53 protein-coding genes (1 of these 53 only partly in view) are annotated in these 55,383 nt (G+C 62.0%); 27 read left to right on the plus strand and 26 right to left on the minus strand.

The features are described 5' to 3' along the window. Nucleotides 1–216 precede the first annotated feature (216 nt). Entirely contained in the window at nt 217–888 is a 672-nt protein-coding gene (rpiA, locus tag FIV38_RS02820; RefSeq protein WP_029289406.1) for a ribose-5-phosphate isomerase RpiA, read from the minus strand. A 136-nt stretch (nt 889–1,024) separates the two neighbouring features. Between rpiA and ilvA the strand changes: the two genes are divergently transcribed. Further along, nucleotides 1,025–2,539: a threonine ammonia-lyase, biosynthetic gene (gene ilvA / locus FIV38_RS02825; RefSeq protein ID WP_029289404.1), complete on the plus strand. Its 1,515-nt coding sequence runs from the start codon at nt 1,025–1,027 to the stop codon at nt 2,537–2,539. A gap of 40 nt (nt 2,540–2,579) precedes the next feature. Beyond that, nucleotides 2,580–2,993 (plus strand): DUF2269 family protein, encoded by a 414-nt coding sequence (locus FIV38_RS02830; protein ID WP_029289402.1) that lies wholly within the window; start codon nt 2,580–2,582, stop codon nt 2,991–2,993. A gap of 127 nt (nt 2,994–3,120) precedes the next feature. Here the strand turns inward: FIV38_RS02830 and FIV38_RS02835 are convergent, their stop codons facing one another. Next, complete coding sequence (locus tag FIV38_RS02835) at nt 3,121–3,777, minus strand: histidinol-phosphatase (protein ID WP_092231189.1); 657 nt, start codon at nt 3,775–3,777, stop codon at nt 3,121–3,123. Nucleotides 3,778–3,920: 143 nt separating this feature from the next. Between FIV38_RS02835 and FIV38_RS02840 the strand changes: the two genes are divergently transcribed. Together FIV38_RS02840 and ptsP are read left to right on the plus strand one after the other, a co-directional pair. Beyond that, the gene (locus tag FIV38_RS02840) at nt 3,921–4,400 is read left to right on the plus strand and encodes an RNA pyrophosphohydrolase (RefSeq protein WP_003176750.1); all 480 of its coding nucleotides are present in this window, start codon (nt 3,921–3,923) and stop codon (nt 4,398–4,400) included. Nucleotides 4,401–4,422: 22 nt separating this feature from the next. Beyond that, nucleotides 4,423–6,702 carry a phosphoenolpyruvate--protein phosphotransferase gene (ptsP, locus tag FIV38_RS02845; RefSeq protein WP_029289388.1) on the plus strand — a complete coding sequence of 760 codons (2,280 nt, stop codon included), beginning with the start codon at nt 4,423–4,425 and terminating at the stop codon, nt 6,700–6,702. A 90-nt stretch (nt 6,703–6,792) separates the two neighbouring features. Here ptsP and FIV38_RS02850 read toward each other — a convergent pair whose 3' ends face one another. After that, nucleotides 6,793–7,539: an NRDE family protein gene (locus tag FIV38_RS02850; protein WP_092231187.1), complete on the minus strand. Its 747-nt coding sequence runs from the start codon at nt 7,537–7,539 to the stop codon at nt 6,793–6,795. A gap of 213 nt (nt 7,540–7,752) precedes the next feature. On the opposite strand from FIV38_RS02850, the gene lgt reads away from it, so the two are divergent. Both lgt and FIV38_RS02860 read left to right on the plus strand, forming a co-directional pair. After that, the gene (gene lgt / locus FIV38_RS02855; protein WP_092231186.1) at nt 7,753–8,565 is read left to right on the plus strand and encodes a prolipoprotein diacylglyceryl transferase; all 813 of its coding nucleotides are present in this window, start codon (nt 7,753–7,755) and stop codon (nt 8,563–8,565) included. Nucleotides 8,566–8,616: 51 nt separating this feature from the next. Beyond that, nucleotides 8,617–9,588: a thymidylate synthase gene (locus tag FIV38_RS02860; protein WP_092231303.1), complete on the plus strand. Its 972-nt coding sequence runs from the start codon at nt 8,617–8,619 to the stop codon at nt 9,586–9,588. A gap of 130 nt (nt 9,589–9,718) precedes the next feature. Here FIV38_RS02860 and cadR read toward each other — a convergent pair whose 3' ends face one another. After that, a complete protein-coding gene (gene cadR, locus FIV38_RS02865; protein ID WP_029289380.1) occupies nt 9,719–10,168 on the minus strand; it encodes a Cd(II)/Pb(II)-responsive transcriptional regulator in 450 nt (149 codons plus the stop codon). 85 nt (nt 10,169–10,253) lie between these two features. Between cadR and FIV38_RS02870 the strand changes: the two genes are divergently transcribed. From FIV38_RS02870 to FIV38_RS02900, 7 genes are all read left to right on the plus strand, one after another. Beyond that, entirely contained in the window at nt 10,254–12,503 is a 2,250-nt protein-coding gene (locus FIV38_RS02870) for a heavy metal translocating P-type ATPase (protein ID WP_029289378.1), read from the plus strand. Nucleotides 12,504–12,519: 16 nt separating this feature from the next. Next, entirely contained in the window at nt 12,520–13,383 is an 864-nt protein-coding gene (locus FIV38_RS02875; protein WP_029289375.1) for a LysR family transcriptional regulator, read from the plus strand. Nucleotides 13,384–13,618: 235 nt separating this feature from the next. Continuing rightward, the gene (locus tag FIV38_RS02880; protein WP_029289373.1) at nt 13,619–14,683 is read left to right on the plus strand and encodes a putative 2-aminoethylphosphonate ABC transporter ATP-binding protein; all 1,065 of its coding nucleotides are present in this window, start codon (nt 13,619–13,621) and stop codon (nt 14,681–14,683) included. A 1-nt stretch (nt 14,684) separates the two neighbouring features. Further along, nucleotides 14,685–16,409 (plus strand): putative 2-aminoethylphosphonate ABC transporter permease subunit, encoded by a 1,725-nt coding sequence (locus FIV38_RS02885; protein WP_029289371.1) that lies wholly within the window; start codon nt 14,685–14,687, stop codon nt 16,407–16,409. A 26-nt stretch (nt 16,410–16,435) separates the two neighbouring features. Further along, a complete protein-coding gene (locus FIV38_RS02890) occupies nt 16,436–17,452 on the plus strand; it encodes a putative 2-aminoethylphosphonate ABC transporter substrate-binding protein (protein WP_092231183.1) in 1,017 nt (338 codons plus the stop codon). Nucleotides 17,453–17,584: 132 nt separating this feature from the next. Next, nucleotides 17,585–18,718 carry a TIGR03364 family FAD-dependent oxidoreductase gene (locus FIV38_RS02895; RefSeq protein WP_092231180.1) on the plus strand — a complete coding sequence of 378 codons (1,134 nt, stop codon included), beginning with the start codon at nt 17,585–17,587 and terminating at the stop codon, nt 18,716–18,718. Further along, nucleotides 18,718–19,272, plus strand: a complete 555-nt coding sequence (locus FIV38_RS02900; RefSeq protein WP_092231177.1) for a phosphonate degradation HD-domain oxygenase — start codon at nt 18,718–18,720, stop codon at nt 19,270–19,272. The genes FIV38_RS02895 and FIV38_RS02900 overlap by 1 nt, the downstream gene beginning before the upstream one ends. Here the strand turns inward: FIV38_RS02900 and FIV38_RS02905 are convergent. Together FIV38_RS02905 and FIV38_RS02910 are read right to left on the minus strand one after the other, a co-directional pair. Further along, on the minus strand, nt 19,269–20,636 hold the full coding sequence (locus FIV38_RS02905) for a GTPase/DUF3482 domain-containing protein (RefSeq protein ID WP_092231174.1): 1,368 nt from the start codon (nt 20,634–20,636) through the stop codon (nt 19,269–19,271). The two genes, FIV38_RS02900 and FIV38_RS02905, sit on opposite strands and share 4 nt — an antisense overlap. Continuing rightward, nucleotides 20,629–22,008, minus strand: a complete 1,380-nt coding sequence (locus tag FIV38_RS02910) for a DUF2868 domain-containing protein (protein ID WP_092231172.1) — start codon at nt 22,006–22,008, stop codon at nt 20,629–20,631. Before FIV38_RS02910 ends, FIV38_RS02905 begins: the two co-directional genes overlap by 8 nt. A 69-nt stretch (nt 22,009–22,077) precedes the next feature. Between FIV38_RS02910 and FIV38_RS02915 the strand changes: the two genes are divergently transcribed. Then, nucleotides 22,078–22,590, plus strand: coding sequence for a dihydrofolate reductase (locus tag FIV38_RS02915; RefSeq protein WP_092231169.1), 513 nt, complete (start codon nt 22,078–22,080; stop codon nt 22,588–22,590). 148 nt (nt 22,591–22,738) lie between these two features. On the opposite strand, the gene FIV38_RS02920 is transcribed toward FIV38_RS02915, so the two are convergent. Next, nucleotides 22,739–24,130, minus strand: a complete 1,392-nt coding sequence (locus FIV38_RS02920) for an L-cystine transporter (RefSeq protein ID WP_092231166.1) — start codon at nt 24,128–24,130, stop codon at nt 22,739–22,741. Between the two features lie 242 nt (nt 24,131–24,372). On the opposite strand from FIV38_RS02920, the gene FIV38_RS02925 reads away from it, so the two are divergent. Next, nucleotides 24,373–25,431 (plus strand): HAD family hydrolase, encoded by a 1,059-nt coding sequence (locus FIV38_RS02925; RefSeq protein ID WP_092231163.1) that lies wholly within the window; start codon nt 24,373–24,375, stop codon nt 25,429–25,431. A 168-nt stretch (nt 25,432–25,599) separates the two neighbouring features. On the opposite strand, the gene ilvD is transcribed toward FIV38_RS02925, so the two are convergent. The 3 genes from ilvD to FIV38_RS02945 all read right to left on the minus strand — a co-directional run bounded on the left by ilvD (nt 25,600) and on the right by FIV38_RS02945 (nt 30,360). Further along, nucleotides 25,600–27,441, minus strand: coding sequence for a dihydroxy-acid dehydratase (gene ilvD / locus FIV38_RS02935; RefSeq protein ID WP_029300604.1), 1,842 nt, complete (start codon nt 27,439–27,441; stop codon nt 25,600–25,602). A 316-nt stretch (nt 27,442–27,757) separates the two neighbouring features. Next, a complete protein-coding gene (locus FIV38_RS02940) occupies nt 27,758–28,918 on the minus strand; it encodes an MFS transporter (RefSeq protein WP_092231157.1) in 1,161 nt (386 codons plus the stop codon). A gap of 245 nt (nt 28,919–29,163) precedes the next feature. Then, nucleotides 29,164–30,360: a class I SAM-dependent rRNA methyltransferase gene (locus FIV38_RS02945; protein ID WP_032858839.1), complete on the minus strand. Its 1,197-nt coding sequence runs from the start codon at nt 30,358–30,360 to the stop codon at nt 29,164–29,166. A gap of 296 nt (nt 30,361–30,656) precedes the next feature. Between FIV38_RS02945 and FIV38_RS02955 the strand changes: the two genes are divergently transcribed. Continuing rightward, nucleotides 30,657–31,469, plus strand: a complete 813-nt coding sequence (locus FIV38_RS02955; protein WP_169851357.1) for an HDOD domain-containing protein — start codon at nt 30,657–30,659, stop codon at nt 31,467–31,469. A 21-nt stretch (nt 31,470–31,490) separates the two neighbouring features. After that, nucleotides 31,491–32,303 carry a bifunctional DNA-formamidopyrimidine glycosylase/DNA-(apurinic or apyrimidinic site) lyase gene (gene mutM / locus FIV38_RS02960; protein ID WP_057440389.1) on the plus strand — a complete coding sequence of 271 codons (813 nt, stop codon included), beginning with the start codon at nt 31,491–31,493 and terminating at the stop codon, nt 32,301–32,303. Nucleotides 32,304–32,424: 121 nt separating this feature from the next. On the opposite strand, the gene FIV38_RS02965 is transcribed toward mutM, so the two are convergent. The 5 genes from FIV38_RS02965 to FIV38_RS02985 all read right to left on the minus strand — a co-directional run bounded on the left by FIV38_RS02965 (nt 32,425) and on the right by FIV38_RS02985 (nt 37,149). Continuing rightward, complete coding sequence (locus FIV38_RS02965) at nt 32,425–32,676, minus strand: YfhL family 4Fe-4S dicluster ferredoxin (protein WP_092231154.1); 252 nt, start codon at nt 32,674–32,676, stop codon at nt 32,425–32,427. 103 nt (nt 32,677–32,779) lie between these two features. Then, on the minus strand, nt 32,780–33,259 hold the full coding sequence (gene coaD, locus FIV38_RS02970; RefSeq protein ID WP_003176711.1) for a pantetheine-phosphate adenylyltransferase: 480 nt from the start codon (nt 33,257–33,259) through the stop codon (nt 32,780–32,782). 239 nt (nt 33,260–33,498) lie between these two features. Further along, nucleotides 33,499–35,094: a GMC family oxidoreductase gene (locus FIV38_RS02975; RefSeq protein WP_092231152.1), complete on the minus strand. Its 1,596-nt coding sequence runs from the start codon at nt 35,092–35,094 to the stop codon at nt 33,499–33,501. A gap of 53 nt (nt 35,095–35,147) precedes the next feature. Further along, the gene (locus FIV38_RS02980; RefSeq protein ID WP_092231149.1) at nt 35,148–35,693 is read right to left on the minus strand and encodes a twin-arginine translocation pathway signal protein; all 546 of its coding nucleotides are present in this window, start codon (nt 35,691–35,693) and stop codon (nt 35,148–35,150) included. A 28-nt stretch (nt 35,694–35,721) separates the two neighbouring features. After that, complete coding sequence (locus FIV38_RS02985) at nt 35,722–37,149, minus strand: coniferyl aldehyde dehydrogenase (RefSeq protein ID WP_029300620.1); 1,428 nt, start codon at nt 37,147–37,149, stop codon at nt 35,722–35,724. A 147-nt stretch (nt 37,150–37,296) separates the two neighbouring features. Here FIV38_RS02985 and FIV38_RS02990 point away from each other — a divergent pair, with 147 nt between their 5' ends. Together FIV38_RS02990 and FIV38_RS02995 are read left to right on the plus strand one after the other, a co-directional pair. Continuing rightward, a complete protein-coding gene (locus FIV38_RS02990) occupies nt 37,297–37,968 on the plus strand; it encodes a TetR/AcrR family transcriptional regulator (protein WP_029300622.1) in 672 nt (223 codons plus the stop codon). Nucleotides 37,969–38,001: 33 nt separating this feature from the next. After that, nucleotides 38,002–38,856 carry a sulfurtransferase gene (locus FIV38_RS02995; RefSeq protein ID WP_070993982.1) on the plus strand — a complete coding sequence of 285 codons (855 nt, stop codon included), beginning with the start codon at nt 38,002–38,004 and terminating at the stop codon, nt 38,854–38,856. Between the two features lie 113 nt (nt 38,857–38,969). Here the strand turns inward: FIV38_RS02995 and FIV38_RS03000 are convergent, their stop codons facing one another. From FIV38_RS03000 to FIV38_RS03015, 4 genes are all read right to left on the minus strand, one after another. Then, the gene (locus FIV38_RS03000; RefSeq protein ID WP_413469501.1) at nt 38,970–39,968 is read right to left on the minus strand and encodes a hydrolase; all 999 of its coding nucleotides are present in this window, start codon (nt 39,966–39,968) and stop codon (nt 38,970–38,972) included. A gap of 132 nt (nt 39,969–40,100) precedes the next feature. Further along, a complete protein-coding gene (gene rsmD / locus FIV38_RS03005) occupies nt 40,101–40,715 on the minus strand; it encodes a 16S rRNA (guanine(966)-N(2))-methyltransferase RsmD (RefSeq protein ID WP_070993981.1) in 615 nt (204 codons plus the stop codon). Further along, nucleotides 40,715–42,205 (minus strand): M16 family metallopeptidase, encoded by a 1,491-nt coding sequence (locus tag FIV38_RS03010; RefSeq protein WP_092231143.1) that lies wholly within the window; start codon nt 42,203–42,205, stop codon nt 40,715–40,717. The genes rsmD and FIV38_RS03010 overlap by 1 nt, the downstream gene beginning before the upstream one ends. Next, entirely contained in the window at nt 42,198–43,553 is a 1,356-nt protein-coding gene (locus tag FIV38_RS03015; RefSeq protein ID WP_029300738.1) for a M16 family metallopeptidase, read from the minus strand. The genes FIV38_RS03010 and FIV38_RS03015 overlap by 8 nt, the downstream gene beginning before the upstream one ends. Nucleotides 43,554–43,894: 341 nt before the next feature. On the opposite strand from FIV38_RS03015, the gene ftsY reads away from it, so the two are divergent. The 4 genes from ftsY (at nt 43,895) to rpoH (ending at nt 47,990) form a co-directional block, all read left to right on the plus strand. After that, a complete protein-coding gene (ftsY, locus tag FIV38_RS03020) occupies nt 43,895–45,334 on the plus strand; it encodes a signal recognition particle-docking protein FtsY (RefSeq protein WP_092231141.1) in 1,440 nt (479 codons plus the stop codon). Continuing rightward, complete coding sequence (gene ftsE, locus FIV38_RS03025) at nt 45,331–46,002, plus strand: cell division ATP-binding protein FtsE (RefSeq protein ID WP_092231138.1); 672 nt, start codon at nt 45,331–45,333, stop codon at nt 46,000–46,002. The genes ftsY and ftsE overlap by 4 nt, the downstream gene beginning before the upstream one ends. Continuing rightward, nucleotides 45,999–47,021, plus strand: a complete 1,023-nt coding sequence (ftsX, locus tag FIV38_RS03030) for a permease-like cell division protein FtsX (RefSeq protein WP_029300742.1) — start codon at nt 45,999–46,001, stop codon at nt 47,019–47,021. The genes ftsE and ftsX overlap by 4 nt, the downstream gene beginning before the upstream one ends. A 114-nt stretch (nt 47,022–47,135) precedes the next feature. Further along, nucleotides 47,136–47,990: an RNA polymerase sigma factor RpoH gene (gene rpoH, locus FIV38_RS03035; RefSeq protein WP_003176698.1), complete on the plus strand. Its 855-nt coding sequence runs from the start codon at nt 47,136–47,138 to the stop codon at nt 47,988–47,990. Between the two features lie 91 nt (nt 47,991–48,081). Here rpoH and mtgA read toward each other — a convergent pair whose 3' ends face one another. Beyond that, complete coding sequence (gene mtgA / locus FIV38_RS03040) at nt 48,082–48,804, minus strand: monofunctional biosynthetic peptidoglycan transglycosylase (protein WP_029300744.1); 723 nt, start codon at nt 48,802–48,804, stop codon at nt 48,082–48,084. Nucleotides 48,805–48,878: 74 nt separating this feature from the next. On the opposite strand from mtgA, the gene FIV38_RS03045 reads away from it, so the two are divergent. The 4 genes from FIV38_RS03045 (at nt 48,879) to trmB (ending at nt 51,116) form a co-directional block, all read left to right on the plus strand. Further along, a complete protein-coding gene (locus FIV38_RS03045) occupies nt 48,879–49,259 on the plus strand; it encodes a DUF423 domain-containing protein (RefSeq protein WP_029300746.1) in 381 nt (126 codons plus the stop codon). A gap of 71 nt (nt 49,260–49,330) precedes the next feature. After that, the gene (gene thiS, locus FIV38_RS03050; RefSeq protein ID WP_029300748.1) at nt 49,331–49,531 is read left to right on the plus strand and encodes a sulfur carrier protein ThiS; all 201 of its coding nucleotides are present in this window, start codon (nt 49,331–49,333) and stop codon (nt 49,529–49,531) included. A gap of 55 nt (nt 49,532–49,586) precedes the next feature. Further along, nucleotides 49,587–50,381 carry a thiazole synthase gene (locus FIV38_RS03055; RefSeq protein ID WP_017845016.1) on the plus strand — a complete coding sequence of 265 codons (795 nt, stop codon included), beginning with the start codon at nt 49,587–49,589 and terminating at the stop codon, nt 50,379–50,381. Nucleotides 50,382–50,390: 9 nt separating this feature from the next. After that, nucleotides 50,391–51,116, plus strand: a complete 726-nt coding sequence (trmB, locus tag FIV38_RS03060; protein WP_029300750.1) for a tRNA (guanosine(46)-N7)-methyltransferase TrmB — start codon at nt 50,391–50,393, stop codon at nt 51,114–51,116. A 365-nt stretch (nt 51,117–51,481) separates the two neighbouring features. Here trmB and FIV38_RS03065 read toward each other — a convergent pair whose 3' ends face one another. The 6 genes in view from FIV38_RS03065 to metX are tightly spaced (at most 21 nt apart) and all read right to left on the minus strand, a layout consistent with a single transcriptional unit that may run on beyond the window. Continuing rightward, nucleotides 51,482–51,805, minus strand: coding sequence for a DUF3392 domain-containing protein (locus FIV38_RS03065; RefSeq protein WP_029300493.1), 324 nt, complete (start codon nt 51,803–51,805; stop codon nt 51,482–51,484). An 18-nt stretch (nt 51,806–51,823) separates the two neighbouring features. Then, nucleotides 51,824–53,026, minus strand: a complete 1,203-nt coding sequence (hemW, locus tag FIV38_RS03070; protein ID WP_029300492.1) for a radical SAM family heme chaperone HemW — start codon at nt 53,024–53,026, stop codon at nt 51,824–51,826. After that, the gene (rdgB, locus tag FIV38_RS03075) at nt 53,023–53,619 is read right to left on the minus strand and encodes an RdgB/HAM1 family non-canonical purine NTP pyrophosphatase (RefSeq protein WP_029300489.1); all 597 of its coding nucleotides are present in this window, start codon (nt 53,617–53,619) and stop codon (nt 53,023–53,025) included. The genes hemW and rdgB overlap by 4 nt, the downstream gene beginning before the upstream one ends. Then, complete coding sequence (locus FIV38_RS03080) at nt 53,616–54,050, minus strand: DUF4426 domain-containing protein (RefSeq protein ID WP_029300487.1); 435 nt, start codon at nt 54,048–54,050, stop codon at nt 53,616–53,618. The genes rdgB and FIV38_RS03080 overlap by 4 nt, the downstream gene beginning before the upstream one ends. Before the next feature lie 21 nt (nt 54,051–54,071). Next, nucleotides 54,072–54,692: a methionine biosynthesis protein MetW gene (gene metW, locus FIV38_RS03085; RefSeq protein WP_029300485.1), complete on the minus strand. Its 621-nt coding sequence runs from the start codon at nt 54,690–54,692 to the stop codon at nt 54,072–54,074. 7 nt (nt 54,693–54,699) lie between these two features. Next, nucleotides 54,700–55,383 carry the 3' portion of a homoserine O-succinyltransferase MetX gene (gene metX / locus FIV38_RS03090; RefSeq protein ID WP_092231136.1) on the minus strand. Its footprint extends 456 nt past the window's final position, so only the last 684 of its 1,140 coding nucleotides appear in the window; the start codon falls outside the window, past its right edge; its stop codon occupies nt 54,700–54,702.

A 55,383-nucleotide genomic window follows, 5' to 3' on the forward strand; every position in this document is an offset into this window, starting at 1 on the left:
TCCTTATCGGCGCTTAGGGTAGAAAGGGCGGGACGAGAAGTCTCCCACGGTCCGTACTGGCTAGAGTCGGAATCGGGCTTTTAGTCGCCGCCCACCCCTTCAAGTCTAAACATACAAGCGGGCTTGCTCGCGAATGCGGTGTGTCAGCCAGCAAGTTCGGTGACTGGCACGCCGCATTCGCGGGCAAGCCCGCTCCCACAGGGGTTCTGCGTGTACTTAGGCCTTGAGGGTTTTCACGCCTTCACTGGTCCCCAGCAGCAGCACATCCGCAGGGCGCGCGGCGAACAACCCGTTGGTGACCACGCCGACGATCGCATTGATCTGGGTCTCCAGCTCCACCGGGTTGGTGATCTGCATGTTGAACACATCGAGGATGATGTTGCCGTTGTCGGTCAGCACGCCTTCGCGGTACACCGGGTCGCCGCCCAGTTTTACCAGCTCGCGGGCCACGTGGCTGCGGGCCATGGGGATCACTTCTACCGGCAGCGGGAAGTTGCCCAGTACCGGCACCAGTTTGCTGGCGTCGGCGATGCAGATAAAGGTCTTGGCCACGGCCGCGACGATTTTCTCGCGGGTCAGGGCTGCGCCGCCGCCCTTGATCAGGTTCAGGTGCTCGTCGCTTTCATCGGCGCCGTCGATGTAGAACTCCAGGTCGCTCACGGTATTGAGCTCGTACACCGGAATGCCATGGCCCTTGAGGCGCGCGGCGGTGGCTTCGGAACTGGCCACGGCGCCGTCGAACGCGCCCTTGTGCAGGGCCAGCGCGTCGATAAAGCAATTGGCGGTGGAGCCGGTGCCAACACCGACGATGCTTTTATCGTCGAGTTTAGGAAGGATTAAATCGACGGCGGCCTGGGCTACTGCCTGTTTGAGTTGATCCTGGGTCATGCGGGCTCCGGAACGGGCGGGGAGTAAAGAGGGGCGCGAGTATAACCCAACAAAACCTCTGGATTCGTGTGGTCGTCCGGCCAAAAGGCGGGTTAGACTCCTCGGCCCTGCCCAACCCGCCCAGTGATGCTTTCCGATGCTCGAACAGTACGTCAAAAAGATCCTCACCTCGCGCGTTTACGACGTTGCCGTGGAAACCCCGTTGCAGACCGCCCGCCAGCTCTCCGAGCGCCTGGGCAACAAGGTCTGGCTCAAGCGCGAAGACTTGCAGCCGGTGTTTTCCTTCAAGATTCGCGGTGCCTACAACAAGCTGACCCAACTGACCGCTGAAGAACGCGCGCGTGGCGTGGTCACCGCCTCGGCCGGTAACCATGCCCAGGGCCTGGCCCTGGCGGCCAAGGTGCTGGGGGTCAAGGCCACGATCGTGATGCCCAAGACCACCCCGGAAATCAAGGTTGAAGGCGTGCGTTCCCGTGGCGGCAAAGTGGTGCTGCATGGCGACTCCTTCCCGGAAGCGCTGGCGTATTCGCTGAAGTTGGTCGACGAAAAAGGCTACGTCTACATTCACCCCTACGATGATCCGCACACCATTGCCGGGCAGGGCACCGTGGCGATGGAGATTCTGCGCCAGCATCCGGGGCCGCTGGACGCGATTTTCGTCCCGGTCGGTGGCGGCGGCCTGATCGCCGGTATCGCCGCGTACGTGAAGTACCTGCGCCCGGAGATCAAGATCATCGGCGTCGAGCCGGACGACTCCAACTGCCTGCAAGCCGCCATGGCCGCGGGCGAGCGCGTGGTACTGCCAGCTGTGGGGATCTTTGCCGATGGCGTAGCGGTGGCGCAGATCGGCCAGCACACCTTCGATATCTGCAAAGACTATGTCGATGAAGTCATCACCGTCAGCACCGATGAAATCTGCGCGGCAATCAAGGATATCTACGACGACACCCGCTCCATCACCGAGCCGGCAGGGGCCTTGGGCGTGGCCGGGATCAAGAAGTACGTGGAGACCCGTGGCGTCAGCGGCCAGACCTTTGTTGCCATTGATTCCGGGGCCAACGTCAACTTCGACCGCCTGCGCCATGTGGCCGAGCGCGCCGAGTTGGGCGAAGGCCGTGAAGCGATCATCGCCGTGACCATCCCCGAGCGCCCAGGCAGCTTCAAGGCCTTCTGCGAGGCCGTGGGCAAGCGCCAGATCACAGAATTCAACTACCGCTACCACTCCGGCAGCGAGGCGCATATTTTTGTCGGGGTGCAGACCCACCCGGAAAACGACCCGCGCAGCGCACTGATTGCGAGCCTGACCGAGCAGGGTTTCCCGGTGCTGGACCTGACCGAGAACGAGCTGGCCAAGCTGCATATCCGCCATATGGTCGGTGGGCATGCGGCGCATGTCAGCAATGAAGTGGTGTTCCGTTTCGAATTCCCGGAACGTCCGGGAGCCTTGTTCAACTTTCTTAACAAATTGGGCGGTCGCTGGAACATCTCGATGTTCCACTATCGCAACCACGGCGCGGCTGACGGTCGGGTGGTCGCGGGGCTGCAAGTGCCAGCCAACGAGCGGCACCTGGTGCCGGCGGCGCTGGAAGCCATTGGCTACCCGTATTGGGATGAAAGTGACAACCCGGCCTATCAACTGTTCCTCGGTTGAGCGACTACGCTGATTGGGCGGCCTTTAAGGAATCGAGAGCATGGAATATCTGACAACCCTCAAGACCATCCATATGGTGGCAACGGTGCTGCTATTGGCCAGCGGCCTGGCCCTGGCGGTGCTGAGCTGGCGCAAGCGCGCAGCCGGGCCGGCGATTACATTGCAACGGCCATGGCTGTTTGTGTGGTTGTTGATGGGCGTAAGCCTGGTGAGCATGCCATTCACCGGCTGGTGGCTGGTGCACCTGATCGGCTGGCCATTGGGGCAGACATGGATCCTGGGCTCCAGCGTGATCTATAGCGTGGCGGCGCTGGCCTGGTTCTGGCTGGTGGTGCGCCTCAATCGCCTGCGCCTGGGGGGTACGGGCAGCGCGAAATTCACCCTGGCCCTGGCGGTTGTCAGCCTGGTGGGGTTTGTGGCGATTGCCGGGTTGATGGGGGCTAAGCCTGTTTAACACTTGAGACCGAGTTGGCCTCATTCGCGAGCAAGTCGAATCGTCGCACCGCCGCTCCCACACTCGACCGCATTCCAAAGGTGGAACTCGGTTGAGTGTGGGAGCGGGCTTGCTCGCGAAGGCGTTGTCAGCTGCGCAGGCTGATTACCGGCCATCCACGCTTCTGGGCCTCTGCCCGCAAATTCGCATCCGGATCCACCGCCACCGGGTGAGTCACCTGCTCCAGTAACGGCAGGTCGTTCATCGAATCGCTGTAGAAATAGCTGTCCTCCAGGCTATACCCGGTCTCTTCCAGCCATCGATTCAAGCGCGTCACCTTGCCCTCGCGAAAGCACGGAACATCCGTGCTGCGCCCAGTGTAGCGGCCATCGGCCATCTCACACTCGGTGGCGATCAGGGTTTCAACCCCCAAACGTGCGGCAATCGGCGCGGTGACAAAGCGGTTGGTGGCGGTGATGATGACCAGCGTGTCACCGGCGGCGCGGTGCTTGGCCAGCAGTTCAGCCGCCTTGGGCAGCATCAGCGGTTCGATGCAGTCGCGCATGAAGTCGCGGTGCCATTCGTCGAGTTGGGCCATCTCGGTGTTGCCGAGGATTTCCAGGCTGAAGTTCAGGTACGCGGCGTTGTCCAGCTTGCCGGCCAGGTAATCCTGGTAGAACTCGTCGTTGCGGGTTTTGTAGGCAACGGCATCGAGGATGCCGCGCTCACACAGGTAATCACCCCAGGCGTGGTCACTGTCGCCGCCCAAAAGCGTGTTGTCCAAGTCGAATAAAGCCAGGCGCATTGCGGTTACTCGCTGAAAAGTCTGTAAAAAGGCGTCCAGAATACGGTCTTTTCACAAGAGTGCACATAAGGTAAGCAGCCTCGTTGCCGCTGCAACAAGCTTTGTGGAACAATGCGGCGACATGCGTTTGCGAGGTTGTTGCCGTGATCGACCCCGATGGTTTCCGTCCAAATGTCGGGATTATTCTTACGAATGATGCCGGACAGGTGCTATGGGCTCGCCGTATCAACCAAGATGCCTGGCAGTTTCCCCAGGGCGGGATCAACCCCGACGAAACCCCTGAAGACGCCTTGTACCGCGAGTTGAACGAAGAAGTAGGCCTGGAACGCGAAGATGTGCAAATTCTCGCCTGTACCCGAGGCTGGTTGCGCTATCGTTTGCCGCAACGCCTGGTGCGTACCCACAGCCAACCACTGTGCATCGGCCAGAAGCAAAAGTGGTTTCTCCTGCGCCTGATCTCCAATGAGCAGCGGGTGCGGATGGATTTGACCGGTAAACCGGAGTTCGATGGCTGGCGCTGGGTCAGTTATTGGTATCCGTTGGGCCAGGTGGTGACATTCAAGCGCGAGGTTTATCGTCGCGCTCTCAAAGAGCTTGCCCCGCGCCTTTTAGCGCGCGACTGACGACGGAGTTCGACCCCGAGCCATGCTCAATACGCTGCGCAAGATCGTCCAGGAAGTTAACTCCGCCAAGGATCTCAAGGCGGCGTTGGGGATTATTGTGTTGCGCGTCAAGGAAGCCATGGGCAGCCAGGTCTGCTCGGTTTACCTGCTGGACCCCGAGACCAACCGTTTTGTGCTGATGGCCACGGAGGGCTTGAACAAGCGCTCCATCGGCAAGGTCAGCATGGCGCCCAATGAAGGTCTGGTGGGCCTGGTGGGGACGCGTGAAGAACCCCTGAACCTTGAGAACGCGGCCGATCACCCGCGTTATCGCTACTTTGCCGAAACCGGCGAAGAACGCTACGCCTCCTTCCTCGGCGCCCCGATCATCCACCACCGCCGCGTTGTCGGCGTATTGGTCATCCAACAGAAAGAACGCCGCCAGTTCGATGAAGGTGAAGAAGCCTTCCTCGTGACCATGAGCGCGCAGCTGGCCGGGGTTATCGCCCATGCCGAGGCCACCGGCTCGATTCGCGGCCTGGGTCGCCAGGGCAAGGGCATCCAGGAGGCCAAGTTCGTTGGCGTGCCGGGTTCACCGGGCGCTGCGGTCGGTACTGCGGTGGTCATGCTGCCGCCGGCAGACCTGGATGTGGTGCCGGACAAGTCCATCGACGACATCGATGCGGAAATCAAACTGTTCAAGACCGCCCTGGAAGGGGTGCGCGCCGACATGCGCAACCTGTCGACCAAACTGGCCACCCAGTTGCGCCCCGAAGAACGGGCGCTGTTCGACGTGTACCAGATGATGCTCGACGACGCGTCCCTGGGCAACGAAGTCAAGACCGTGATCAAGACCGGCCAATGGGCCCAGGGCGCGCTGCGCCAGGTGGTCACCGATCACGTCAACCGCTTCGAGCTGATGGACGACGCCTACCTGCGCGAGCGCGCCTCGGATGTGCGCGACCTGGGCCGGCGCCTGCTGGCCTACCTGCAGGAAGACCGCACCACCAACCTGGTGTACCCCGACAACACCATCCTGATCAGTGAAGAACTGACCGCCACCATGCTCGGCGAAGTGCCGGAAGGCAAACTGGTGGGCCTGGTCTCGGTATTGGGTTCGGGCAACTCCCACGTGGCGATCCTGGCCCGGGCCATGGGTATCCCGACGGTAATGGGCCTGGTGGACCTGCCGTATTCCAAGGTCGACGGCATCTCGATGATCGTCGACGGGCATCGGGGCGAGGTTTTCACCAACCCCAGCGAGTTGCTGCGCAAGCAGTACGCCGAAGTCGTAGAGGAGGAGCGCCAGCTGTCCCAGGGTCTCGATGCCCTGCGCGAACTGCCCTGCGTGACCCTCGACGGCCACCGTGTACCGCTGCTGGTCAACACTGGCCTGCTGGCGGACGTGGCGCGTGCTCAACAACGTGGCGCTGAAGGGGTGGGCCTGTACCGCACCGAAGTGCCGTTCATGATCAACCAACGTTTCCCGAGCGAGAAGGAGCAGCTGGCGATCTATCGCGAGCAACTGTCCGCCTTCCATCCGTTACCGGTGACGATGCGCAGCCTGGACATCGGCGGCGACAAGTCACTGTCTTATTTCCCCATCAAGGAAGACAACCCCTTCCTTGGCTGGCGCGGCATCCGCGTTACCCTCGACCACCCCGAAATATTCCTCGTCCAGACCCGCGCCATGCTCAAGGCCAGCGAAGGCCTGAACAACCTGCGTATCCTCCTGCCGATGATCTCCGGCACCCACGAACTGGAAGAGGCCCTGCACCTGATCCACCGGGCCTGGGGCGAAGTGCGCGACGAGGGCGCCGATGTGCCGATGCCTCCGATTGGCGTAATGATCGAAATTCCGGCAGCCGTGTACCAGGCCAAGGAACTGGCGCGGCAGGTGGACTTCCTGTCGGTGGGCTCCAACGACCTGACCCAGTACCTGCTGGCCGTGGACCGTAACAACCCACGGGTGGCCGACCTCTACGACTACCTGCACCCGGCAGTGCTGCAAGCCCTGCAACACGTGGTGCGCGACGCCCATGCTGAAGGCAAGCCGGTGAGTATCTGTGGGGAAATGGCCGGTGATCCGGCAGCGGCGGTGCTGTTGATGGCCATGGGCTTTGACAGCCTGTCGATGAACGCCACCAACCTGCCGAAGGTCAAGTGGATGCTGCGCCAGATCAACCTGAGCAAGGCCAAGGAGCTGTTGGCGGAGTTGATGACCATCGACAACCCGCAAGTTATCCACAGCTCGCTGCAGTTGGCCCTGAAAAGCCTGGGGTTGGCGCGGATGATCAATCCGACGGCGACGAAAACCCTGTAGGAGCGAGCTTGCTCGCGAAAAACGTCAACGATGACGCGTACCCGCTGATTAAACGTGTCGCGCTCAGGTTTTTCGCGAGCAAGCTCGCTCCTACAGGTTGATGTCTACCTCGCCGAGTCGCCCACCATGGGGCCCGAAGCTACGTTCCACCATCCGCCGCGTCCCATCGGCATGCACAATCAGTGCGGTACTCGCCCGTGTTCCATAACTGGGGCTGGCGATAAACACACTCGACAACAAACTCTCGGTGGCGAGCCCGACCCCGGTATCCGGCAGCTCGGCAAACGGTGCGGTCTGCGGGTCGCTCAAAATCCCCAGCAGGGCTTCAGGATGGGGATCGTCCAGCACTTCGGCCAGCGCGGCCTTGGCCTTGAGCAGTTTGGGCCACGGCGTGTCCAGCCCGGCATTGGATAACCCATAGATCCCGTTCATCAGTTGCGTGGGCGTCGACTCATTGGCGTTGTAATGCCATAACTCATCCCGCGTGCCGATTAACAGGTTGAACCCGGCATATTCAATCGATCTGCCGTTAACATCGGCTAAATAGTCATCAACCGGTAGGGAACCATTGAGAAAGCGCGCCACCAGCTCGCCCCGGGACTTGCGCGCCGGTGGCTGGTGCGGGTCGCGGATATTGGTCAGCGCGGCAAACCGCCCATCGGCACCGATCCCCAGCCAGGTGCCACCCGCTTCCTGGTCGCGGCCGGCATAAACCTGCGGTGCATCCGGCCACTGGGCCAGGGGCAGGCTGGGCCGGGCGTAGAATTCGTCACGGTTGGCCGCGACGATCAGCGGCTGGGCGTGGCCCGGCCGCCAGGCGAAAACAATCAGGCACATAAGGCGATCCTTTTGTGTTTTGTTCACTCTACCCATAGAACCGCCGGCTATCCATCGTATCGAAGTTGGGCCAGATGCCTCCCATCCGTTAACATGCCAGGCTGCTTGGCGTGGGGGCGAACTTCTTCATTTGATCGAACTGCTGTAACGCAGGCTTAATCGCCCACCGGCATGGTCCGTGCGCAATAACGAATGATTTAACGAGGAGTCGCAATGCTGCCTTACCCGCAGATCGACCCGGTGGCCCTGGCCATCGGTCCGCTGAAAATCCACTGGTACGGGTTGATGTACCTGATCGGCATCGGCGGTGCCTGGCTGCTGGCTTCTCGGCGCCTGAACCGCTTCGACCCGACCTGGACCAAGGAGAAGCTCTCCGACATGGTGTTCTGGATGTCGATGGGGGTGATCGTCGGTGGTCGCCTGGGCTATGTGCTGTTCTACGACTTGAGCGCGTACCTGGCCAACCCGACCCTGATCTTCGAGGTGTGGAAGGGCGGTATGGCGTTCCACGGCGGCTTTATCGGCGTGATGCTCGCGGCCTGGTGGTTTGGCCGGCGCAACGGCAAGTCATTCTTCCAGTTGATGGACTTCGTCGCGCCGATGGTGCCGATTGGCCTGGGTGCCGGGCGGATCGGTAACTTTATCAACGCCGAATTGTGGGGCAAGCCGACCGACGTGCCGTGGGCCATGGTGTTCCCGCCGTTCAGCGACCCGGCGCAACTGCCGCGCCACCCATCGCAGCTGTACCAGTTCGCCCTGGAAGGCGTGGCGCTGTTCCTGATCCTCTATATCTTCTCGCGCAAGCCGCGCCCGACCATGGCGGTTTCCGGGATGTTCGCCCTGTTCTACGGGATCTTCCGCTTTATCGTCGAGTTCGTGCGGGTGCCGGATGCGCAACTGGGCTACCTGGCGTTCGGCTGGCTGACCATGGGCCAGGTGCTGAGCATCCCAATGATCCTCGCAGGCCTGGGCATGCTCTGGTGGGCTTACAATCGCCCGCAGGCGATCAAGAGCACCGCGCTATAAATTCGAACGTCGAGGCCTATGGGCCTCGGCTTCACCGATACAGGTAATGTCATGAAGCAATATCTCGAGCTGGTTTCCCACGTCATCAACAACGGCACCAAGCAGGCCAACCGCACGGGCGTGAACACCATCAGCTTCCCTGGTGCGATGTTGCGCTTTGACCTGCAGGAAGGTTTCCCGGCCATCACCACCCGCAAAATGGCCTTCAAGTCGGCGATTGGCGAGATGTGCGGCTTTTTGCGCGGGGTGAACAACGCCGCCGAATTCCGCGCCCTGGGCTGCAAGGTCTGGGACCAGAACGCTAACGAAAACGCGCAGTGGCTGGCCAACCCGTTCCGCCAGGGCGAGGACGACCTGGGCGAGATCTACGGCGTGCAATGGCGCAAGTGGCCGGCGTACAAGCAGATCCCGTTGAGCAACCATGCCGCTATCGAGCAGACCCTGGCCCAGGGCTATCGCCAGATCGCCGAAGGCGAGGAAGATGGCCAGGCCTACGTGGTGCTGTACAAGGCCATCGACCAGATCCGCCAGTGTGTCGACACCATCATCAAGGACCCGGGCAGCCGGCGCATCCTGTTCCACGGCTGGAACTGCGCCCAGCTCGATGAAATGGCCTTGCCGCCGTGCCACCTGCTGTACCAGTTCCACCCGAATGTCGAGACCAAGGAGATTTCCCTGACCCTCTACATCCGCTCCAACGACCTGGGCCTGGGCACGCCGTTCAACCTCACCGAAGGCGCCGCGCTGCTGAGCCTGATCGGCCGCCTGACTGGCTACACGCCGCGCTGGTTCACCTATTTCATCGGTGATGCGCACGTCTACGAAAACCACCTGGACATGCTCAACGAACAGCTCAAGCGCGAGCCATTCGCCGCGCCGAAGCTGGTGATCAGCGAGCGTGTGCCGGAGTTTGCCAAGACTGGGGTGTACCAGCCGCAGTGGCTGGAATTGATCGAGCCGGGCGACTTTTCGCTCGAAGGCTATGAGCACCATGCGCCGATGACCGCGCCGATGGCGGTCTGATCTCAACGCGGTCAAAAAATGTGGGAGCGGGCTTGCCCGCGATAGCGGTGTATCAGTCGACATCTTAATTGACTGGTCCACCGCTATCGCGGGCAAGCCCGCTCCCACATTTGGTTGGCGTTCACATTAGTTAGTGGCCGTGGCTTCTACCCACATGTGAATGCTCCGCCTCACTGGCCGCCACACTCCCACTGACCTCCAACCGCTGCAAAATCCCGCACTGGTCAATCTCCGGCCCTTCGCCACAGCGCTGGCGCAGGTCGATCAATTGTTCCTGCAGGGCCAACAACCCATCAATCCGCGCCTTGACGTGATGGATGTGCTCGTCGATCAGCGCATTGACGCTTTCACACTGGTCCTGGGGGCTGTCGCGCAGGCCCAGCAGGCTGCGGATCTCTTCCAGGGTCATGTCCAGGCTGCGGCAGTTGCGGATAAAGGTCAGGCGCTCGGTGTGCGCCTGGGTGTACAGCCGGTAGTTGCCCTCACTGCGCGCCGGGGGCGGCAGCAGGCCTTCCTTCTCGTAATAGCGGATGGTTTCCACCGGGCAGTCGGTCAGTTTTGCCAGTTCGCCGATCTTCATCGCAGCAATCTCCAAAAGGGTGCTTGACCCTATAGTGGCTACAGGGTCTTTACTTGGCAACAGGCACCTTCACGGACGCGAGACAATGAGCGATTCCATTCACACCCCGCATAAGCATGACCACGATCACGATCATGATCACGGCGAAAAACTGCAGCCTGTGCAAAAGCACGATCATGGCGGCTCCTGCTGTTCCGGCGCGGCTGCGCCTTCTCTGGTGACGTTGACCGAAGCGCCCAGCGCCAACGCGCGGCTGAGCACTTTCCGCATCGAAGCCATGGACTGCCCCACCGAGCAGACGCTGATCCAGAACAAGCTGGGCAAGCTGGCCGGTGTGCAGCAACTGGAGTTCAACCTGATCAACCGCATCCTCGGCGTGACCCACGATTTGCCGAGCACCGCACCGATCATCGAGGCCATCAAATCCCTGGGCATGCAGGCCGATCCGATCGAAGAGGGTGCGCCTGCCGCCGAGCCTGCTGCCAAGAAACCCTGGTGGCCGCTGGCCCTTTCCGGCGTGGGTGCGCTGGCAGCGGAGGTGATCCATTTCACCAACGCTGCACCGACCTGGGTGGTGGCGCTGGTGGCGCTGGTGTCGATCCTCAGCGGCGGCCTCACTACCTATAAAAAGGGCTGGATTGCCCTGAAGAACCTCAACCTGAACATCAACGCGCTGATGAGCATCGCCGTGACTGGTGCGATCCTGATCGGCCAGTGGCCGGAAGCCGCGATGGTGATGTTCCTGTTTACCGTGGCCGAATTGATCGAGGCCAAGTCCCTGGACCGCGCGCGCAACGCGATCAGCGGCCTGATGCAGATGACACCGGAACAGGCCACGGTGCGCCAGGCTGACGGTAGTTGGGTCGAACAGGAAGTCAAAGTCATTGAACTGGGCGCCATCGTGCGGGTACGTCCCGGTGAGCGCATTGGCCTGGACGGGGAAGTCACCGCCGGCCAGTCCACCATCGACCAGGCGCCGATCACCGGCGAAAGCCTGCCGATCGAGAAGACCGTGGGCGATAAAGTCTTCGCCGGCACCATCAACCAGGCCGGTTCCCTGGAATACCGGGTGACCGCCGCCGCCAACAACTCCACCCTGGCGCGCATCATCCATGCGGTGGAGCAGGCCCAGGGCTCGCGGGCGCCGACCCAGCGCTTTGTCGACAGCTTCTCGAAAATCTACACCCCGGCGGTATTCCTGTTTGCCTTGGGCGTGGCATTGATTCCGCCGCTGTTCATGGGCGGGGTGTGGTTCGACTGGATCTACCGTGCGCTGGTGCTGCTGGTGGTCGCCTGCCCATGCGCCCTGGTGATTTCCACTCCGGTGACCATCGTCAGTGGCCTGGCCGCGGCCGCGCGCAAAGGCATCCTGATCAAGGGCGGCGTGTACCTGGAGGCCGGCTACAAACTGGACTACCTGGCCCTGGACAAGACCGGCACCATCACCCATGGCAAGCCGGTACAGACCGACTACCTGGCGCTGTCCACCCAAGACAACGCCCCGGCCCTGGCCGCGAGCCTGGCCGGGCGCTCCGACCACCCGGTGTCGCTGGCCATCGCCAACGCGGCTGTGGATAAAAACCTGGCGCTGCTCGCTGTGGATAACTTCGAGGCCCTGGCTGGGCGCGGGGTACGTGGCGAGATCAACGGCGAGGTCTATCACCTGGGCAACCACCGCCTGGTGGAAGAACTTGGCCTGTGCTCGCCAGCCCTTGAAGAAAAACTCTTCGCCCTGGAAAAACAAGGCAAGTCCGTGGTGTTGCTGCTCGACAAGTCCGGCCCACTGGCGCTGTTCGCCGTGGCCGACACGGTCAAGGACAGCAGCCGCGAAGCCATCGAGCAGTTGCACGAGCTTGGCATCAAGACCCTGATGCTCACCGGCGACAACACCCACACCGCCCAGGCGATTGCCGCCCAGGTGGGTATCGACCAGGCTCAAGGCGACCTGCTGCCCACTGACAAGCTCAAAGCCATCGAGGATCTGTACGGCAAAAACCACCGGGTTGGCATGGTCGGCGACGGTATCAACGACGCCCCGGCCCTGGCCCGCGCGGAGATTGGCTTTGCCATGGCCGCCGCAGGCACCGACACCGCCATCGAAACCGCCGACGTGGCGCTGATGGACGACGATTTGCGCAAGATTCCGGCATTCATACGTTTGTCGCGACAAACGTCGAGTATCCTCAAGCAGAACATCGCCCTGGCGCTGGTGATCAAGGCGATCTTCCTGGCAGTGACCTTCCTGGGCATGGCCACCATGTGGATGGCGGTGTTCGCCGACATGGGCGTCAGCCTGCTGGTGGTGTTCAATGGTCTGCGCCTGTTGCGCAAATAGTCGATGAGAGGGTGGTGTGCTGAGTGCCGAGCTGAAGGCGTTTTACATGGTTGCCCGCCTGGGGAGTATTACCCAGGCGGCGAAGAAACTCGGCCTGAGCCAACCCACGGTGACCACCCAGATCCGCCACCTGGAAAGCCAGTACTCGGTTGAGCTGTTCTATCGCGGTGGCCGGCGCCTCACCGTCAGCGACGAGGGCGCGCGGCTGTTGCCGATGGTCAAGGCGCTGTTGCAGCAGGAAGCGGATATCGAGTTTTTCCTGCGCAACAGCGGTCAGGTCCAGGGCACCTTGCGGATCGCCGCGACCGCGCCTTACTACATCCTCGACTTGGTGAAGACCTTTCGCGAACGCTTGCCCCACGTGGAAGTGGCGGTGGAAATCGGCAATTCCCAGCAGGTGCTCGAAGCGCTGGATGATTACCGGGTGGATGTCGCCGCGTCCTCGCAACTGCTGGAAGACCCTCGCCTGATCCGCCGGGTGCTGGGCACTGACCCGCTGGTGCTGGCGGTGCATCGCAATCACCCGTTGGCCGCGCTGGAACATGTGCCACTCAGTGCGTTGGTGGGGCACACCCTGTTGATGCGCGAAGCGGGTTCCACCACCCGGCGCCTGACCGAGGAGATGCTCGATGGCGCTGGCGTAAGCTATGGGCCACTGCTGGAGATCGGCAGCCGCGAGTCGATTCGCGAGGCGGTGCTGCGCAATATCGGCATCAGCATCATTGCCCGCCAGGAAGTGCCCCATGATCCGCAATTGCGGGTGCTGACCATCGAGAATGCGCCGCAGATCCCGGAGTATCTGTATTGCCTCAAGGAGCGCAAAGGTGCGCGGTTGCCGGCGGCGTTTCTGGGGTTGGCGCAGGAAATGTCGCCACTCTGAAAAGGTGGATGGCTTTGAAATCGCCATCGCAGGCAAGCCAGCTCCCACATTTGCATGTATTCACAGCCCCAAATGTGGGAGCGGGCTTGCCCGCGATAACGTCAGGCCAGTCACCACAACGCCACAACCCTACCCAAATCCACCAATACCACTATCACCCGCTTTTGCCTTCCTGCCACACCAGGGACGCATTTGCTCCCTAGCATGGCCTTCATCAGTTTGATGAGGTGCCACCATGAACACAGCCCAGCTCAACCCCGGCGCGCCGATGAAGGTGCGTGGTATCCAGAAGCGCTTCGGCGCCTTTACCGCCCTGGACCATGTGTCCCTGGACGTCGCCGCCGGTGAGCTGGTGTGCCTGCTCGGCCCCTCGGGTTGTGGCAAGACCACCTTGCTGCGCTGCATCGCCGGCCTGGAACGCCAGGACAGCGGCGAGCTGTACCTGGGTGATCGCGATGTTTCCCTACTGGCACCACAGGCGCGGGACTACGGCATTCTGTTCCAGTCCTACGCGTTGTTTCCCAACCTCAGCGTCGAGGCCAATATCGGCTACGGCCTGACCGGTAGCGGCCGCGATGAAGTGCGCAAGCGCGTGGCGCAGATGCTGGAGCTGGTCGGCCTGACCGGCAGCGAAAAGAAATACCCCGGCCAACTGTCCGGTGGTCAGCAACAACGGGTCGCCCTGGCCCGCGCCCTGGCGCCGGCCCCGTCGCTGTTGCTGCTGGACGAACCCATGTCAGCCCTCGACGCCCGGGTGCGTGAGCACCTGTGTACCGAACTGCGCCAACTGCAACGCCGCCTGGGCATCACCACCTTGATGGTCACCCACAACCAGGACGAGGCCATGCTGATGGCCGACCGCATCGCCGTGATGAACAACGGCAAGGTCGAGCAATACGCCACTCCTCAAGAGATTTATGATCGCCCGGCCACGCCGTTCGTGGCCGAGTTTGTCGGCCAGGGCAACTGGCTGCCGTTCAGCCGCAACAGCGCCAGCCACGCCCAGGTCGGCGGGATGAACGTGCGCCTGGCCGAAGACAGCGGCAAGGCCGCCTCAGGCCGCCTGTTCTGCCGGCCGGAAGCAATCAGCGTCAACCCGCCGGTACACGAAGAAAACCTGTTCCCGGCCAAGGTCCGCGAGATCACCTTCCTCGGCAACCGTTGCCGCATGAGCTTTGAACTGGACCAGTTGCCCGGCCATCCGCTGCTCGCCGAACTGGCGCCGGAAGCCATGCCGCGCCTGGGCGCCCAGGATATTTGGGTCGCGCTGCCGCCGCGCAGCCTGCAGGTGTTTGCCTGAGATGGCCGCCGATATGACCCTGCCGGTACCCGGCCGCGTGGCTCGCCAGGTTTCCCGTGCCGAAATCGGTGACCGCATCTTTGTAGTGGGCGGCAAGGTGCTGTTGCTGTGCCTGTTGGGCATCGCCGTGCTGCTGCCGTTGCTGGCGATCTTCTGGCGCGGCTTCAGCGCCGAAGACGGCCAGGGCGGCGGGCTGGTGGCGGCGCGCGAGTTGCTGACCAGCGCCAACTTCCACTGGCTGCTGGGCAATAGCCTGAAGGTTTCCCTGAGCGTTGCGGCCATCGTCGTACCCCTGGCCTACCTGTTTGCCTACGCCCTGCAACGTACGCTGATCCCCGGCAAGACGCTCTGGCGTGGCCTGTCATTGCTGCCGCTGATGGCGCCCTCGATGTTGCCGGGCATCGCCCTGGTGTATCTGTTCGGCAACCAGGGCATGTTGCGCGGCCTGCTGTCAGACAACATCTACGGCTTCTGGGGCATTGTCCTCGGTGAGGTGATCTACACCTTTCCCCATGCCCTGATGATCCTGCTGTCGGCGCTGTCTTTGGCGGATGCGCGGCTGTTCGATGCTGCCTCAAGCATGGGCGCCAGCCCCGCGCGGGCGTTTCGCAGCATCACCTGGCCGGCGACGCGCCAGGCTGTGTTCGCCGCGTTCTGCCTGGTGTTCACCCTGACCATCACCGACTTCGGCGTGCCCGTGGTGGTGGGCGGCGACTATCAAGTACTGGCGCTGGAAGCCTACAAGGCGGTGGTCGGCCAGCAGCAGTTCGGTCGCGGCGCCTTGATCGGCATGGTGTTGCTGCTGCCGGCGCTGCTCAGTTTTGCGGTGGATACCTGGCTGCGCCGGCGCCACGGCGACTCCATGAGTGGCCGCGCCCAAGTGTTCCAGCCGGCGCCGTCGCGCCTGCGCGATGGCTGCTACCTGGCGATTGTGTTGCTGATCTGCGCGGTGCTGCTGTTGGTGTTCGGTATGGCGGTGTATTCGTCGCTGGTGAAATTCTGGCCGTACAACCTGTCGCTGTCGCTCAACCATTACCAGTTCAACGACACCGCCGGCGGCGGCTGGCTGGCCTATCGCAACAGTTTGACCATGGCGATTTGCACCGCATTGATCGGCAGTGTGCTGATCTTCACCGGCGCCTACCTGATGGAAAAGACCAAAGGGCAAAAAGGCCTCAACCTGGCGCTGCGCATGCTCAGTTTTGTGCCGATGGCAGTGCCGGGCTTGGTGCTGGGCCTGGGTTATGTGTTCTTTTTCAACCTCAACGGCAACCCGCTGCATGTGCTCTACGGGACCATGACGCTGCTGGTGGTGTGCACCATTGCGCACTATTTGACCACCGCGCAGATGACCGCCACCACCGCCCTGCGCCAACTCGACGCCGAGTTCGAAGCCGCCGCGCTGTCGCTCAAGGCGCCGTTGTACCGCCACTATCTGCGGGTCACCGTGCCGATCTGCCTGCCGGCGCTGTTGGACATCCTGCGCTACCTGTTTGTCTCGGCGATGACCACTGTGTCGGCGGCGATCTTTCTCTACAGCCCCGACACCATCCTCGCCGCAGTCGCCGTGTTGAACATGGACGACGCCGGCAACGTTGGCGGCGCGGCGGCCATGTCGACCCTGATTCTGTTCACTTCAGCCGGCGTCTCGCTGCTGCTGGCGTGGGCCTCACGCGGCTTGTTGCGCCGCTCCCAGGCCTGGCGCCAAACCGCGCCCGGTCAATAACCCTGCCCCACACAAGGAAACGCACCATGTTCAAGCCCCTGGCCCTCGCCGCTGCTGTGCTCACCGCGTTCAGCCTGAATGCCTTTGCTGCCAAGACCGAGTTGACCGTGTACACGGCCCTTGAAGCCGAGCAATTGAAGACCTACAAAAAAGCCTTCGAAGCGGCCAACCCGGATGTCGAGATCAAGTGGGTGCGGGACTCCACCGGCATCATCACCGCCAAGCTGCTGGCGGAAAAAGCCCGCCCGCAAGCCGATGCGGTGTGGGGCCTGGCGGCTTCCAGCCTGGCGATCCTCGATCAGCAAGGCATGCTGCAAAGCTACGCGCCAAAGGACCTGGACAAGATTGGCAAGAACTACCGCGACGCCGCCAACCCACCGGCCTGGGTCGGCATGGACGTATGGGCTGCGACCATCTGCTTCAACACCGTCGAAGCCGAAAAACAGGGCCTGAGCAAGCCGATCAGTTGGCAGGACCTGACCAAGCCGGAATACAAAGGCAAGATCGTCATGCCGAACCCGGCGTCGTCCGGCACCGGGTTCCTCGACGTCAGCGCCTGGCTGCAGACCTTCGGCGAGAAGCAGGGCTGGCAGTACATGGATGACCTGCACCAGAACATCGGCCAGTACGTGCACTCCGGCTCCAAGCCGTGCAAGTTGGCGGCGTCCGGCGAATTCCCGATCGGTATCTCCTTCGAATACCCGGCCGTGCAGTTGAAGCGCCAGGGCGCGCCGCTGGATATCGTCTTGCCCAAGGAAGGCCTGGGCTGGGAAATTGAAGCCACTGCGGTGATCAAGGGCACCGCCCACCAGGAAGCGGCGCAGAAACTCGCCGACTTCTCTGCAAGCCCGGCGGCGATGGAGTTGTACAAGGAAAACTTTGCCGTCCTGGCCCAGCCGGGAATCGCCAAGCCACAGACCGAATTGCCGGCGGACTACGAGCAGCGCCTGATCAAGAACGACTTTGCCTGGGCCTCGAAAAACCGCGACAACATCCTGACTGAATGGCGCAAGCGCTATGACGGCAAGTCGGAAAAACAATAACTTCAACCGTTTCTAAAACTGTAGGAGCGAGCTTGCTCGCGAAGAACGTGAACGATAACGCGGGCCGTCAGAATCCACGCTGCGCCCTCAAGTTCTTCGCGAGCAAGCTCGCTCCTACAGGGGGCGAACACCATGACACACCACAGTGATTTGCTGATCGTCGGCGCCGGTATCCTCGGCCTGTCCCACGCCTACGCCGCCGCCAAACGCGGTCTCAAGGTCAAGGTCTTCGAACGTACGGCCACGCCCCTGGGTGCCTCGGTGCGTAACTTCGGCCAGGCCCTGGTTACCGGCCAACCGCCTGGGCAGATGCTTGACCTGGCCCGGCAAAGCCGCGAGATCTGGGGCCAGTGGGCACAACTGGCGAACCTGCAACTCAAGCGCAATGGCTCTTACCTGTTTGCCCGCAGCGACGCCGAAGAACATCTGCTGGAGGCCTTTTGCGCCGGGCGCGCCAAGGAGCACGGCTACCGCGTCAACCTGCTGCAAGGCGCAGCCATGAACGACTTGTATGGCGGCCAGTTCCGCCATCACCGCGCCGCCCTGCATGGCCTGGACGATCAGCAACTGTATTCCCGTGAGGCGCTGCCGGCGCTGATCGACTACCTGCGCCGCGAACTGCGGGTAGAGTTTCACTTCTCCACTCTGGTACGCGACATCGAACCCGGTCAGCTACACAGCACTGCCGGCAGCTTTCGCGGCGAGCAGATCATTGTCTGCTCCGGCCACGACTACCAGACCCTGCTGGCCGAGCAGATCGCCCAACTCACACCGCAAATCTGCCGCCTGCAAATGCTGCGTGCGCGGCCCAAGGTCGAGTTGAATCTGCAACACGCCCTGCTGACCGGCCTGAGCTGCGTGCACTACGGCGCCTTCGCCGACTTGCCGCAAGCTGCCCCCGTGCAGGCGCAGATCCTGCGCGACACACCGCACTTGAATGAAAATGGCATCCACCTGCTGATCAGTCCGACGCCCCATGGCGAGTTGATCATTGGTGATTCCCACCACTACGGCAGCGATCCATCACCGTTCAACGCCGAACAGGTGGACAACTGGATGATCGAGCTGGCAGAACAGACCCTGGGCTGCCAGATTCAGGTCGTGGAGCGCTGGCAGGGCGTCTATGGTTCCCGCGGGCCGGGGCCGTTTTCGTTCCTGCGCGCCGCCGACGGGGTCAGCGCCGCCTTGATGCACAGCGGCGTGGGCATGAGCGTGGGGCCGGCGCTGGCCGAGGGCAATATCACAGAGCTATGGGGAGAGGCGTGATGAATGCTGAGCAGGTGGTCGCCGAAGTCTTCGCTTTGTATGAACAGCACGGCGCTGCCGATTACATTGGCGAGCCGGTGTCGCAGATCGAGCATATGTCCCAGGCCGCGCAGTTGGCGATGGCCGAGGGCTTCGACGATGAAGTGGTGTTGGCGGCGTTCTTCCACGATATCGGGCATATCTGCGGGCAGGGTGGCGAGAATATGGGCGGCTACGGCGTAGTCAGCCATGAACGCTTGGGTGCCGACTATCTACGGCGTGCCGGCTTCAGCGAGCGCCTGGCGAAACTCGTGGAATATCACGTACAAGCCAAGCGCTACCTGACCTTCAGCCAGCCGGACTATTACCATCGCTTGAGCGAGGCCAGCCGCCGCACCTTGGGCTACCAGGGGGGAGTGATGACGGCCGATGAGGCCCGGGCGTTCGAGCAGGACCCGCTGTGCGCGGTGAGCCTGCGCATGCGCCACTGGGATGAGCAGGCCAAGGACATGCACGTGCCAGTGCTGGACCTTGAGGTGCTGAAGGCCAAGGCCCGGCAATTGCTGGCGGCTTAAGCCTCGTCCAGGCGCTGGGCCAGGGCTTCGATCTGTTCCTGGCGTTCGGCCTGGCTTAACCTTGGGTGAGGGTTGAGCGACGACCATTGCGGATGGGCGCGCGCCTTGTGCAGGGCGTCCGGCAGCTTGCCTTCACGCCAGGTCTTGTCCTGCGGGGTGTCGACCTTGATGCTGTGCATCGCCGCATGGCCACGCAGGTTTAGGGCCTTGAGCAACTGGCGCTGGCGCAGGGCCAGCAGGCGCAGCACGCTGTCATCCACCGTCAGCTCGCGCTGGCCCTTGATCTTGCCCAGCAGGCGGCTGCCGTAGCTGCGCGCGGTTTGCAGTGCGCCGCCGGCAATCGCTCCGGCGAGGGCGGCGGCGCCCAGGGTCAGGCCGCCGACCAGCAAGTCCACACCGGCCCCGGCCGCTGCCCCCGCCGCAATCCCGCCGCCGACCCGTACCCCCAGTTGCTTGAGGGTTTCGGGGTTGAACAAATCATCGCCCCAACGCCCGTCCAGCAACGGCAGGTCGCTGGCCGCAGCGTCCTGCGGGCGGAAGCCGAACAACTTGAGCAGGGCTTCGACGCAACGTTGTTCGCGCTGGCGTACGGCTTTGCGCAGATCGCTGATGGCTTGCTGTTCATCCTCGGTGACCACACTGCGCCGGCATGCGGCGCAGTCGATCAGCAGCTCGGCGATCAGGCGTGCGGCGCTTTGCTGGCGCGCCTGGCGTTGAGCCTCCTGATCAAGGATCAGCCGTTCCAGCTGTGGTCGTGAGCTTTCCAGCAACAGGGCCAGGCTTTCATACAGCCGTCGCTCGCCATCTTCGGGGGGCGCCACGCTGTCAAAGCGCACCAGTGCATGCAGGCCCAGGCGGGCCAGGGCTTCGCGCCAGTCCGGCTCGCGGTGGTCGCTGCTGCTGACAAAGTTGAGCACCGGCAGTAGCGGCTTGCCGCAGCTGGCCAGTACTTGCAGCTCGTCGCGGTATTTGGCCAGCACCGGTTCCCGGGCGTCGATCACGTACAGACCGGCGTCGGACGCCAGCAACTGACGCAACACCTTGGCTTCCTGTTCGAAGCGTTGACGGGCTTCGCTGCCTTCCAGGAAACGGGCGAGGCGAGCCGGGCCGTCGAGGCGTTCGCCCGGTCGGTCGAGGCGCTCAAGGTAGTCGAGCAAGGCGATGGCATCTTCCAGGCCTGGCGTGTCGTACAGCTCCAGCAAGGCTTGGCCGTCGACCGACAAACGCGCGCCTTCGACATGCCGAGTGGTGCTGGGGCGGTGGGACACTTCGCCAAAGCCCACGTCACGGGTCAGGGTGCGCAGCAGCGAGGTCTTGCCGACGTTGGTGTGGCCGACCACCGCCAGTTTCAGGGGTTTAGTCATGACCGGTCTCCAGCCAGGTGAGTGGCGCGCAGTCGGCGAAGGGCAGGTCCAGTTGCTGCAAGGCCGTGTGCCAATCGCCGAGGCGCTCGGCATCCAGCGCCTGGCCCGGTGGTGCTTGCAGCAGCCAGACACGGGTGGCGCTGGCGCTGCGGGCCAGTTCGCCGATCAGCGCCAGGCTGCCACGATCCGGCGAGCGGCGTGGGTCGCAGGCGATCACCAGGCGCGCGGGCGGGAAGCGGGTCAGTTGCTCCAGCAGTTTGTGGCGTGATTCGCGGCTGTCGAGGATGCCGGCGTTTTTGACCGTGGCCGGCAGTTTGGGCGGCCAGGGGTGTTGGTCGTCCAGTTCGATGGCCACCAGCAGGGCGCCATCGCTGTGCAGTTCGCTGGCGCCGCCGCTGACGTGATGCAACTGTTCTGGAGCTGCATCGTTGACACCCAGGCGTTCGCTGCTGGGCATCAAGGCTTCGCGCAAGTGGCTGTAGCCGGGCAGGTTGAGGTCCAGGCCCAAGGCGGCACGCCCGCGTCGCCAGCGCCATAGGCAGAGCAAGGCGAGGAGCAGTCGGGGCAGCAGGCCGTCGACCAGCAATACGCCCACCAGCCAGGCGGCCCAGGCTTGGCGGGCGCTTTCGATATTGAGGGCAGAGTCGCCACTGGCGCGGATCATCTCGACGGTCGGCACGCTGAAGCCGAGCAGGGCGGGCAGGCTGCCCAGGGCCTGGGTCACGCTGACAAAGGTGTCGGCGCCGAGGATGGTGGTTTCCCAGACAAACCCGTAGCGCCGGGTGGCCATCAATGTCAGCAGGATCACCAGCGCGCTGCACAGCGCCAGCAGCCACAGGCCATTGACCAGCACACCGACCGCCCAGCGGTTGAGCTTGTGGCGTTGCAGCAGCAACAACAACGCTGGCGCCAGTTGCGCGGCCTTGGCATCACGGGCGAATTTTTCGCTGAGCCACAACCACAGGCGGCCGAGGCTGGCGCTGTGCTCGCCGGCAAACACCAGGCCCAGGGCCCAGCTCAGCAGCAGGATCAGGTTCAAGCCCAGCAGGCTGCCCAGGGCCCAGAACACATTGACCGGGGCCAGGCCGTTGCCCAGGGCGGCGAAGGCCAGGCCGGCACCGCTGACCACGGCCAGCACCATCAGCGCGATCAGCGCCAGCCGCGCACCTTGCAACCAGTGCAGCAGGGCGGCGCTCAGGCCGTCGCGCTCGGCCAGCCACAGTGCACGGTTTTGAATACGTGTCGGCAGGTCGCCGCCGTTGCTGCGGGCCAGGCGATTGGCTTCCTGGTCTTCCAGGGGGCCGGCGTGTTCTTCACGCAGGCGCACGGTTTCCGTCAGCCACAGTTTTTGCAGAGGGTTCAGTGCTGTCACGCGCGGTCCTGTTGTGTCAGTGAGCCTGGAGCATAACCCCTGGCCCGCGCCTCTGGTATTCTCGTTGCCATGAAAAAAACTCTCCCTTTAAGCCTGATCGCAGCCCTCGGTGAAAACCGCGTGATCGGCGTCGACAACAGCATGCCCTGGCATTTGCCGGGGGATTTCAAATATTTCAAGGCCACCACCCTGGGCAAGCCGATCATCATGGGGCGCAAGACCTGGGATTCCCTGGGCCGACCGTTGCCGGGGCGCTTGAACATTGTGGTCAGCCGTCAGACCGATCTTAAGCTTGAAGGTGCGCAAGTTTTTCCTTCACTGGATGCAGCCGTTGCGCGGGCCGAGGCCTGGGCGCTGGAGCAGGGTGTGGATGAGCTGATGCTGATCGGCGGCGCGCAGCTGTATGCGCAGGGCCTGGAGCAGGCGGATCGCCTGTATCTGACGCGGGTTGCGTTGAGCCCGCAGGGGGATGCGTGGTTTCCGGAGTTTGACTTGAACCGGTGGAAGCTGGTGTCGAATGTGCAGAATCCGGCAGAAGGCGACAAGCCGGCGTACAACTTCGAAGTCTGGGAAAAGGCCTAGCTCTCTGTGGCAAGGGGGCTTGTCCCCCGTTGGGCTGCGAAGCAGCCCCAAAACCAGCCGCTACAGAGTATCTGATACAGCGCACTCGGCTTACTGGGGCTGCTACGCAGCCCAACGGGGGACAAGCCCCCTCTCCACAGGGGGGGCTTTAGGCTTGCGCCAACTCAGGATGCTCATCGGCATTGAGCAGCTCTTTATCGGTCTGCTGCATGATCTGGCTGGTAATCGCCCCGGCGGTCATCGAACCATTCACGTTCAACGCCGTGCGGCCCATGTCGATCAGCGGCTCCACGGAAATCAGCAACGCCACCAACGCCACCGGCAAGCCCATGGCCGGTAGCACGATCAGCGCGGCAAACGTCGCACCGCCGCCCACACCGGCCACGCCGGCTGAACTCAAGGTCACAATCGCCACCAATGTTGCGATCCACAGTGGGTCCAGCGGGTTGATGCCCACGGTCGGCGCGACCATCACCGCCAACATCGCCGGATACAGGCCGGCGCAACCGTTCTGGCCAATCGTCGCGCCAAACGAGGCGGCGAAGCTGGCGATGGACTGCGGGATGCCCAGGCGACGGGTTTGCGCTTCGATGCTCAACGGGATGCTTGCTGCGCTGGAGCGACTGGTAAACGCGAAGGTCAGCACCGGCCACACCTTGCGGAAGAAGCGCAGTGGGTTGATCCCCGCCAGCGACAGCAGCAGGCCGTGGACTACAAACATCAGCCCCAGTGCCAGGTAGGACACCAGCACGAAGCTGCCGAGCTTGATGATGTCTTGCAGGTTGGAGCTGGCGACCACTTTGGTCATCAACGCCAGCACGCCGTAAGGGGTCAGCTTCATCACCAGACGCACCAGGCGCATCACCCAGGCTTGCAGGGTGTCGATGGCGTTGATCACTTTCTGGCCTTTTTCCACGTCGTCCTTGAGCAGTTGCAGCGCGGCAACGCCCAGGAACGCGGCGAAGATCACCACACTGATAATCGACGTCGGCTTGGCCCGGGCCAAGTCGGCAAACGGGTTCTGCGGGATGAACGACAGCAGCAACTGCGGGATATTCAGGTCGGCGACCTTGCCTGCGTAATCACTCTGGATCACTTGCAGGCGCGCCAGTTCCTGAGTGCCGGCCACCAGGCCTTCGGCGGTGAGGCCGAACAGGTTGGTCAGGCCGATACCGATCAGCGCCGCAATGGCGGTGGTGAACAGCAGCGTGCCAATGGTCAGGAAGCTGATCTTGCCCAGGGAAGCGGCGTTATGCAGGCGGGCTACGGCGCTGAGGATCGAGGCGAACACCAGCGGGATCACGATCATCTGCAACAGTTGCACATAACCGTTGCCGACCAGGTCGAACCAGCCGATCGAGGCTTTGAGCACCGGGTGGCCTGCGCCGTAGATCGTATGCAGGGCCACACCGAAGGCAACGCCCAGGACCAAGGCGAACAACACCTTCTTGGCCAGGCTCCAGTGAGTACGGCGGGTTTGTGCCAGGCCCAGCAATAATGCGAGGAACACCAACAGGTTGAGAATCAGCGGCAGATTCATTGAAGCTCCAGGTAAAGGACTGCCAATCGCATGAGCGTGCGACTGCGAACCGGAAATCCTAACAGCTTGAAATATATTGATTTAATACCGTTATGGAATGGCGACTGTCGTTTTTGGAATAAGGCGTTGACGCTCCTGTGTAAGTGGGTGACGGGATCAGGACGCCGTCGGTCGTGCGTGTGGCGGGGGCTGTCATACAGATTTGTTAGCGTTGGTGCTTTTCACTCAGGGAGAAAATGCACATGAAGCTCGCGCCGAGACTGTTTGCCGCCGCGCTGTGCCTGGGGCTTGCCAGCCAGGTCATGGCCGCCACCGAGTTGAAACATTGGCCGGCACCCGCCGCCAAGCAACTGAATGAAATGATCACCGCCAACGCCAACAAGGGTAACTACGCGGTATTCGACATGGACAACACCAGCTACCGCTTCGACCTCGAAGAGTCGCTGCTGCCGTACATGGAAAACAAGGGCCTGATCACCCGTGACAGTCTCGACCCGTCGCTCAAGCTTATGCCGTTCAAAGACACCGCCGACCATAAGGAAAGTCTGTTCAGTTACTACTATCGCCTGTGCGAAGTGGACGACATGGTCTGCTACCCGTGGGTCGCCCAGGTGTTCTCTGGCTTCACCCTCAAGGAACTCAAGGGCTACGTCGATGAGCTGATGGCCTCCGGCAAGCCGGTGCCGGTCACCTACTTCGAAGGCGATGTGGTGAAGAACATGGAGGTGCAGCCACCGAAAATCTTCACTGGCCAGACCGAGCTGTACAACAAGCTGATGGAAAATGGCATCGACGTGTACGTGATGACGGCGGCCTCTGAAGAGCTGGTGCGCATGGTCGCCTCGGATCCCAAGTACGGCTACAACGTCAAGCCGCAGAACGTCATTGGCGTCACCACCCTGCTCAAGGACCGCAAGACCGGCGAGTTGACCACCGCGCGTAAGCAGATCAGCGCCGGCAAATATGACGAAAAAGCCAACCTGGGCCTGGAACTGACCCCCTACCTGTGGACCCCGGCAACCTGGATGGCAGGCAAGCACGCGGCGATCCTCACCTACATCGACGAATGGAAAAAACCGGTACTGGTCGGCGGCGACACCCCCACCAGCGACGGCTACATGCTGTTCCACGATGTGGACGTGGCCAAGGGCGGCATTCACTTGTGGATCAACCGCAAGGACAAGTACATGACCCAACTCAACGGCATGATCGCCAAGCACGCCGCGGCCCAGGCCAAAGAAGGGCTGGCGGTGACGGCGGACAAGAATTGGGTGATCGTCAAGCCCGACGAAATCCAGTAACCCTGTAGGAGCTGGCTTGCCTGCGATGGCATCGACGCGGTGTATCAGGTACGCCGTGGTGCCCGCATCGCAGGCAAGCCAGCTCCCACATTTGATCTCCTGTGGCTTGGCGATTCAGGCAGGCAAAAAAATGCCCCGCACCTGGCGGGGCATTTTCATGGGCGGGGCTTACAGGCCGTCGAGCATGGCCTTGTTACGCACCGCACCCTTGTCGGCACTGGTGGCCAGCAGGGCGTAGGCTTTCAGCGCGGTGGTGACTTTGCGCGGACGCTTCTCCACCGGTTTCCAGCCTTTCTTGTCCTGTTCAACCCGGCGTGCGGCCAGTTCTTCATCGCTGATCAACAGGTTGATCGAGCGGTTCGGAATGTCGATCAGCACCTTGTCGCCGTCCTGTACCAGGCCAATCGCGCCGCCGGCGGCAGCTTCTGGCGAAGCGTGGCCGATGGACAGGCCGGACGTACCGCCAGAGAAGCGACCATCGGTCAGCAGTGCGCAGGCTTTGCCCAGGCCCTTGGACTTGAGGTACGACGTCGGGTAGAGCATTTCCTGCATACCCGGTCCGCCTTTGGGGCCTTCGTAGCGGATGATCACGATGTCGCCTTCTTTCACCTCGTCGGCAAGGATGCCGCGCACCGAGCTGTCCTGGCTTTCGTAGATCTTGGCGCGACCTTCGAACACATGGATCGACTCGTCCACGCCGGCGGTTTTGACCACGCAGCCGTCGAGGGCGATGTTGCCGTACAGCACGGCCAGGCCGCCTTCTTGCGAGTAGGCGTGCTCGACGCTACGGATGCAGCCGTTTTCACGGTCGTCGTCCAGGGTGTCCCAACGGGTCGACTGGCTGAATGCCGTCTGGGTGGGGATCCCGGCAGGGCCGGCCTTGAAGAAGGTGTGCACGGCTTCGTCGTCAGTCTGGGTGATGTCCCACTTGGCGATGCCTTCGGCCAGGGACTTGCTGTGCACGGTCGGCAGGTCGGTGTGCAGCAGGCCGCCACGGGCCAGGGAACCCAAGATCGAGAAGATCCCGCCGGCACGGTGCACGTCTTCCATGTGGTACTTCTGGATGTTCGGCGCGACTTTGCACAATTGCGGCACGTTGCGGGACAGGCGGTCGATGTCGCGCAGGTCGAAATCGATCTCGGCTTCCTGGGCGGCGGCCAGCAAGTGCAGGATGGTGTTGGTGGAACCGCCCATGGCGATATCCAGGGTCATGGCGTTTTCGAACGCCTTGAAGTTGGCGATATTGCGCGGCAATACCGACTCATCGTTCTCGGTGTAGTAACGCTTGCACAGCTCGACGATGGTGCGGCCCGCCTGCAGGAACAACTGCTCGCGGTCGCTGTGGGTCGCCAGCGTCGAACCGTTGCCCGGCAACGCCAGGCCCAGGGCTTCCACCAGGCAGTTCATCGAGTTGGCGGTGAACATGCCGGAGCACGAACCGCAGGTTGGGCAAGCGCTGCGCTCGTATTCCGCGACCTTCTCGTCAGAAGCGCTGGAATCGGCGGCGATGACCATGGCGTCCACCAGGTCCAGGCCGTGGGAGGCGAGCTTGGTCTTGCCGGCTTCCATCGGGCCGCCGGAGACGAAGATCACCGGGATGTTCAGGCGCAGGGAGGCCATCAGCATGCCGGGGGTGATCTTGTCGCAGTTGGAGATACACACGATGGCGTCGGCGCAGTGGGCGTTGACCATGTACTCCACGGAGTCAGCGATGATCTCGCGGCTCGGCAGGGAATACAGCATGCCGTCATGGCCCATGGCAATGCCGTCGTCCACGGCAATGGTGTTGAATTCCTTGGCCACGCCGCCAGCGCGTTCGATCTCACGGGCGACCAGTTGGCCCAGGTCCTTGAGGTGGACATGGCCCGGTACGAACTGGGTGAACGAGTTGGCAATCGCGATGATCGGCTTCTTGAAGTCGTCATCTTTCATCCCCGTGGCACGCCACAGAGCGCGCGCGCCGGCCATGTTGCGGCCGTGGGTGGATGTTTTCGAGCGGTAATCTGGCATGGAGCACTCCGGGCGGCTAATCAGGAATCAAAGGGGAGTGAGCTTCTATTGACGTCTGGAACACTCAGAAATGGCCGTGTGTCCGGAAGTTGCCACTCGCGTCGCGGGATCGCCGCTTGCTTGGGCCTCGAGCTCATAAACCCGCCGGGGGATGACTGGCGATGAATAGGCCCGATTCTACACCGTCTTCCTGTAGGAGCGAGCTTGCTCGCGAAAAACCCATAGGCGACGCGGGTTGCCTGGGGGCGCTGCGTTATCGTTGGCGTTCTTCGCGAGCAAGAACTAGGCGTCCCCCTCGCTCCTACAGGGGAAAGCGTTAGCGCCCGACCCGTAAATTCGTCAACCAGCCCCAGAGGCTGAACACGATGAAGCTGACTGCAATGGTCAGCAGCATATGCGTTCCGGTTTGTGCCAAGGCCGCACTGCTTATGGCGGCCGTGAGGAACATGATGCTGTTCCCGGCCGATGCAGCGGTGCCCGCGCTGCTCGAGAACAACAGCATCGCTGCGGAAATCGCAGCGGGCCGAACCAGGGTGACGGCCAGGGCGCTGATCAACATGGGGATGAGCAAGGTCACGGTGGTGATGGCTTCCAGGCTGACGACCAGCGTTAGCAGCGCGCCCGCGACGAGCAGCAAGCCGAGGCCGATGTTGATTTGCCGGGACAGCGCCATGCGCTTTTGCAGGTACGAAGCCGCCACGCCGCCGAGCAGGTAGGCTACGCCGTACACCATCAGTACCAGCGCGTACTGGTATTCGGACAGTTTCAACGCATCCATGAAAATCAGCGGTGTCACGCTGATCAAGGCGAAATAGCAGGCAAACACCAGGGCGGCGATCCACCAGTAGCGCAGGAAGTCGCGATTGGCGGCGACCGCTTTGAGCGTGCCCAGGATCGAGACGGGCGCGCGGTGCGTGCTGTTAGCCTTGGGCGGCAGGATGCAAAACGCATGGATCAACATGCCCAATGCCATTAGCGCAAACCCATAAAAGCTCCCTTGCCAGTCGAAGGTGGTTTGCAGCCAGGAGCCGATCAGCGGTGACAGCGCTACAAACGAGCCGCTCAGGGTCATGTAATACAGGCGTACGCGGGCGCGGTCTTGTTCGTCGAACAAATCTTCCACCAGCGCGTGGCCCAGCACGAAAAATCCACAGCCCATGGCCTGCACACTGCGAAACAGCAGGAAGCTCAGGTAATCCGGCGCCATTGCGCAACCGATGGCACCGAGGATCGACAGGCTGATACAGCCGATCAGCACTTCCTTGCGCCCCCATTTATCCGACAGCGGGCCGGCCACCAGTTGGGAAATCGCAAAGACCAGCGTGAACAGGCTGATGGACAGCGCGACGTCGGCGGTGGGCGTATCGAAATGGGCGGACAGCGCGGGGAAGGAGGGCAAAAGGATATTGATCGGGAAGAAGCTGATCAGAGAGATGCAGGTGATGAGGATGAAGCGCGAGAGGGTGGGCCCAGACATTGTTTTTGTTTTCCGGAGTAGAACCAGAAACCGATACTAGTCTGCGAAAAGTGGAATTCAATCAAAACCGTTGGCGGAAGTTTCCTGGGCTCGTGTGGGTTGCGACGGTAGGAAAAATCTTTCTGATACAGCACAAAAAAATGTGGGAGCTGGCTTGCCTGCGATAGCGGTGTAACAGATTAAAAATCTGTAACTGATACACCGCTATCGCGGGCAAGCCCGCTCCCACATTTGATCTGTGTTACTTAGCTATTGGGCAACAACCGGCACGTAATGCTCTTGATGTAGCGGGTCTCGACAATCGCCGGGTGCACCGGGTGGTCCGGGCCCTGGCCGCCGCGTTCCAGCATCTGGATATTGCGGTCCAGGTGGCGGGCGCTGGTCAGCAGGATGTTTTGCAGGTCGTCTTCCGGCAGGTGCATGGAGCACGAGGCGCTGACCAGGATGCCGTCCTTGCTGAGCAGGCGCATGGCTTGCTCGTTCAAGCGGCGGTAGGCGCCTTCGCCGTTTTTCATGTCTTTTTTGCGTTTGATGAAGGCCGGTGGGTCGGCGACGATCACGTCGAAGCGTTCTTCGCTGGCTTTCAGTTCTTTCAACGCTTCAAACACGTCGCCTTCGATGCAGGTCATTTTCTCCGCGACGCCGTTGAGCGCGGCGTTGCGCTCGACGCCGTCGAGGGCGAAGGCCGAGGCGTCGACGCAGAACACTTCACTGGCGCCGAACGTTGCAGCTTGCACGCCCCAGCCGCCGATGTAGCTGTACAGGTCGAGGACGCGTTTGCCTTTGGCATACGGCGCCAGGCGTGCGCGGTTCATGCGGTGGTCGTAGAACCAGCCGGTCTTCTGGCCCTGGATCACCGGAGCTTCGAATTTCACGCCGTTTTCTTCCAGCGCAACCCACTCCGGCACCAGGCCGAACACGGTTTCGACGTAGCGGTTGAGGCCTTCGGCATCGCGCGCGGCGGAGTCGTTCTTGAACAGGATGCCGCTGGGCTTGAGCACTTGGGTCAGTGCGGCGATCACGTCTTCTTTATGGGCTTCCATGGTCGCCGAGGCGATCTGTACCACCAGGATGTCGCCGAAACGGTCGACTACCAGGCCTGGCAGCAGGTCGGAATCGCCGTAGACCAGGCGGTAGAACGGCTTGTCGAACAGGCGGTCGCGCAGGGACAGGGCGACGTTGAGGCGGTGCACCAGCAGCGACTTGTCCAAAGGCAACTTGATGTCACGCGACAGCAGGCGCGCGCAGATCAGGTTGTTCGGGCTCATGGCCACGATGCCCAGGGTCTTGCCGCCGGCGGCTTCGAGGATGGCCTGGTCGCCTGCCTGGAAGCCGTGGAGTGGGGTGGCGGCCACATCGATTTCGTTGCTGTAGACCCACAGGTGGCCGTTGCGCAAACGACGATCGGCGTTGGCTTTGAGACGCAGGCTTGGCAGGGACATGACGTCGCTCCGGAAAAAAGAGCGGGAGTATACCGTGTTGTGTCGTTGTTGGCCGCGCCGCCGGACATGTGGGAGCTGGCTTGCCTGCGATCCAGGCGACTCGGTCTGTCTGTCGCACCGCAGCGATGCCATCGCAGGCAAGCCAGCTCCCACATTTTGCTCCGGTTTCCAATCCGGCTTTTGAGGTGTCGGTCAGGTTCCCATCGGGGTTAGAATCGCCCCCTAGCCCAGAGTATGTACCTATGTCCCAAGAGCTTTCCGCCGAACAGATCCAACAGGCCCTGCAAGGCATCAGCGTGCCGCCCCAACCGCAGATCATGGTGGATTTGCAGATGGAGCAATATATGCCCGACCCGGACCTGGAGGTGATTGCGCGGTTGATCTCCCAGGACCCCGGCCTGTCCGGCTCGCTGCTGAAAATCGTCAACTCGCCGTATTACGGCCTGAGCAACAAAATTGCCTCGATCCAGCGCGCGGTCAACCTGCTGGGCAGCCGCTCCATCGTCAACCTGATCAACGCCCAGTCGATCAAGGGCGAGATGAGCGACGACACCATCGTCACCCTCAACCGGTTCTGGGACACGGCCCAGGATGTGGCGATGACCTGCCTGACCCTGGCCAAGCGCACCGGCTCCCAGGCGGTGGACGAAGCGTACGCCCTGGGGCTGTTCCACGATTGTGGCGTGCCGCTGATGCTCAAGCGGTTCCCGGACTACATGAGCGTGCTGGAAGATTCCTACGCCAAGGCCGGGCCTGATTGCCGGGTGGTCGACACCGAGAACCGCGCGTTCCATACCAACCATGCGGTGGTGGGTTATTACACCGCCAAGTCCTGGCGCCTGCCGGAACATGTGACCAACGCCATCGCCAACCACCACAACGCCCTGGCGATTTTCAGCGATGAGTCGGCGCGCAACAGCCCGCTGAAAAACCTGCTGGCGATCCTGAAAATGGCCGAGCATATCTGCGCGTCCTATCGGGTGCTGGGCAACCAGACGGTGGACCATGAGTGGGAGAGCATCGGCCATCTGGTCCTGGATTACGTGGGCCTGTCGGACTACGACTTCGAAAGCATGAAGTTGTCGATCCGCGAACTGGGCGCGCACTAACCTTTCTATCGCGAGACGAATATGCCTGAGCTGCCAGAAGTCGAAACCACCCGGCGCGGGATTGCGCCGCACCTGGAAGGCCAGCGGGTCAGCCGCGTGGTGGTGCGTGAACGGCGCCTGCGTTGGCCGATCCCCGAAGACCTGGATGTGCGCCTGTCCGGGCAGCGTATCGTGCTGGTGGAGCGGCGGGCCAAGTACCTGCTGATCAACGCCGAAGTCGGCACCTTGATCAGCCACTTGGGCATGTCGGGCAATCTGCGCCTGGTGGAAGTCGGTCTGCCGGCGGCCAAGCATGAGCATGTGGATATCGAGCTGGAGTCGGGCCTGGCCCTGCGTTACACCGACCCCCGGCGTTTTGGCGCGATGCTCTGGAGCCAGGACCCGCATAACCACGAACTCCTGCTGCGCCTGGGGCCGGAGCCGTTGACCGACCTGTTTGATGGCGAGCGCCTGTTCCAGCTGTCCCGCGGGCGCTCCATGGCGGTCAAACCGTTCATCATGGACAACGCGGTGGTGGTGGGCGTGGGCAATATCTACGCGACCGAGGCGCTGTTTGCCGCCGGGATTGATCCGCGCCGGGAAGCCAAGGGCATTTCCCGTGGGCGTTACCTGAAGCTGGCGATCGAGATCAAACGCATCCTCGCGGCCGCCATCGAGCGTGGCGGTACGACCTTGCGTGATTTTATTGGCGGCGACGGGCAGCCGGGGTATTTCCAGCAGGAGCTGTTTGTCTACGGGCGTGGGGGCGAGGCGTGCAAGGTGTGCGGCAGTGAGTTGCGCAATGTGATGCTGGGGCAGCGGGCGAGTGTGTTTTGCCCTAAGTGCCAGAGCTGAAGACAGCAGGCGCTGCGGCTTGCCTCATCGCGGGGCCCGCTCCCACATTTTGACTTGTGGACACCTTCAAATGTGGGAGCTGGCTTGCCTGCGATGAGGCCCGCCCAGCCGCCACAAGGTTTCAGGCCTTACCGGTAATCAACCGGTACTTCGCCATCAACTGCTCTTCCGTTTCCGGCCGGGCTTCATCCAGCGGAATGCAATCGACCGGGCACACTTGCTGGCACTGGGGTTCGTCGTAGTGGCCGACACACTGGGTGCACAGGTTGGGGTCGATCACGTAGATCTCTTCACCCTGGGAAATGGCAGCGTTCGGGCACTCGGGTTCGCAGACGTCGCAGTTGATGCAATCGTCGGTGATGATCAGGGACATGGAAACTCCTGCCAGGGCACTCTGCCAAGGCATCTGGAAAACTAATGCGCGCAATTGTGCCGCATTGGCGCCCGCAGTGCGAGCGGGCGCCGGTTGAGCGGTCTTACTTCTTGAAGCGCAGAGTCAGCGCATCCGCCACCGCAGGGTGTACGAACTTGGTGATATCACCGCCCAACGCCGCAATCTCTCGGACCAACGTCGAGGAAATGAACGAATAACGCTCTGACGGCGTGAGAAACAGGCTCTCTACGTCCGGCGCCAGTTGGCGGTTCATGTTGGCCAGCTGGAATTCATATTCGAAATCCGACACCGCGCGCAGGCCGCGCAGGAATACATTGGCGTTCTGTTCCTTGGCGAAGTGCGCCAGCAGTGTCGAAAAGCCCACTACTTCAACGTTCGGCAGGTGCTTGGTGACCTCGCGGGCCAGCTCCACACGCTGTTCCAGAGGAAACAGTGGGTTTTTCTTGGGGCTGGCAGCGACCGCGATGATCACATGGTCGAACAAGCGCGAGGCGCGTTCGACCAGATCGCCATGGCCTTTGGTAATCGGGTCGAAGGTACCTGGGTACAACACTCGGTTCATCGCGTCGTCCTGGCGGAGTCCGTTGGGGAACCGGATGGTATCGCAGCCATCCCGGTCGGCCAAGTCAACTTATTCAGAAGAAAGCACTATAGACACCGCGAATACCCCTATGAACCCCCTGTAGGAGCGAGCTTGCTCGCGAAGAACCCATAGGCACCGCGGGCTATCTGATAGCGCTGCGTTATCGTTGACGTTCTTCGCGAGCAAGCTCGCTCCTACACGGGCGCATAATCGGTTTTTCATGCTGTTTTCAGACGCTCGGCCAGTGCTGTCGCCAGTTGTGCGGTCAGGCCATACACCGACAATTGTGGGTTGGCGCCGATACTGGTGGGGAACAATGAACCATCGTGGATCGACAGGTTACGCAACTGGTGATGCCTTCCAAGGCTATCGGCGACCGCATTTTTTGGCTCTTCACCCATGGCACAACCGCCCATCACATGGGCGCTGCCCAGGCAGGTGCGATGCAGTTCCAGGTTCAGGCCGTCGATCAGGCTGCGTGCCTCGGCCAGTGTGCTGACGTAGCGCGCGTCATGGTGCAGCGGCTTGACCGACTTGGCGCCGGCGGCAAACTGGATCTCGGCCATGCTATGGAAGGCCCGGCGCAGGCCGTCCCAGGCGTAGGGCGAGACCTCATAGTCGAGTACCGGCGTGCCATCGCCGCGCAGGCCGACGCTGCCGCCCTGGCTGTCGGGGTGGAAGCCATCCCGCAGCAGCGCCAGCATCGCATGGGTCTTGGGCAACTGGCTCATGTCCAGGGCGTTCTGCGTGCCGTAACCGCCGAACAATGTGCTGGCCAGGGCCGGGTGTAAGGGCGGTGCTTCGAGCTTGTAGGACATTTTGCCGGTGGTGCCGTCCTGCCATTGAAAGTGATCAGAGTAAATCGACTGCGGCGCGCCGTAGAACGGGTTGATCACCTCGTCGAACAACCCCGCGGAAAAATTCACCAGGTGCAGAAAGGTGCGCTTGCCCAGGCGCGAGTGTGGGTCGGGTGCGTCCGAGCGCATCAGCAGCGCCGGGCTGTTGATGCCGCCGCCGGCCAGTACGTAATGCTTGGCTTTGACCGTGATCTTGCGGCCGGTGGGCGCTACGCAGCGCGCGTCCATGGCCACGCATTCGAGGCTGGTGATGGTGTCGCCGCTGAACTTCAGGCGTTCGGCGCGGGCCAGGTACAGCAGCTCGCCGCCTCGCTCCAGGGTCGAAGGAATGGTGGTCACCAGCATCGATTGCTTGGCGTTGACCGGGCAGCCCATGCCGCAATAGCCCAGGTTGAAACAGCCGCGCACGTTGCGTGGGATCACGTGCCAGCTGTAACCGAGCTTTTCGCAGCCTTTGCGGATCACGTCATTGTTGGCGTTGGGCGGCAGGGCCCAGGGGGCGATGCCCAGGCGTTGCTCCATCTTTTCAAACCATGGCGCCATCTCGGCGCTGCTATGGCCTTTGACTGCGTATTCACTGGCCCAGTGGGACAGAGTTGGGTCCGGCGTACGAAAACTCGAAGTCCAGTTGATCAACGTGGTGCCGCCCACGGCGCGGCCCTGCAGGATGGTGATGGCGCCGTCCTTGCTCATGCGGCCGATGCCTTCCTGATACAGGCTGGCGTAGGCCTCGTCTTCCAGTAGCTTGAAATCGCTGCTGGTCTTGAGCGGGCCTTCTTCGATCAGCAGCACCTTGTAGCCAGCGGCGCTGAGAATCTCTGCAGTGGTGCCACCCCCTGCGCCGCTGCCGATGATCGCGACATCGGCTTCCAGCGTCAGGTCCTGGTCGAGGGCAGCGCCATTATGGGTTTTCCAGCCGCGGGCCATGCCATCGCGGAACACATCAGGTACGGGCATCAGCTTATTCTCTTGTTTTTATCAGCGGTCATGACGTGTAGGAGCTATCACGGTCAGATTTGCGGCGGGCCGGGGTACCCGCAATGGGCCCAGGACTCGGGCCGGAAGTACCAGGCCATGATTACCAGCTTGAGCAGCGAGCCCTGGCCCATGCGCAGCAGGTTGAGGAAGCTGTTCTCCCAGCGATGCAGGAAGTTGCGGATCTGCTCGCTGCTGGCGTTTTCCCAACTGCCCCAGATGCCGGTCAGCGGGCCACGGGTGACGGCCATGCCCAGTACGTCGAACAACTGCTGGGTCAGCTTGAACATCTCCGGCGACAGGTGCTGCAGGCTGTAATCGAGTTTTTTCAGGGTGTCTTCGATACCCGCCGCCACGACCTCGGCGCTGGCCGCGCCCTCTAGCAACACTGGGATCACCGCGCGCAAAAACGGCAGGTCGCTGTGGCGCAGCATGATAAAGCCGCTGGCGGGAGTGCTGCTGGAGCAGCCACTGAGGCTGGCACCAAGGCCTGCAGTCGCCAGGAAGGCGCTGGCGCACAGGCCGATTTTCAAGACGCCGCGCCGCGACAGCGCGGGTGATTCAGTCAGGCTAGGGTTCATTTTTATTGTTGTCCCAGTGATAACGGTTTTAGCGCACGAACAGCTTCTGGATCAGTTTCTGGATGGCTTTGCCATACGGTGGATAAATCAGCTTGGCCGCATTCAGGCGCTGTTTGATCAGCACACCCTTGGCCTTGCTGAAGGTGAGGAACCCTTCATGGCCATGGTAGTGGCCCATGCCCGAGGGGCCGATGCCGCCAAAAGGCATATCGTCCTGGGCCACATGCAGCAGGGTGTCGTTCAGGCACACGCCGCCGGAATGGGTTTCGTGGAGTACGCGATTCTGTTCGGCCTTGTTGTAGCCGAAGTAATACAGCGCCAGGGGGCGAGGGCGCTGGTTGATGTAGGCGAAGGCCTGGTCGATCCCGCGATAGGGCACGATGGGCAGCACCGGGCCGAAAATCTCGTCCTGCATCACGGTCATTTCATCGCTGACGTTCAGCAGCAGGCTATGGGCCATGCGCCGGGCCTGGCCCTGGTCATAGAGCGGAACCAGGGTCGCGCCCTTGTCGGTGGCGTCCTTGACGTAGGCATTGAGCCGGGCGAGTTGTCGCTCGTTGATGATGGCGGTGTAGTCCGGGTTATCAGCCAGGGTCGGATAAAACCCGCGTACCGCCTGGGTGTAGGCCGCGACGAAGCCATCCACCCGGTCCTCGGGGACCAGCACATAGTCCGGCGCCACACAGGTTTGCCCGGCATTCAGCGCCTTGCCGAAGGCGATCCGTTCGGCGGCATCCTTGAGCGGCACATCGGCCGAGACAATCGCCGGGGATTTACCGCCCAGTTCCAGGGTGACCGGGGTCAGGTGCTCGGCGGCGGCGCGCATGACGTGCTTGCCGATGCTGGTGGCGCCGGTGAACAGCAGGTGATCAAAAGGCAGTTTGGAAAACGCCATGCCCACTTCGGCTTCGCCGAGCACCACGCACACCAGGTCTTCGGGGAAGATTTGCGCCAGCAGGTTCTTGAGCAACTGGCCAGTGGCCGGGGTGGATTCGCTTAGCTTGAGCATCACCCGGTTACCTGCCGCCAACGCACCGACCAGCGGGCCGATGGCCAGGTACAGCGGGTAGTTCCAGGGCACGATCACCCCGATGACCCCCAGGGGTTGATAGATCACTTTGGCAGATGCCGGTTGGAAGGCTATACCTACAGCGCGGCGCGACGGTTTCATCCAGCCCTTGAGGTGTTTGCTGGCGTAGTGGATGCCATGCAGGCTGGGCATCAGCTCGGCGAACAGGGTTTCGTCGGCACTGCGATGGCTGAAATCGTTGCTGATGGCCTCGATCAGCGCCTGGCGCTCATCGCTGAGCAGGTCGCGCAAGGCCTTGAGCCACTGCTGGCGCTGCGCCGCTGGTGGCATCGGGTTGGCTGCGTACGCGCGGCGCTGGGCAGCGAACAGGTCCTGGAGTTGGTCCAGCGCCTGGGAATCTTGCAGGTAAGCAACGTTGGCAGACATGACGCAGTTCCCGATTGTTATTGGAATACCTGCGTTTTTAGAGTCATTACTCTATTTTGTCAAATGCCTTCGCTGCAACATGCAGTTTTATCCTGGCAAGGATAGACCGTAAGATGTTTGTATCAGGATTCAAGAAGCCGATCCCCTATGGCACCACGAGTAAAGACCAGCGAACGCATTGTGCAAACCAGCCTGGAGCTGTTCAACCAGCAGGGCGAGCGCAGCATCAGCACCAACCATATTGCCGCCCATATGGAAATATCCCCGGGCAACCTGTACTACCACTTCCCGAACAAGCAGGCGATTATCGCGGTGCTGTTTCGCGAGTATGAAGCTCTGGTGGACAGCTTCCTGCGCCCGCCCCAGGGGCGCGCCATGGTGGTCGAGGACAAGCGCTTCTACCTGCAGGCGGTGCTGGCGGGCATGTGGCGCTATCGTTTTCTGCACCGCGATCTTGAGCATCTGCTGGAAAGCGACCCGGAACTGGCCACCGGCTACCGGCGTTTCTCCCAGCGTTGCCTGATCCAGGGTGGCGCGATTTACCGGGGGTTTGTCGAGGCAGGGATCCTGAACATGGACCCGGTGCAGACCGAAGCCTTGACCCTCAACGCCTGGATTATCCTCACCTCCTGGGTGCGTTTTTTGTGCACCACCAACGAGAACTCCGCACACCTGAGTGCCGAGGCAATCAAGCGCGGGGTGTACCAGGTGTTGGTGCTGGAGGCAGGGTTTATCACGCCCCAGGCCAAAGAGGCCGTGGACGCGTTGTTCAAGGAGTTTTATGTGCCGTTGAGTCAGGCACTGGAAGAAGTGAAGTAGGCCCTTTCCCGAACATATTTCCAGGAGTCCGTTATGCCGCTTGCGCAACTGATCAGCCCGCAACAACTGGCCGAACGCCAGAAGCACGCAGGCCTCGTCATCCTCGATTGCCGCTTTGCCCTGGAAGACCCGGACTACGGGCGTTGCAGCTATGCCGAGGGGCATATCGAGGGCGCGCAGTATGCGGACCTGGAGCGCCACCTCAGCGGGCCGGTGACCAAGGGCGTGACTGGTCGCCATCCGCTACCGGCGCCCCAGGCGCTGGTCCAGCAGTTGCAGGCCTGGGGCATCAATGCTGACAGCGAGATTGTGCTGTATGACGACGGCCCTGGCGCGTATGCCGCCCGTGCCTGGTGGCTGCTGGCGTGGCTGGGCAAGCGCGACGGCGTGTCGATCCTCGATGGTGGGCTGAAAGCCTGGCATGCCGCGGGTTTCCCCTTGAGCCTGGATGCGCCGAGCACCGAGCCTGGCACCTTCACCGGCAGCCCGGACAACCATTTGCTGCTGGATGTCGAACACCTGCAAAAACGCCTGGGCCAGCCGGGCCTGACCCTGATCGACGCCCGCGCCTTGCCGCGCTTTCGCGGCGAGGTGGAGCCGATTGATCCGATTGCCGGGCACATTCCCGGGGCGCAATGTGCAGCGTTCAACGAGAACCTGGGCAGTGATGGGCGTTTCTTGCCGGTGGAGCAGCTCAAGCAGCGGTTTGCCGACAAACTGCAAGGTCGTTCGCCGGATGAATTGGTGGCGTATTGCGGCTCGGGCGTGACGGCGTGCCACAACCTGTTTGCCCTGAGCCTGGCGGGGTATCCGTTGGGCAAGTTGTATGCGGGGTCGTGGAGTGAGTGGATCAATGATCCGCAGCGCGAAATTGCTACCGGCGATTAAGTGGGTAATCCCCGATCAAATGTAGGAGCAGGCTTGCCCGCGAATGCGGTGTGCCAGCCACCGAATTTATTAGCTGAAACGCCGCATTCGCGAGCAAGCTCGCTCCCACATGATTAACCGTGTTTTACCCGTAACCATTGCGGGATCCGCCGCTCCAGGTAGTACCCAGGCGTCTTCAGCGAGCCGTCGACAAACCCCACATGCCCGCCCTTGGCCTGCAGTTCAAACTCGGTGCAGTCCGACAGTTCGCTGGCCTGGGGCAAGCTGTGGGCAAACACAAAAGGATCATCTGCCGCGTGGATGATCAGCGTCGGCGTGCGGATTGCCCCGAGGAAGTAACGACTCGACGCCCGTCGGTAATAGTCCTCGGCACTCAAGTAACCATGCAGCGGTGCGGTGACGCGGCCGTCAAAATCCCAGAACGTGCGCATTTTCTCCAGCGAGCCGAGCTGCGCCAGGGTCTTCAATGCTTCTTCGCGTCCGTCCGCCAGGAACTGGCGCTGCTTGACCCGGATATAGCCGAGCATCTCGCGCATGAAATGCTTTTGATAAACCCGTGAAAACCCCAGGCCTATGCGGTCGGCGCACTGGTCCAGGCGAAACGGCACCGATACCGCCACAGCACCCTGCAGGCCGGAGTTGTCACCGGTTTCGCCCAGGTGCTTGAGCAACACATTGCCACCCAGGGAGTAACCCACGGCATACAGTGGCGCCAACGGTCGCTTGGCCCGCAGGTGCGCAATAGCGGCCGCCAGGTCTTCACTGGCGCCTGAATGGTAACTGCGGGCCAGCAGGTTGGGTTCGCCGGAACAACCGCGCCAGTTCAGGGCGACGCTGGCCCAGCCTTGGCTGGCCAAGGCTTTTTGCAGGCCGGCGACGTAGGGCGAGTTGGACGAGCCTGTCAGGCCATGCAGTGCCAGCACCAGTGGTGCGTGCGGGTCATGGGGGCCATGCCAGTCGAGGTCGAGGAAGTCACCATCCTCCAACCACAGGCGCTCGCGCTGGCGATCGAGGTGGGTGGTGGGGCGCCAGAGTGGGCCCCACAACGTTTGCAGGTGGGGGTTACCGAGGCCGAAAGCGGGAGTGAAGCGGTCTGAAGGTTTCGGCACGATGAGGGGTCTCGACACAACTCTTAAGGGGGGTGTGGCCAGTGGGTTGTGGCGAGGGGGCTTGTCCCCCGTTGGGCTGCGCAGCAGCCCCAAAAACCTGCTATCTCGGTACACCTGAAAAAAGCAGTGGTCCTATTAAGCGGTCTGCAGCGTACGTTGCCACAGTGCGTAATACACCCGCCCGGACTTTTGCTCACGGTGCAGGCGCCAGTTGCCGGGCAGGCCCAGGGTCGACGGCGCGGTCTCGCTTTCGGTGTAGACCCAGGCGTCATCGGCCAGCCATTGGCGCTCTTCCAGCAGCGCGCAGACGGTTGGCAACAGGTTCTGGTTGAACGGCGGGTCGAGGAACACCACATCGAATGCACTGGCCGGCTGGGTTTCCAGGTAGCGCAGGGCATCGGCGGTCTGTACATGGCCGGTGGTGCAACGCAGTGTGCCCAGGTGCTCGCGCAGGCTGGAAACCGCCACGTTGCTCGCGTCCAGGGCCTGGCCCAGGGCGGCGCCACGGGACAGGGACTCGAGGAACAACGCGCCACTGCCAGCAAACGGGTCAAGTACCTTGGCCCCCTCGATGTACGGCGCGAGCCAATTGAACAAGGTCTCGCGGACCCGATCCGGGGTGGGGCGCAGGCCCACCACATCGGGGAAACTCAGCTTGCGGCTGCGCCATTGGCCGCCAATGATGCGCAGTTGGCCCACACCGTTATGAACGTTATGGACAGGTTTTTTAGGGCGCGATGGACTGGCCATTAATGCTCCGGAACCCCGAGCGGCTGCTCGGCAGGTTTATCAGTGGGGGGCGGTAGTGGCTTTTGCGCGGTGGTGGGACCAGCGGTCACGATCACCATTTTATCGCTGCTCAAGTGTTTGTTCATGGCGGCCTTGACCTGATCGACGGTCAGGGCCTGGGATTGCTGCATGAAATCTTCCAGGTAATTGAGCGGCAGGTTGTAGAACCCCATGGCGCCCAGTTGCCCGACGATATCGGCGTTGCTCGCGGTGGACAGCGGGAAGCTGCCGGCCAGTTCGCGCTTGGCGTCATCCAGTTCTTTTTGCGTCGGCCCGGTCTTGAGGTAGTCGGCCAGCACTTGCTCCACCAGGCGCAAGGTGCCGCCGCTCATTTCGGCGCGGGTCTGCAAGTTGATCATGAAGGGGCCACGCACCTGCATCGGCGAGAAGCCCGAGTACACGCCATAAGTCAGGCCGCGCTTCTCACGCACTTCGCTCATCAGGCGGGTGCCAAAACCACCACCCCCCAGGATCTGGTTGCCCAGGGACAGGGCGGCGTAGTCCGGGTCGGCGCGGTTGATGCCCAGTTGTGCGAACAGCAGATGCGTCTGCTTGGATGGAAACTCGATATGCCCCAGGCCGGCCTTGGGTTCGGTTGGCTCGGCGATCTTCGCCAGCGCCGGGCCCTTGGGCAGGGATGCGGAGACTTTGGCCGCCATGGCCTCGGCGTCTGCGCGGGACAGGTCGCCGACCATCGCGATCACCGCGTTGCCGGCGGCGTAGGCCTTGGCATGGAATGCCTTCAGCTGTGCCTGGGTAATGGCCGGAACGCTTGCAGGGGTACCTTCGCTCGGGTGCGCATAGGGGTGGTCGCCGTACAGACGCTTGAACAGCTCGATACTCGCCAGCTTGCCCGGGTTCTGTTTCTGGTACTCGAAGCCGGCCAGCAGTTGGTTCTTGATCCGCGCCAGGGAGTCGGCGGGGAAGGTCGGCTGGCCGATCACCTGGTCAAACAGCGTGAGGGCGGCGTCGCGTTTGTCGGCGGCACTGAGGCTGCGCAGCGAGACCAGCGCCATGTCACGGTAGGCACCGTTGCTGAAATCGGCGCCCAGGCCTTCAAAACCGGCGGCAATCTGCCCCACATCCTTGCCCGGCACGCCTTCGTTGAGCATGGCGTTGGTCAGCAGGGCCAGGCCCGGCGTGTTGCCGTCCTGGCTGCTGCCGGCGGCGAACAGGATGCGCATGTCGAACATCGGCAGTTCGTGGGCCTCGACGAACAGCACCTTGGCGCCTTCGGCGGTATTCCAGGTCTGCACGTTGAGCTTGCGGTTGGTCGGGTTCTTGCCATCCAGCTCTGCCAGGGATTGCAGGGTCTTGCTGGATTTGGCCTGTTCCAGCGCCGGGCTGGCCACGGAGTCGTCCGGGCGGCCGATATACACCGCGACCGCCGCCACCAGGGTCACGACGATCAGGCCGGGCAGCACCAGGCGGTTGTTTTTGCGATCACTCATGGGTGGTCTCCTCGGGCAGGACATGGGCGATACTCAGGCGTTCGCGGGTGAAATACGTGCGCGCGGCCTTCTGGATGTCCTCGGGTGTCACGCTTTGCAGCTCGGCAAGCTCGGTGTCCATCAGCTTCCACGACAGGCCGACCGTTTCCAGGGAACCAATGGCCGTGGCCTGGCTGGTGATGGAGTCGCGCTCGTAGACCACGCCGGCAATGACCTGGGCGCGGATGCGTTCCAGCTCCTCGGCGGTCGGTGGCTTGGCCTTGAGTTCGTCCAGCAGGCGCCAGAGCCCGGCTTCGGCCTGGGCCACGGTTTTCTTCTTCTGCTGGTTGGGCGTGGCGCTCAAGGTGAACAGGCTGTCGCCACGGGTATAGGCGTCGTAGTTGGTCGAGGCCGCGGACACCAGTTCTTCACCGCGTTCCAGCTGGCTCGGGATGCGCGCGCTGTAGCCGCCATCGAGCAGCGCCGAGATCAGGCGCAGGGCGTTGACCGAGCGTTTGTCTTCGGCGGTGGCCAGGCCCGGGACGTTGAAGCCCAGGATGACGCTCGGCAATTGGGTCTGCACATGCAGGGTCAGTTGGCGCTCGCCCGGCTCGGCCAGCTCCAGGGGCTTTTTCGCTGGTGGCACGTCGCGCTTGGGGATCGGGCCGAAGTAACGCTGGGCCAGGGTTTTCACCTCATCCGGGGTCACGTCGCCCACCACGACCAGGGTCGCGTTGTTCGGCACGTACCAGGATTGGTACCAGTGGCGCAGTTCCTCGACCTTCATGCGGTCCAGGTCGGCCATCCAGCCGATGGTCGGCGTGTGGTAGCCGCTGGCCGGGTAGGCCATCGCCTTGAAGCGTTCAAAGGCCTTGGACAGCGGGTTGTCATCGGTGCGCAGGCGGCGCTCTTCCTTGATGACTTCGATCTCGCGGCTGAATTCGTCGGCCGGCAGGCGCAGGGTGGCCATGCGGTCGGCCTCCAGTTCCAGGGCAACGCCCAGGCGGTCGCGGGCCAGCACTTGGTAGTAGGCGGTGTAGTCGTCGCTGGTGAAGGCGTTTTCTTCGGCGCCCAGGTCGCGCAGGATCAACGAGGCTTCGCCGGGGCCGGTCTTGGAACTGCCCTTGAACATCATATGTTCCAGGGCGTGGGACAAGCCGGTCTGGCCAGGGGTTTCATAGCTGGAGCCGACCTTGTACCAGACCTGCGAGACCACCACCGGGGCGCGATGGTCTTCGCGCACGACGACCTTGAGGCCGTTGTCCAGGGTGAATTCATGGGTGGGTTGTGGGTCGGCAGCCAAGGCTGAAAGGGGCAGACAAACTGTGCTGAGCAGCAGGCCTGCGGCGCGGCGGGCTAGAGCATTCATTCGTTTTTAAACCTGTTGGGCTGCCCGCTTGGTCTTAGCGTCGGCGGGCGAGGAGGTGCTAGGATACTGATCCGTATTAGCGGCGGCCACTGCGGCTGTCATATCGTTTCGGATCCAGTCGTCGTAAAGATGGAGTTATCGGTGGGTTTCCCCGGTTTTAATCCGCTTTTCGCCGATTTTATCGCTTCAGTCCTATATTGAATCGATTTGTTGAGGCTGTATTCACGCCTCACAAAATGCTGCGCATGAACAAGCTGGCTAAAAAACAGTCTGTTGCGCATCGAATATTATTTACCGAGGCGCCACCTAGGCGCGTCGCTACCGTGAGATAGCCGTCCTCCATGTTTGGTTCCAACGACGACAAGAAGAGCCCAGCTGCGGCTGGCGAGAAAAAAGGCCTGTTCGGATGGCTGCGCAAAAAGCCGCAGGAAACCGTCGTCGAACAGCCGCAAGTCCAACCTGAGCCTGTGCCCGAGCCTGTTCTGCAGGCGGAACCTGCGATTGAGCCGGTGGCCGAGCCTGTCGTCGAGGCCCCGGTGGTGTTGCCTATGGCCGAGCCGGTGTTGCAACCGGTGGTGGAGGCTGCGCCAGAGCCAGAGCCAGAGCCAGAGCACAAGCCATGGCCGTCATTGCCGGTGGCTGAAGAGCCCGTTGCGTTGGTGGAGGATGTGCAGGCCGAACATGCAGCGCCGCCGATTCCTGCCATTGTCGAGCCTGTCGAGCCGCTACCCGTCGTCGTTGAGCCAGCCCCGCTCGTAGTCGAGCCAGCTCCGCTGGTGATCGATGCTGCTCCCGCAGTCATCGAGGCTGTCGCAGTGCCTGTGCCTGCCGAGGCGCCTGCCGAAGCCAGCAAGACCGGCTTCTTCGCCCGCCTCAAGCAAGGCCTGAGCAAAACCAGCGCCAGCATCGGCGAAGGCATGGCGAGCCTGTTCCTCGGCAAGAAAATCATCGATGACGAGCTGCTCGAAGACATCGAGACCCGCCTGCTGACTGCTGACGTGGGCGTCGAAGCCACCGCCGTGATCATCCAGAGCCTGACCCAGAAGGTGGCGCGCAAGCAGCTCACTGACGCCGACGCGCTTTACAAGTCATTGCAGGCCGAACTGGCCGCCATGCTCAAGCCGGTGGAAGCGCCGCTGGTGATCACCGAGAAGAAACCCTTCGTGATCCTGGTGGTAGGCGTCAACGGCGCCGGCAAGACCACTACCATCGGCAAGCTGGCGAAGAAGCTGCAACTGGAAGGCAAGAAAGTCATGCTCGCCGCCGGTGACACCTTCCGCGCCGCTGCGGTGGAGCAATTGCAGGTGTGGGGCGAACGCAACAAGATCCCGGTCATCGCCCAGCACACCGGCGCCGACTCCGCTTCGGTGATCTTCGATGCCGTGCAAGCCGCCAAGGCCCGGAACATCGATGTACTGATCGCCGATACCGCCGGTCGCCTGCATACCAAAGACAACCTGATGGAAGAGTTGAAGAAAGTCCGCCGGGTGATGGGCAAGCTCGACGCCGACGCGCCGCACGAGGTGCTGTTGGTGCTGGACGCCGGCACTGGGCAGAACGCGATCAGCCAGGCCAAGCAATTCAACCAGACGGTACAGCTCACTGGCCTGGCATTGACTAAGCTCGATGGCACGGCCAAGGGTGGGGTTATTTTCGCCCTGGCTAAACAATTCGGGTTGCCGATTCGTTATATCGGTGTCGGCGAAGGTATTGATGACCTGCGCACCTTTGAGGCCGAACCCTTTGTCCAGGCACTGTTTGCCGAGCGGGAGCGTTCATGATTCGTTTTGAACAGGTGGGCAAGCGCTACGCCAACGGGCATGTCGGCTTGCATGAGCTGAGTTTCCGGGTGCGCCGTGGCGAGTTCTTGTTTGTCACCGGTCACTCCGGCGCCGGCAAAAGTACCTTGCTGCGCCTGTTGCTGGCCATGGAGCGCCCCACCACCGGCAAACTGCTGCTGGCCGGCCAGGACCTGGCCACCATCAGCAATGCGCAGATCCCGCTCCTGCGTCGGCAGATCGGCGTGGTGTTCCAGAACCACCAGTTGCTGTTCGATCGCACGGTGTTCAACAACATCGCTTTGCCATTGCAGATTCTCGGCCTGTCCAAGGCCGAAATCGTCAAGCGCGTGGATTCGGCCCTGGAGCGCGTGGCGCTGTCGGACAAGACCGATTTGTACCCCGGCGACCTGTCCACCGGCCAGCAACAGCGCGTCGGCATCGCCCGCGCCATTGTCCACCGCCCGGCCTTGCTGCTGGCGGACGAACCCACCGGTAACCTTGACCCGCGCCTGGCCGCAGAGATCATGGGGGTTTTTGAAGACATCAACCGCCTGGGCACCAGCGTGCTGATTGCCAGTCACGACCTGGCATTGATCGCGCGCATGCGCCATCGCATGTTGACCCTGCAGCGCGGCCGCCTGATTGGCGACGGGGAGGCCGGCGTATGAGTGCCACACGCAGCCCTAAAGTCTCCGAGCGCGTCGCGCCGAAAGCGGCCGATCCGCAGCCGCAGAAAAAGAAACGCGACGAAGATGACGGTCCCGATTTCAGCACCCTGCTGCACGCCTGGATCGAAAGCCATCGCGCCAGCCTGGTGGATAGCCTGCGCCGCTTGGGCAAACAGCCGATTGGCAGCTTCTTTACCTGCCTGGTAATGGCTGTGGCGTTGAGCCTGCCGATGGGGTTGTCGTTGCTGCTTAATAATGTCGAGCGCCTTGGCGGCTCCTGGCAGCGTGCGGCGCAGATTTCCCTGTACTTGCAACTGGATGCCAGCGCCACTGAAGGCGAGGCCTTGCGCGAGCAGATCAAGAACCTGCCGGGCGTGGCGGATGCCGAGTACATCAGCCGCGACCAGGCCCTGGAAGAATTCCAGCAGCAATCGGGCCTGGGCGAGGCGCTCAAGGAGCTGCCGCAGAACCCGCTGCCGGGCGTGGTGCTGGTGACGCCAAATGAAATCGACAAGACGGCCCTTGAAGCATTAAGACAAAAATTGGCTGAACTGCCCAAGGTACAACAGGCGCAGCTTGATTTAGTCTGGGTCGAGCGTCTGGCGGCGATTCTCAAGCTGGGCGACCGGTTTGTCTTCGGCCTGACGGTGTTGCTGGTTTCTGCATTACTTTTGGTGATAGGCAATACCATTCGTCTTCATATTGAAAACCGTCGCACCGAGATAGAAGTGATTAAACTGGTCGGCGGCACAGACAGCTATGTGCGTCGTCCTTTTCTGTATATGGGCGCGCTTTATGGCTTCGGTGCCGGGATTCTGTCCTGGGGTGTATTGGCGTTTGGCCTTGATTGGCTGAACGACGCGGTAGTCGGCCTGGCCGGTTTGTATGGCAGTGACTTTGCCTTGGCTGGCGTACCCGCTGCCGATGGTCTATCGCTCTTGCTTGGCGCGGTGTTGTTGGGTTATATCGGTGCATGGATCGCAGTCGCACGCCATCTCAGGGAGCTGGCGCCGAAATAGTGTCTTTTTGCTTGTATTGACCTTTCAGCGTTTATAGGGAACTTGTCCTACGGTTTCCGGTCAATTTTCGCAGTGCTGAACTGCACGAGTTATGTGAGTCGGAGGTTTTTTCGTATGACCACTTCTTTGCAACCTGCTTATGCTCTGGTCCCAGGCGCGAACCTGGAAGCCTATGTGCACACGGTCAACAGCATTCCTTTGCTGACGCCCGAGCAGGAGCGTGAACTGGCCGAGAGTCTCTACTATGAGCAGGATTTGGGGGCGGCTCGGCAGATGGTGCTCGCCCACCTGCGTTTTGTCGTACATATCGCCCGTAGCTATAGCGGCTACGGCCTGGCCCAGGCTGACCTGATCCAGGAAGGCAACGTCGGCCTGATGAAGGCTGTAAAGCGCTTTAACCCGGAAATGGGTGTGCGGTTGGTGTCGTTCGCCGTGCACTGGATCAAGGCGGAAATCCACGAGTTCATCCTGCGCAACTGGCGCATTGTGAAAGTGGCGACCACCAAGGCCCAGCGCAAGCTGTTCTTCAACCTGCGCAGCCAGAAGAAACGCCTGGCGTGGCTGAACAACGAGGAAGTCCACCGTGTGGCTGAAAGCCTCGGTGTGGAGCCTCGGGAAGTGCGCGAGATGGAAAGTCGCCTGACCGGCCATGACATGGCCTTCGACCCGGCCGCTGAAGCGGACGACGACAGCGCCTTCCAATCGCCGGCCAACTACCTGGAAGACCACCGGTACGACCCGGCGCGTCAACTGGAAGATGCCGATTGGAGCGACAACTCCAACCACAACCTGCACGAAGCACTGGAAGTGCTGGACGATCGCAGCCGTGACATCCTCTACCAGCGTTGGCTGGCAGAAGAAAAAGCCACGCTGCACGACCTGGCGCAAAAGTACAACGTGTCGGCCGAGCGGATTCGTCAGCTTGAGAAGAGCGCGATGAACAAGCTGAAACTGTCGATCGCCGCCTAACACGCAGCGAACGGCCAAAAAAATGCCCCGATCGAAAGATCGGGGCATTTTTTTTGTGTCACGCCCCTGTAGGAGCCGGCTTTGTGTGGCGTCAGTTGGACCACGGCGCCTTTCGCGTGGTGTTCAGCTCATTCAAGTAGCCCGTGCCACCCAACTGCCCCATCTGCTGGCGAATCCAAGCCGCCCGCCGCGCCACATACGCGGTTGGGTGGCTGGCACTCCAAGCCCGCGGATTAGGTAGCACTGCGGCCAGATAGCTGGCCTGCTGCCGCGAAAGCCCCTTGGCACTCACCCCGAAATGGTGTCGCGCTGCCGCCTCTGCGCCAAACACCCCCTCATCCCACTCCACGCTGTTCAAGTACACCTCAAGGATCCGTTGCTTGGGCCAGAGAATCTCGATCAATCCGGTAAACCAGGCCTCCAGGCCCTTGCGCAGATAACTGCGGCCTGCCCACAGGAACAGGTTCTTCGACACCTGCTGGCTCAACGTGCTGGCGCCACGCAGCGAGCCGCCGCGCTCGTTATGCAGCAGGGCGGCCTGGATCGCGCCAAAGTCAAAACCCCAATGCTGCGGGAAACGCTGGTCTTCGCCGGCCATGACCGCCAATTTCAGGTCATCGGAGATCTCGTCCCACGGCACCCAACTGCGTTGCAGGTCAATAGGCTCGCCGTCGACCCAGGATTCGATCTTGCGCTCGACCATCAGCGCGGTGAACGGTGGCGGGACGACACGAAACAGCAGCACCAGCAAAACACTGGCGATGACGAACCATTTCACGACTTTGAGAAAACGACTGAAGAGGACACGCAGCATAGAGATGGCTTGGCCGAACCCGTTGAGCGGGCCATTATACAGACCCGGCCCTTTGAGTCTGACTGGAGTTCCTCATGCTGCGTGGCTTTCTGATGTTGGCTGCCTTTTTCGGTTTTACCGGTGTTGCCCTCGGCGCGTTCGCTGCCCATGGCCTGAAAAAAAGCCTGAGTGCTGAATACCTGGCGATTTTCCATACCGGCGTGACTTACCAACTGGTGCATGCCCTGGCGTTGTTTGGCGTGGCCTTGCTGGCGGCGCATATTCCCGGGCGCCTGGTGATGTGGGCGGGGGTGTCGTTCAGCATCGGTATCCTGTTGTTCTCCGGTAGCCTGTATCTGTTGACTACCGTCGGCATCGGCAAACTGGGGATCATCACCCCGTTTGGCGGCCTGGCATTCCTGATTGGCTGGCTGTGCCTGGGGCTCGCCGCCTGGCGCCTGCAACTGACCGCCTGACGCTTGTAGCTGACCTTCAGGTCACGATCAGGCTAGAATGCTGGCCCCTAAAAACGATGGCGGCCCGTGGCATGCGCATTCAATTGAACGGCGAATCCTATGAACTGCCCGACGGTGAAACCGTCGCGGCCCTGCTGACCCGTCTGGAACTGACCGGGCGTCGCGTCGCAGTGGAGCTCAACCAGGATATCGTGCCGCGTAGCCAGCACACCGAAACCGCCCTTGCCGAAGGCGACCAGGTCGAAGTGGTCCACGCCATCGGCGGCGGCTAGCCCTGGGGCAACTACCCGAATTCTGCAGAACCTCACCCCAACTCGAGGATTTCCCATGAGCATCGTTCGTAGCGACAAGCCCTTCGTCCTGGCCGGTCGTACCTACCAGTCGCGTTTGCTGGTAGGCACCGGTAAATACCGCGACATGGAAGAAACCCGCCTGGCTATCGAAGCCTCGGGCGCCGAGATCGTGACGGTGGCGGTGCGCCGCACCAACATCGGCCAGAACCCGGGCGAACCGAACTTGCTGGATATCCTGCCGCCGGATCGCTACACCATCCTGCCCAACACCGCCGGTTGCTACGACGCCATCGAAGCCGTGCGCACTTGCCGCCTGGCCCGTGAGCTGCTCGACGGCCACAATCTGGTGAAGCTGGAGGTGCTGGCTGATCAGAAAACCCTGTTCCCCAACGTGATCGAAACCCTCAAGGCCGCTGAAACCCTGGTCAAGGAAGGTTTTGACGTGATGGTCTACACCAGCGATGACCCGATCATCGCGCGCCAACTGGCCGAAATCGGCTGCATCGCGGTTATGCCGCTGGCCGGCCTGATCGGTACTGGCCTGGGGATCTGCAACCCATACAACCTGCAGATCATCCTCGAAGAAGCGAAGATCCCGGTACTGGTGGATGCCGGCGTCGGTACCGCGTCCGACGCCACTATCGCCATGGAGCTGGGCTGCGAGGCGGTGCTGATGAACTCCGCTATCGCCAACGCGCAACAGCCGATCATGATGGCCGAAGCCATGAAACACGCGATTGTCGCCGGCCGCCTGGCGTACCTCGCCGGGCGTATGCCGAAAAAACTTTACGCCAGCGCCTCCTCGCCGCTGGATGGTCTGATCAAGTAAGAGCCATTGATGACTGAATCAAACGAAACGCCGAACCCCGTGGAAGAAGGCGACGAGTCCAAGCACCGCCGCATCAAAAGCTTTGTGATGCGTGCCGGGCGCATGACCGAAGGCCAGCAAAAGGGCCTGGACCAGGGCACGCCGTTGTTCGTCCTGCCCCTGGCCGATGCGCCGGTGGACTTCGACCAGGTGTTTGGCCGTTCGGCCCCGCGCTCCCTGGAAATCGGCTTCGGCATGGGCCATTCCCTGCTGGAAATGGCCGCAGCGTCGCCCGAGCAAGATTTTATCGGCGTGGAAGTCCACCGTCCGGGCGTAGGTGCATTGCTTAACGGCGTGCTGACCCAGGGCCTGAAAAACCTGCGTGTCTACGACTGCGACGCGATCGAAGTGCTCAACCGCTGCATTGCCGACAACAGCCTCGACCGCCTGATGCTGTTTTTCCCGGATCCATGGCACAAGAGCCGCCACCACAAGCGCCGCATCGTCCAGGCCTCCTTCGCGGAACTGGTACGCAGCAAGCTGAAAGTGGGCGGCATCCTGCACATGGCCACCGACTGGGAACCGTACGCGGAGTACATGCTGGAAGTGATGAACGTCGCCCCTGGCTACCGCAACCTGGCCGAAGACGGTCAATGCGTGCCACGCCCGGCCGAGCGCCCGATCACCAAGTTCGAACGCCGTGGCGAGCGATTGGGGCATGGGGTTTGGGATTTGAAGTTCGAAAAGCTGGCTTGATCAGCTAGAAGACTGAAATGCGATCAACTGTAGGAGCGAGCTTGCTCGCGAAAAACGGACAGGCGACGCGGGCTACCTGATAGCTCGGCGTTATCGTTAACGTTCTTCGCGAGCAAGCTCGCTCCTACAGTTTTGTGGTGTTGGGCTTTTAGTCAGTCCCGGCCGAGTGCCCGATCACCAGCATGGGATTTGAAGTTCGAAAAGCTGGCTTGATCAGCTAGAAGACTGAAATGCGATCAACTGTAGGAGCGAGCTTGCTCGCGAAAAACGGGCAGGCGACACGGGCTACCTGATAGCTCGGCGTTATCGTTGACGTTCTTCGCGAGCAAGCTCGCTCCTACAGTTTTTTGGTGGTGGGCTTTTGGTCAGCGGCGGTCGGCAACCACGCCAATCAACACCAGCACCACCAGCAACACCGGCGCCAAACTGTAGTTATTGAACTGGCTCAACCCCCGCACAATCCACGGCGTGGCGTAGATCAGCGCGGCACCGCTGCCGATCATGCACAGCAGGGCCATCAACGGTACGCGCAAGGCGCCGGCGATGTTGCCCAGGCGCGCTTCGACCCAGCCCTTGATGTCGGCACCGAACAGCACCAGCAAGCAGCCGACAAGCGCCAGGGATATTTCTGACAGGTTACTGCGGCTCCAGCGGGATACGGTGGCAAGCAGGTCGAGTACCAGATCCATGGGATTTCCTTAGAGCGATCAGCTCAAAAACTTCTGCAGCAGGTCATTGAGAAAGAGTTGCCCACGGTCGGTGGCCGCCAGGCGTGACGGTTCGACCTGCAATAAGCCACTTTGTTCTGCCTCGCGCCGGGCCTCGTCCAGGCTGGCCAGGTCCAGGCCCGTGCGTTCGGCGTAAAGCCTGGCTTCAACGCCGTCGGTAAGGCGCAGGGCGTTCATCAGGAACTCGAAAGGCAACTCTTCGTTGGTCAGCTCTTTCATGCCTGCCTGAAAGCTTTTGGCCGGGTTGAGGTAGTCCTTTGGTGCGCGAGTCTTCCAGGTGCGCACGATGCGCCCGTCAGGATGGCTGAGCTTGCCGTGGGCGCCGGCACCGATGCCAATAAAGTCGCCAAAGCTCCAGTAGTTGAGGTTATGCCGTGCGGGGCGACCCGGCTGGGCATAGGCCGAAACTTCGTACTGGGCGTATCCGTGGGCGGCGAGCAGGGCTTGGCCGGCTTCCTGGATATCCCACAGGGTGTCGTCTTCCGGCAGCGTCGGCGGCTGGTTCCAGAACACTGTGTTGGGTTCCAGGGTCAGCTGGTACCACGACAGGTGGGTCGGCTTGAGGGCGATGGCCTGGCGCAGGTCGCTCAAGGCATCGTCCAGGGATTGATCGGGCAAACCGTGCATCAGGTCCAGGTTGAAGTTATCGAACCCGGCCTGGCGCGCCATGCCGGCGGCGCGCACGGCTTCGTCGCCGTTGTGAATGCGGCCCAGGGCCTTGAGTTTTTCCTGCTGGAAGCTCTGGATGCCGATGGACAGGCGATTGATCCCCAGCTTGCGATAGGCGACGAACTTCTCCTGCTCGAAGGTGCCGGGGTTGGCTTCCAGGGTGATCTCGATGTCGCGGGCAAACGGTATGCGTTGCTCCACGCCCTCCAGCAATCGGCCCAGTGCCGCAGCACTGAACAGGCTAGGCGTGCCGCCGCCAAAGAAGATCGAGCTCAACTCGCGACCATACACCGCGTGCAGATCCTGATCCAGGTCCGCCAGCAACGCATCGACATACTCTTGCTCCGGCAGCACCTTACTGGCGGTGTGGGAGTTGAAGTCGCAATAGGGGCATTTACGCACGCACCACGGGATGTGGATGTACAGCGCCAGGGGCGGCAGCACTGGCAGGGCCGCCCGAGGTGTTTGCGCGCCACCGAGGATCAGTGGCTGCGCGGAGGTGTTCTGGGTCATTTCAAGCCCAGACGCTGGCGCAGCAAAGCCATTGCGCGGGCGCGGTGGCTGATCTGGTTCTTGTCGGCCGGGCTCAGTTCGGCGCTGGAGACATTGCGCTCCGGCACCCAGAACAGTGGGTCATAGCCAAACCCATGCTCGCCACTGGCGGCATGCAGGATGCGCCCGTGCCACAGGCCTTCGCAGAGAATCGGCAGCGGGTCATCGGCATGCCGCACCAGGGCCAGCACGCACACGAACTGCGCGCCACGCATCGCGTCCGGTACATCCTTGAGCGCGTCCAGCAACTTGGCATTGTTCGCCGCGTCGCCTTTGCCGTCGGCATACCGCGCCGAATAGATGCCAGGGGCGCCGCCGAGGAAGTCCACGGCCAGGCCAGAATCGTCGGCCAGTGCCGGCAGACCGGAAATGCGCGCGGCATTGCGGGCCTTGAGGATGGCGTTTTCGACGAACGACAGGCCGGTTTCTTCGGGTTCCACCTGGCTGAACTCGCCAATCGAGCGCAATTGCACCGATTCGCCGAGCATGGCCTGGAGTTCCTTGAGTTTGCCGGCGTTGTGGCTGGCCAGTACGAGTTGTGTCAGGTTCATTATTCGGCCGGGAACAGTTCTTGGGTGAAACTGAAACCGTGGGCCTTGCCGCCGGTTTCAACATTGATGGTAAAGGTGCGGAATTCCTGCTGCGGCACCGAGTAGGGGGCGAGGTAGTAGATCGCGCCTTTTTCGGTGATCTGCTTGAACGTCAGCATTTCGCTCTTGCCGGTCAAGTCCTTGATCGTGCCGGTCACTTGCGCGGCCACAGGCTCCACGCCCTTGATCACCGAGACGTTGATCATGCCCTTGTTCTTGCTGCGCACCACACCCACGGCCTGGGCCGTCTCGGGTTGCAGGAAGCTGGAGGTGAAGGTGCTGTAGTGCACGGTGATATCACCAAACGCCTTCTGCCGGTTACTGTCGATAGGGCCGGCGGCCATGGCGCTGGCGCCCAGGCAGGCGGTGAGTAGAAAAATAGCCAGGCGACTCATGATCGTCCTCCTCGAAAATGGTTAGACGGCAATCTGATGATCGGTCAGGCCAGGACTGCTGACCCGATAAATTCCGATTTCACCCAAAAGATTAGGCCATAGCTTACTCGCCCAGCCGTGGCGATGCTGCTGATCGACGGCAAGGCGGTTGATGACCTTGGCTTCACGCCCACTGCACAACGCCTCGAAATCTTCGAAGGTGCAGAAGTGAATGTTCGGCGTGTTGTACCAGGTGTACGGCAAGAAATCCGATACCGGCATCCGGCCCTTGGTGGCCAGGTACCAGCGGCAGCGCCAGTGGCCGAAATTGGGGAAGGTGATGATGCACTGGCGGCCGACGCGCAACATCTCGTCGAGAATCCGATCCGGGTAGTGCACGGCCTGCAGGGCCTGGGTCATCACCACGATATCGAAGCTGTTGCTGGCAAAGTTGCCCAGGCCCTTGTCCAGGTCCTGCTCGATCACGTTGATGCCCTTGGCCACGCACTGGGCGATGTTGTCCGGGTCGTTTTCCAGGCCATAGCCGGTGACTTGCTTGTTGTCGCGCAGCCAGCTCAGCAGTTCGCCATCGCCGCAACCCAGGTCGAGCACGCGGCTGCCGGCGGGGATCCAGTCTTGGATGATTTCCAGGTCGGCTCTCATGGCTTTCTCACAATGTAATGCGGTTCATGTAGTTGCTGAACGCCTGCAGGTAGCGCGGGATCGGGATCAGGAAGGCGTCGTGGCCTTGCGGTGCATCGATCTCCAGGTAGCACACGTCTTTGCGGGCGGCCATCAGCGCATCCACCAGTTCCCGCGAGCGGGCCGGGGAGAAGCGCCAGTCGGTGGTGAACGACATCACGCAGAACTTGGCGGTGGCACCCTCGAAGGTCTTCGCCAGGTCGTCATCAAAGTTTGCCGCCGGGTCGAAGTAGTCCAGGGCCTTGGTCATCAGCAGGTAGGTGTTGGCGTCGAAACGCCCGGAGAACTCCTCGCCCTGGTAACGCAGGTAGCTTTCGACTTGGAATTCGACGCTGTGGAAGTCGTAGTTGAGCTTCTCGCTCTTGAGCCCGCGGCCGAATTTCTCGCCCATGGAGTCATCCGACAGGTAGGTGATATGCCCGACCATCCGCGCCAGCATCAAGCCGCGCTTGGGGATCACCCCGGCTTCCTGGAACGAACCACCGTGGAACTCGGGGTCGGTGAGGATTGCCTGGCGCGCCACTTCGTTGAACGCGATGTTCTGCGCCGACAACTTGGGGGCCGAGGCGATGGCCAGGCAATGGCGCACGCGGTCGGGGTAAGTGATGGTCCATTGCAGCGCCTGCATGCCGCCCAGGCTGCCGCCGATCAC

It is taken from the genome of Pseudomonas proteolytica (assembly GCF_007858275.1).
Lineage (GTDB): Bacteria > Pseudomonadota > Gammaproteobacteria > Pseudomonadales > Pseudomonadaceae > Aquipseudomonas > Aquipseudomonas proteolytica.

Excerpts from the sequence above, each read along its gene's own strand:
- FIV38_RS02830 (WP_029289402.1), top strand. The coding sequence starts at position 2,580 with ATGGAATATCTGACAACCCTCAAGACCATCCATATGGTGGCAACGGTG.
- FIV38_RS02880 (WP_029289373.1), top strand. The coding sequence starts at position 13,619 with ATGAACACAGCCCAGCTCAACCCCGGCGCGCCGATGAAGGTGCGTGGT.
- ftsY (WP_092231141.1), top strand. The coding sequence starts at position 43,895 with ATGTTTGGTTCCAACGACGACAAGAAGAGCCCAGCTGCGGCTGGCGAG.
- FIV38_RS03065 (WP_029300493.1), bottom strand. The coding sequence starts at position 51,805 with ATGGATCTGGTACTCGACCTGCTTGCCACCGTATCCCGCTGGAGCCGC.
- rpiA (WP_029289406.1), bottom strand. The coding sequence starts at position 888 with ATGACCCAGGATCAACTCAAACAGGCAGTAGCCCAGGCCGCCGTCGAT.
- hemW (WP_029300492.1), bottom strand. The coding sequence starts at position 53,026 with ATGACCCAGAACACCTCCGCGCAGCCACTGATCCTCGGTGGCGCGCAA.
- ilvD (WP_029300604.1), bottom strand. The coding sequence starts at position 27,441 with ATGCCAGATTACCGCTCGAAAACATCCACCCACGGCCGCAACATGGCC.
- rsmD (WP_070993981.1), bottom strand. The coding sequence starts at position 40,715 with ATGGCCAGTCCATCGCGCCCTAAAAAACCTGTCCATAACGTTCATAAC.
- ilvA (WP_029289404.1), top strand. The coding sequence starts at position 1,025 with ATGCTCGAACAGTACGTCAAAAAGATCCTCACCTCGCGCGTTTACGAC.
- rpoH (WP_003176698.1), top strand. The coding sequence starts at position 47,136 with ATGACCACTTCTTTGCAACCTGCTTATGCTCTGGTCCCAGGCGCGAAC.
- FIV38_RS02990 (WP_029300622.1), top strand. The coding sequence starts at position 37,297 with ATGGCACCACGAGTAAAGACCAGCGAACGCATTGTGCAAACCAGCCTG.
- cadR (WP_029289380.1), bottom strand. The coding sequence starts at position 10,168 with ATGAAGATCGGCGAACTGGCAAAACTGACCGACTGCCCGGTGGAAACC.
- FIV38_RS02920 (WP_092231166.1), bottom strand. The coding sequence starts at position 24,130 with ATGAATCTGCCGCTGATTCTCAACCTGTTGGTGTTCCTCGCATTATTG.
- ftsE (WP_092231138.1), top strand. The coding sequence starts at position 45,331 with ATGATTCGTTTTGAACAGGTGGGCAAGCGCTACGCCAACGGGCATGTC.
- FIV38_RS03045 (WP_029300746.1), top strand. The coding sequence starts at position 48,879 with ATGCTGCGTGGCTTTCTGATGTTGGCTGCCTTTTTCGGTTTTACCGGT.
- FIV38_RS03015 (WP_029300738.1), bottom strand. The coding sequence starts at position 43,553 with ATGAATGCTCTAGCCCGCCGCGCCGCAGGCCTGCTGCTCAGCACAGTT.
- FIV38_RS02995 (WP_070993982.1), top strand. The coding sequence starts at position 38,002 with ATGCCGCTTGCGCAACTGATCAGCCCGCAACAACTGGCCGAACGCCAG.
- FIV38_RS02835 (WP_092231189.1), bottom strand. The coding sequence starts at position 3,777 with ATGCGCCTGGCTTTATTCGACTTGGACAACACGCTTTTGGGCGGCGAC.
- FIV38_RS02885 (WP_029289371.1), top strand. The coding sequence starts at position 14,685 with ATGGCCGCCGATATGACCCTGCCGGTACCCGGCCGCGTGGCTCGCCAG.
- FIV38_RS02870 (WP_029289378.1), top strand. The coding sequence starts at position 10,254 with ATGAGCGATTCCATTCACACCCCGCATAAGCATGACCACGATCACGAT.
- FIV38_RS02915 (WP_092231169.1), top strand. The coding sequence starts at position 22,078 with ATGAAAAAAACTCTCCCTTTAAGCCTGATCGCAGCCCTCGGTGAAAAC.
- FIV38_RS02940 (WP_092231157.1), bottom strand. The coding sequence starts at position 28,918 with ATGTCTGGGCCCACCCTCTCGCGCTTCATCCTCATCACCTGCATCTCT.
- FIV38_RS02905 (WP_092231174.1), bottom strand. The coding sequence starts at position 20,636 with ATGACTAAACCCCTGAAACTGGCGGTGGTCGGCCACACCAACGTCGGC.
- ftsX (WP_029300742.1), top strand. The coding sequence starts at position 45,999 with ATGAGTGCCACACGCAGCCCTAAAGTCTCCGAGCGCGTCGCGCCGAAA.
- FIV38_RS02890 (WP_092231183.1), top strand. The coding sequence starts at position 16,436 with ATGTTCAAGCCCCTGGCCCTCGCCGCTGCTGTGCTCACCGCGTTCAGC.
- FIV38_RS02860 (WP_092231303.1), top strand. The coding sequence starts at position 8,617 with ATGAAGCAATATCTCGAGCTGGTTTCCCACGTCATCAACAACGGCACC.
- coaD (WP_003176711.1), bottom strand. The coding sequence starts at position 33,259 with ATGAACCGAGTGTTGTACCCAGGTACCTTCGACCCGATTACCAAAGGC.
- FIV38_RS02975 (WP_092231152.1), bottom strand. The coding sequence starts at position 35,094 with ATGCCCGTACCTGATGTGTTCCGCGATGGCATGGCCCGCGGCTGGAAA.
- FIV38_RS02850 (WP_092231187.1), bottom strand. The coding sequence starts at position 7,539 with ATGTGCCTGATTGTTTTCGCCTGGCGGCCGGGCCACGCCCAGCCGCTG.
- mtgA (WP_029300744.1), bottom strand. The coding sequence starts at position 48,804 with ATGCTGCGTGTCCTCTTCAGTCGTTTTCTCAAAGTCGTGAAATGGTTC.
- FIV38_RS02965 (WP_092231154.1), bottom strand. The coding sequence starts at position 32,676 with ATGTCCCTGATCATCACCGACGATTGCATCAACTGCGACGTCTGCGAA.
- lgt (WP_092231186.1), top strand. The coding sequence starts at position 7,753 with ATGCTGCCTTACCCGCAGATCGACCCGGTGGCCCTGGCCATCGGTCCG.
- FIV38_RS02895 (WP_092231180.1), top strand. The coding sequence starts at position 17,585 with ATGACACACCACAGTGATTTGCTGATCGTCGGCGCCGGTATCCTCGGC.
- FIV38_RS02945 (WP_032858839.1), bottom strand. The coding sequence starts at position 30,360 with ATGTCCCTGCCAAGCCTGCGTCTCAAAGCCAACGCCGATCGTCGTTTG.
- ptsP (WP_029289388.1), top strand. The coding sequence starts at position 4,423 with ATGCTCAATACGCTGCGCAAGATCGTCCAGGAAGTTAACTCCGCCAAG.
- metW (WP_029300485.1), bottom strand. The coding sequence starts at position 54,692 with ATGAGAGCCGACCTGGAAATCATCCAAGACTGGATCCCCGCCGGCAGC.
- FIV38_RS03080 (WP_029300487.1), bottom strand. The coding sequence starts at position 54,050 with ATGAGTCGCCTGGCTATTTTTCTACTCACCGCCTGCCTGGGCGCCAGC.
- FIV38_RS02925 (WP_092231163.1), top strand. The coding sequence starts at position 24,373 with ATGAAGCTCGCGCCGAGACTGTTTGCCGCCGCGCTGTGCCTGGGGCTT.
- mutM (WP_057440389.1), top strand. The coding sequence starts at position 31,491 with ATGCCTGAGCTGCCAGAAGTCGAAACCACCCGGCGCGGGATTGCGCCG.
- FIV38_RS03055 (WP_017845016.1), top strand. The coding sequence starts at position 49,587 with ATGAGCATCGTTCGTAGCGACAAGCCCTTCGTCCTGGCCGGTCGTACC.
- FIV38_RS02900 (WP_092231177.1), top strand. The coding sequence starts at position 18,718 with ATGAATGCTGAGCAGGTGGTCGCCGAAGTCTTCGCTTTGTATGAACAG.
- trmB (WP_029300750.1), top strand. The coding sequence starts at position 50,391 with ATGACTGAATCAAACGAAACGCCGAACCCCGTGGAAGAAGGCGACGAG.
- FIV38_RS03010 (WP_092231143.1), bottom strand. The coding sequence starts at position 42,205 with ATGAGTGATCGCAAAAACAACCGCCTGGTGCTGCCCGGCCTGATCGTC.
- thiS (WP_029300748.1), top strand. The coding sequence starts at position 49,331 with ATGCGCATTCAATTGAACGGCGAATCCTATGAACTGCCCGACGGTGAA.
- FIV38_RS02985 (WP_029300620.1), bottom strand. The coding sequence starts at position 37,149 with ATGTCTGCCAACGTTGCTTACCTGCAAGATTCCCAGGCGCTGGACCAA.
- FIV38_RS02980 (WP_092231149.1), bottom strand. The coding sequence starts at position 35,693 with ATGAACCCTAGCCTGACTGAATCACCCGCGCTGTCGCGGCGCGGCGTC.